The following is a 55,053-nucleotide window of genomic DNA, read 5'->3' on the forward strand; positions in this document are numbered from 1 at the left end:
ATGAGGGCAGGCATGCTGGCTCTCCTTGGCAGGTCGAGCGGAGTCGATGGCTGCAGTGTGGAGAGCACGACGGCAATGGGCGAGGGAGCTGCGACGAAAGGCGCGAAAACCGGTGCGAACGGGGCGGGCGCGGCGCGAACGGTCGCGGCTCAGGCGGCGGGAACGGCCTTCGCCATTTCCGTGGTCCCGCTCCACCCGAGGTCCTCGTAAAGCGGACGTCCCTGCCCGGTGGCATGCAATATCGCGTAGGTGACGCCGCGCCGCGCGAATTCCTCGTCGGCGAGCTGCATGAGCCGGCGGGCCAGGCCGCGCCGCCGCGCGGCGGGTTCGACATAGACGTTGAGCACGTAGCCGCGCCGGTCGATGGCCGGATGCAACGGGTGCGGCGGCCAGTCGATCAGCATGAGCCCGACGCCCGCGACCGCCACGCCGTGCTCGCAGATCGCGTAGCCGAAGTAGCTGCCGTCGGCGAGGCGCGGTTCGAGCCACGCGCGAAAGTGTGCGGTCATCTCGCGCAGCGTGGTCTCGTCGCGGCCCGCTTCGCGAAACATCGCTTCGCGATGGCGGCAGACCCGTTCGAGATCGTCGGCGCAAAGCGCGCGGACATCCATGCGGTTCTCCTCCGGAAATGGACCGCACAGATTAACCCAACCTCGGCTAAAGCGGCGCGCTCCCGATTTCCCGCAGGATCTCGTCGAACGGCGCGGGCTTGACGAGGTGCCGGTCGAAGCCCGCCTCGCTGGCGGCCTGGCGGTCGCGCTCCTGGCCGTAGCCCGTGAGCGCGATGAGCTGCACGTGCGCGGTGGCGGGCTCGGCGCGCAGCGCCTTCGCCACCGCATGGCCGTCCATGCCGGGCAGGCCGATGTCGAGAATCGCCACGTGCGGCTGGAAGCTCCGCGCGATCGCGAGCGCGCTGGGGCCGTCGTGGGCCATGCGCACGTCGTGGCCTTCGAGTTCGAGCAGCATGACCAGCGACGCAGCGGAGTCGACGTTGTCGTCCGCGACCAGCACGCGGCGGCGCTGCCGCGCCGCGTGTTCGCCGCTGCCGCGCGCCTGCGCGCGCGGCGTTTCGCACGGCGGCGCCTGCGCGAGCGGCAGGCGCACGACGAACTCCGAGCCGCGCCCGAGCCCGTCCGAATGCGCGCTCGCCGAGCCGCCGTGCAGCTCCGCGAGCTCGCGCACGAGCGCGAGGCCGATGCCGAGGCCGCCGTCGGCGCGCCTGAGCGCCTCGCGCGACTGCATGAAGAGATCGAATACGTAGGGCAGTTCGTCGGACGCAATGCCGATGCCGTTGTCGCGCACGCGGATCAGCACGTCGAATGCGTCCGATTCGAGCCGCAGCGTGATCTCGCCGCCTTCGACGGTATATTTCGCGGCGTTGGAAAGCAGGTTGCTGATGATCTGCGCCACGCGTATCGCGTCGCCGGTTGCGTGGCACGGCTCGCAGTCGATCTCGACCGTGAGCTTTTGCGCTTTCGCGTCGAGAAAGGGGCGGCTCGTTTCCACGGCGATCGCGACGATCTCGCGCAGGTCGAGCGTGCCCATCTGCAGCGTGATTTTGCCGTGCGAGATGCGCGAAACGTCGAGCAGGTCGTCGACGAGACGGCCGAGATGCTCGACCTGGCGGCTCGCGATGAGCCGCGCGTCGGCGCGCATGGCGTCGTTTGCGCCGTGGCGCGGGTCGAGCAGCTCGATGGCGTTGCGAATCGGCGCGAGCGGGTTGCGCAGTTCGTGCGCGAGCGTGGCGAGAAAGCGGTCCTTGCGGCGGTCGGCGTCGCGCAGCGCTTTTTCGGCGGTGTAAAGGCGCAGGAGCGCACGCACGTTCGCGACCAGTTCGGCGGGCTCGACGGGCTCGGTGAGGTAGCTGTCGGCGCCGCCTTCGAGCGCGAGGATCTTGTCGCGCGTCTGGACCGCGGCGGCCGAGGTCTGCAGCACGAGCGTGGCGTTCGTTTCGGGATCGGCCTTGATGAGGCGGCATACCTCGATGCCGCTAATGTCGGGCAGCTTCACGTCGAGCAGCACGATCGCGGGCGCTTCTTCGCGCACGGCCTCGAGCGCGGCCTGGCCCGTCGCGGCCTCGATCACGGCGTAGCCCGCGTGGCGCAGCACGCGCGACTTCACGTAGCGCGCGCCTTCGTTGTCGTCGACGTTGAGAATGAGCGTGGCGTGCGCGTTCATGGGGTCGCGTCCCCCGACGTCTCGCGTTCGTCCTCGACGGACGACGCGAGGCGCACCGGCACGTTCAGGCGAAACGTCGAGCCCACGCCCAGTTCGCTTTCGACGCCCACCTCGCCGCCCAGCAGCGCCGCGAGCTTGCGGCACAGCGGCAGGCCGAGGCCTGTGCCCTTCACGCGCTGCTGGAGGCGGTTCTGCACCTGGCCGAACTCCTCGAAAATGATCTGGTGGTGTTCGGGCGCAATTCCGATGCCCGTGTCCGCGACGAAGAAGGTGATGCGATCGCCGCGGGCGTCGCACTGCGCGCCCACGCGGATCTGGCCGCGCTCGGTGTACTTGAGCGCGTTCGAGACGAAGTTGCGCAGGATCTGCGTGAGCTTGGGCTCGTCGGTGTAAAGGCGCGGCAGGCGCGCCGTGGACGCGAATTCGAGCGTGACGTGCGGCGTATCGAGCAGCGGCGTGAGCATCGTGCGCAGCGCGGCGAACAGGTCGGCGGAATCGAACCACGCCGGCACGACCTCCGTCTTGCCCGCCTCGATCTTCGCGAGATCGAGCAGGTCGTTCACGGTCTCGCCCAGCGTTTGCGCAGACGAAAGAATCAGCCGGACCTGGCGCTCCTGCTCCACGCTCAGGTCGCCGTCGAGCCGGTTGAGCAGCAGGTTCGCGAGCGCGCGGATCGAGCTGAGCGGCGTGCGCAGTTCGTGGCTCATGTTCGAGAGGAAGCGCGTTTTCATCATGTCCGCGCGGCGCAGTTCCTCGGCACGCTCGTCGAGCTCGGCGTAGAGCGCCACGACGCCGCGATTGGTCGCCTCCAGTTCCTGCGTGAGGCGCGCGAGTTCGTCCTGGCGCTCGCGCAGTTCGTCGAGTGCGGCGAGCAGCTCGCGGTTCTGCTGCCGCAGTTCTTCCAGCGAATCGTGTTGCGCGCCGCGCCGGGACAGTTCCCGCACGATGCGCTCGATATCCGCGCCCTGCACCCGCGCGCGCTCGCCCGGCAAGACGCGCGCCATGCGGACGGTCGTGCCCTCGCCGGCCGCGGAGCGGATGTCGAAGCAGTCCATGAGGCGGCGGCTGCCCGCGATGCCGAGACCCATGCCGCCCGGCGAGCGATACGTGCCGTCCAGCACGGCGGCGAGGTCGCGCACGCCGGGGCCGCGATCGCTCACTTCGATGGCGAGCGCCTGGCGCGGCCGCTCGCCGTCGAGCGCGAACGTCACGCCGCCGCCGCCCGCGTACTCGAACGCATTGCGGGCGATTTCGGAGACGGCGCTGGCAATGCGCGTCTGGTCGAGCGGCGAGAAGCCGAGTCCGGCTGCGAGCTCGCGCGCCCGGCGGCGCGCGGCGGCGACGTCCTGGGCGGATTCAAGCCGGATGCGCAGCAGGGGCGTGTTCATGGTTCGACTGTACTCCGGGGCGGCCGCGAACGACGACGACGGTGGCGTCGTCGCGCCGGCGCGTGAAGTCCCGGTAGAGGACGGCCGCGATCACGGCGGCGGGCTGGTTGGCGAGGCCGGGCCAGGCAGCGAGGTCCCAGCGCGTGCCGATGCCGTCGGAGTGCAGGACGAGGACCGCATTCTCGCTCCACGCGAGCTCGACCTCCTGGGTGCCGCGCATCGTGTGGCCGACGATGCCGTTGCGCGAAACCAGCTGGCAGCCCTCGTGCGCGGAGGCAGGGCGAGCGGCGTGACCTGCAGGTTGGCTTCCTGGGCGGAGCGAGGGGAGACCTCGCGCGCGGCTGTCGGCGGGGCGCCCCATGCCGTATGCGACGGCCGAAACGTTGCCGGTGCCGCAGAACGCGAGCGTGCCGCGCGCGAGATCGAGGCGCGCGAGCGCGAGCGCGGCGCCGCGCGTGGGGCGCAGCGCCGCGTGCGTGAGTTCCATGAGCGCCGCGGGCGCAAGGCCGGTGCGCCCGCGCAGGACGTCGAGCGCGGCCACGGCGGCCACGTGGGCTTCGGCGCCGTGACCGAGGCCGTCGGCGAGCGCGAACGTGAAGCCGCCCGGGTCGGCCAGGGCGAGCCAGCCGTCGCCGCAGACGTCTTCGCCGGGGTAGGGCACGCACACCGCGCCGATCTCGGGGCTGTCGAGCGCGGCGCGCGGCGCATTGACGCCGCTTTTGCGCACGAGCGCGCGCAGCACGCTGCCCGCGCCGGGCTGCGAGTAGATGGCGAACTGGTTCGAGAGCCGCCGGATCGCGCCGAGGCCCGTGCCCGGCGTGCCGGCCGTGGAGTGACCGTCGGTGAGCGCGGCGCTCACGTCGGTCATGCCGGGGCCGCGGTCGAGCGCGAGCAGTTCGACCGCGCCGGCAAGCGGGCGCACGAGCAGCTCGCCATGCCCGGCATGCTTGAGGATATTGGTGGCCGCCTCGGTCAGCACGATCGCGAGACGCCCGGCGTCGGTTTCGTTGAGCGCGGCGATGCGCGCGGCGTCGGCCGCGGCGCGGCGCGCGTAGGCAACGCCGCTTGCGTCGCCGATCTCGAAGGCGCGGTGGGTGCCGCCGGCCGAACCGGCCGCATCGTCTAGCGTACTTTCCATTTCGTGATGGTGACGGTCGTGCCGCCGCCCGGAGTCGATTCGATCGTGAATTCGTCGCACAGCCGCCGCGAGCCGCCGAGCCCGAGGCCAAGACCGTTGCCGCTCGTGAAGCCGTCGCGCAGCGCGCGCTCGATGTCGGCGATGCCCGGCCCCTCGTCGACGAACGAGAGCCGCAGGCCGACGCGCACGCCGCTTTCCAGCACTTCCAGCCGTGCATCGCCGCCGCCGCCGTGCTGCAGCGTGTTGCGCGCGAGCTCGCTTGCCGCCGTCACGAACTTGGTCTGCTCGATGAGCGAGAAGCCCTGTGCGATGGCGGCGTCGCGCACGAGCTGCCGCAGCCGGACGATTTCCTCGTCCGAGCGCAGGCTGGCTTGCGCCGCGAGCCTTCCGGTCGTGTCGTTGCTATTCATGATCGAATGCAAGAGACGTGCTAGCTAACGGCGCTGGCGCTGCTTGAGCAGCGCCATGCCTTTTTCGACGTCGAGGGCGGTGCGTACGCCAGAAAGCGTGAGGCCGAGTTCGACCAGCGTGATCGCAACCGACGGCTGCATGCCAACCACCACGGTTTGCGCGTCGAGCACCATCGCCATCGCGGCCGTGTTGCCGATCATGCGGCCGATGAACGAATCGACCACGTCGAGCGCGGAGATGTCGATGAGCACGCCCTTGGCCGAGTCCTTGACGATGCGTTCGGTGAGATCGTCCTGCAGCGCGATCGCGAGCCGGTCGTGCATGTCCACCTGGATCGCGACGATCAGGCAGTCGCCGAGGCGCAGAATCGGTATGCGTTCCATCGTGTGCGTTTCCGGTGCGTCGATGGCCTTCAGGCCGCGGCCTTCGGGGCGATGATCGTCGAGCCGATGCGCTGCAGCGCGATGACGAAGGCGTCGGCGAGCGTGGACCTGGTCGTGACGTTCGTGAGATCGACGCCCAGGTGCACGATGGTCTGCGCGATCTGCGGACGGATGCCGCTGATGATGCAGTCCGCGCCCATCAGGCGCGCGGCGGCCACGGTCTTGAGCAGATGCTGCGCGACGAGCGTGTCGACGGTCGGCACGCCCGTGATGTCGATGATCGCGAGGCTCGCACCCGTGTCGACGATCTTCTGCAGCAGGCTCTCCATCACGACCTGGGTGCGCGAGGAGTCGAGCGTGCCGATGAGCGGCAGCGCGAGAATGCCGTCCCACAACTGCACGACTGGCGTGGAAAGTTCCAGCAGCTCTTCCTGCTGGCGCGCGATGATCGCTTCGCGGCTTTTCTGGAAGACGTCGGTGGTGTAGAGGCCGAAGCCGTCGAGCAGCACGTTCACCTGCCAGCTCACCTCGGCGAGCTCGGTGGGGTTTTGCGAAAGCGCTTCGCGCAGTCGCGCATAGAGCGGCTCCTTGAACGAGAACAGGAAGGTGGCCGTTTCGACCGGCGTGTAGCCCTGGCGGGCGCGGTGCGCCGACATCTCCGCAAGAAACGCGCGCACCGGCTCCCATTCGGGGCGGGACGAATCGAAGGATTGGGCTTTCGGCAGCGTGTCGAGGAAGATATTGAGGAATGCGGAAAATTGCTCGCGGATTTCTCCTTCCATCGCGAGGCCGCGGCGTAGCGCGATCGGCAGATGCAGGCGCAGCCATTCGGCGAGAAGCGTGTCGCGATGCTGGCCGAGAATGTCCGCGATGCGGGCCTGTTCCGGTGTGTTCATGCGATCTCCTGAGCGATGGGTCGTGCCTCGTTACCGGGATGAACCGCTGCACGTTACACCATCGTGTCGATTGAAGCTCGATTGAAGCGGTTACGCGCGCATTAACGGCGCGCGAACGAGCGGGCGCGTTGCTGCACGCGTTTTTCGTGCCCGGTTGCTCCTGCAACTACCGCCGGGGCGGTGTCGCGAGCGCTTTCCGCTTTGCCGTGACGTGCTTGTAGTTTTTACACGTCCTGGCACGCGTCCGGGACGCCGCCTCGGCAAGAAAGGCGCGCCGGCAGTCGTCTCGCGACTGGTACGGGCCTTGCTTGTTCGATTCGCCTGATGACAACCCGGGCAACAACCCGGTCAAGAACCGGGGAGCACCGTCGCCATGGAGCCCGAATCCGTTTCTCGGCAGCAATCGACGCTACCCGCGCCCGTTTCGCTGGGGGGCGCGCTCGCCTCGGGCGAGGGCGCACTGGACGAAGGGGACGGCGACGGGGACGACCCGATGCCGGCGCTGCCTGCGCGCCTGATCTTCTGCATCGCATGGCTTTTCGGGCTGGAGGCGTTTCTCGCGGAGTCCGATGGCCGCGCTGGCCTCCCTCGCAGTTGAGTGCGAAAGCCGGGAGTTTCCGGCGCGCGGCCGGCGCAGCCGGTCGTTCGCTACCTGACCTGGGCACGCCCGACCCGCTAGACTGAGCGCTGGCGTGCGGCCGGCCGCCCCTTGCGAGCCGCCGCACCCGCCCCGTTCGCCATTTTCAGAGATATCGATGACCAGGTTATTCCGCATGACCGCGCTCCTCGCGTGGTGCCTGTCGTTCCTGCCCGCCACCGCGGCGCTTGCCCAGGCTGGGCAGGTGGACCAGTCGGACCCGCAGGCGCTCATCAAGACGGCCACGCAGCAGGTGCTCGACGAAGTGCGCACGAAGTCCGTTGCCCCCGACGATATCGCGCGCATTCAGGACATCGTCAATCGCGACATCCTTCCGTACGTCGATTTCCGCCGCACCACGCGGCTCGCCATGGGGCCGCACTGGCGCACGGCCACGCCCGAGCAGCAAACGCAGGTCGAACAGCAGTTCCAGCTGCTGCTGATCCATCTCTACTCGGGCGCCATCGCGCAACTGAAGCCCGATCAGAAGATCGACTACCCGCCCATGCGCAACTCGCCCGGCGACACCGACGTCGTGGTGCGCACGCTCGCGCAGACCAGCGGCAACCCCGTGGAAATCGACTATCGCCTCTACAAGACGCCGCAGGGCTGGCGGCTCTACGATCTGAACGTGCTGGGCGCGTGGCTGATCCAGACTTACCGCCAGCAGTTCAGCGAGAAAATCCAGCAAGGCGGCGTGGACGGGCTCATCCAGTTCCTCTCCGCGCGCAATCAGGAGCTCGTGTCCGGCAAGGCTCAGCCGCAGTCGCAGTCGCAGTAATACGCGCGGCGGCGCTGCGCGGCGGTCGAAGCCCGGCTGGCGCGGCACCTGCGGCAATTCGGGAAGCGCGTCCCTGCCTGGCGCGCGCGGGGGGACACACGCAGTACCATTTCCAGGCGTGCCTCGTGCATGTGGATGGGTTGCGCGCTTGCCCGAGCCGTCGCGGTCCTTGTCACCCATTTCATTTTTCGCCGATCCGATCCGACATGAATTTCCCGCTGCCGCCGCAGGGCCGACGCAACCGGGTGTTTCCGCCGAGCCCGCCCACGCTGCACAGCCTCGCCTCCGTCATCACCGGCGTGGTCGTGGTGTGCGGCCTGTACTTCGGGCGCGCGGTGCTGATTCCCATCACGCTCTCGGTGCTGCTGAGCTTTCTGCTCGCGCCGCTCGTGACCGCGCTGCGGCGCTTTCATGTGCCGCAGTTCCTTGCCATTCTCGTCGCGGTGCTCTCCACCGTGCTCGCGCTGGCCGGCGTGGGCGCGCTGATCGCCGCGCAGATCTACCAGCTTTCCGCCTCGCTGCCGCAGTACCAGGAAGAAATCGAGCAGAAAGTGCAAACGGTGCAGCAAAAGACCGTGGGCCGCGCCGACTCGCTGATGTCGCGCGCCGCCACGGCGTTGCAGCGCGTGACGCCCACGCCGCCGCCCGCGCCGTTGCAGCCGCGCGGTCGCGCGGCGCGCAACCAGCCGCAGCAGCCCACGCCGGTCGAGGTCCACACGCCCGCGCCCACGCCGCTGCAGCTCGCGCAAAGGGCGCTTGCGCCGGTGGTGGCGCCGCTCGAAACGGGCTTCATCGTGCTCGTGGTGACGATCTTCATCCTGTTCCAGCGTGAGGACCTGCGCGATCGGCTCATCAGCGTGTTCGGCTCCGACGACCTGCACCGCACCACAACCGCCATCAACGACGCTTCGCAGCGGCTTTCGCGCTACTTCGTCGCGCAACTGGGCGTGAACGTGACGGTGGGCGCGGTGATCGCGCTGGGGCTGGCGGGCATCGGCGTGCCGGGGGCGCTGCTCTTCGGCGCGGTGGCGGCGCTCATGCGTTTCGTGCCCTACATCGGCATCTGGATCGCTGCGATCATGGCCACGATCATCGCGGCGGCGACGCAGCCGCAATGGACCATGGCCGTCTCGACGCTGATCTTCTTCATCGTCGTGGACGTGGTGGCGGGGCAGTTCGCCGAGCCGATGCTGTACGGGCGGCGCTCGGGGCTCTCGCCGCTCGCCGTGGTGGTGGCGGCGATTTTCTGGAGCTGGCTGTGGGGGCCGGTCGGGCTCGTGCTCTCCACGCCGCTCACGCTGTGCATCGTCACGCTGGGCCGCTACGTGGACCGCCTGAACTTCCTCACGATCCTGCTCGGCGACCAGCCCGCGCTCACGCCCGCGCAAACCTGCTACCAGCGCCTGCTCGCCGACGACCCCCACGAGGCGCTGCTTCAGGCCGACCGGCTGCTCACGACCATGCCGCTCATCGACTACTACGAGCAGGTGGTGTTCGAGGGCCTGCGCTTCGCGCGCAACGACGCCCTGCGCGGCGTGCTGCCGGCCGAGCAGGTCGCGCGCATCAACCAGGCGCTGCTCGACATCGTCGAAGACCTCGAATCCGTAGACGATTCGCGCCACGCGGCAGCCGGCGACGACAGCGCGACCAAAGCCGCCGAGCGAGCCGACGAAGGCGCGAAAGTGGTCGAGTTCACGCTCTCGCCGGACGCGGGCGAGGTGCTTTGCGTACCGGGACGCGGCGCGTTCGATGACGTGGCGGCGGCCATTGTCGGCCAGTTGCTCATGCGCCACGATATTCCGTGCACGGCGACGACCTACGAGCAGGTGCGCGCCACGCGCGCGGCCATGGTGGACGGGCAGCGCTCGCCGGCCATCTGCGTGGTGTCGCTCGACGCGCCCGAGTCGGCGCCGTATCTGCGCAACCTCGTGCGGCGGCTGCGCGAGCGCGCGCCCGACGCGACCATCGTGGTGGGCATCGGCGCGGTGCAGCGCGACGACGGCGCGGGCATTGCCGACGACCCCGGCACGCTGTTTCCGACCTCGCTGCGCAATCTCGTGGAGGAATGCGGCGCGGCGCTCGTGCCGGCTCACATGCCGCAGGCGGAAAAGCGGGAGGCCGCGCCCGACATGCAGGATCAATATCGGGCCGGAGCAAAGTTGTGACAGTCATGCTCGTGTCACACCGAACGGTGATGATATGCGGCCCTGTGCCCCTGGTTGCGGCATTTGAGTTACTGGGAGACAACGATGCTGAGCCCGCATGAATTCGCCACGCTGATGCTGGTCCGCCACTCGCCGGACCAGATCGACATGAACCGCCAGGAGCTGGACACGCTGCTGGAGCGTCAGCTGGTTGCGCTCGAGCAGTGGACGGAAGGCCATCGCCGGCTTTCGCTCACGACTGCCGGCCGCTCGCTCCTCGAAGCGGTGGGGCGGCTCGACGGCCTGACAGGCTTGCCCGAGGCGTTCGGCGCCGCCCTTTGACATCGTCACAAGGCGCTTGCCGCGCGGCCCGGCGATTCGCCGGGCCGCTTTCGCATGTGCGGCGGTTCGATGCAAAACACATTTCATGCATAAGGCATTTATTGAGGCATGCCAGGTAAATGTGTGGTCATGCACGCTGGCGGACCTGACAGGCTTGTGTCCCTCAAACTACGTTGATACGCTGCTCACTCGCTCTACGGGTATATCCCCATCGCCCGGCTGGTTGGCGGTCGTCAAACTGACTCCATCCTCCAGAGTCTTCCTCAACTCACTTACCCCCCTAAAGCAAAGGAGGATCTATGGCAAAGCGCATCGCCTACGTGACCGGCGGCATGGGCGGCATCGGTACCGCCATCTGCCAGCGTCTGCACAAGGACGGCCTTACGGTGATCGCGGGCTGCGGCCCGAACTCGCAACGCAAGGCTCGCTGGCTCGACGAGCAGAAGGCGCTCGGCTACGACTTCGTCGCCTCCGAAGGCAACGTGGCCGACTGGGACTCCACGGCCGCGGCGTTCGAAAGGGTGAAGAAGGACGTCGGCGAGATCGACGTGCTGGTCAACAACGCCGGCATCACGCGCGATGTCGTCTTCCGCAAGATGACGCACGAAGACTGGACCGCCGTCATCGACACCAATCTCACGAGCCTCTTCAACGTCACGAAGCAGGTGATCGACGGCATGATCGAGCGCGGCTTCGGGCGCGTGATCAACATTTCGTCGGTGAACGGGCAGAAGGGCCAGTTCGGTCAGACGAATTACTCCACGGCCAAGGCCGGCATTCACGGCTTCACGATGGCGCTCGCACAGGAAGTGGCGACCAAGGGCGTGACGGTCAATACCGTCTCGCCGGGCTATATCGGCACGGACATGGTGAAGGCGGTGAAGCCCGAAGTGCTCTCGAAAATCATCGACAGCATTCCGGTACGGCGTCTTGGCGAGCCGCACGAAATCGCTTCGATCGTGGCGTGGCTCGCGTCCGACGAAGCCGGGTTCTCCACGGGCGCCGACTTCTCGCTCAACGGCGGCCTGCACATGAGCTGAGTGCGGCGGCTTGTCAGCATGACGAAGTATTCTGGCGGAAGCGGCGTATGCCGGCTTCCGCCTCGTTTTCGGGGGGGGCGGTTCGCGGGGCGTACGTCACGTCGGAAGAAAAATGCGCCGGGAGCGGACTCCCGGCGCCCAATTTCGACTCTGCGTGGTCCCTGACAATCCGGGACAGGGGTATGGGGCCTGGCCGAGCGGTCCGCAAGTCGTTTTGGACCGGCTGTCCTGCTCCATGAGTGATTTATCGGCCCCGCCGGCGCCCGGGTTGAGTGCGTGAAAACCCCGGTCTTCGCGGCGTTGCGGCGCGTGGGGCAGCGCCGCGCGCGTTACCAGTCCATGCGATGACGTTCCTCGGTTTCGCGGTGACGGCGGTCGTCGTCGCTATGCAGGTAGAGGCTCGTCGTGGCAAGCGATGCATGGCCGAGATTGTCGCGCACGAGACGCAGGTCGAGATTGCCGTCGGCCATGTGCGAGCCCGCGCTGTGGCGCAGCCAGTGCGCCGACGCGCGTTCGAGTTGCGCCGCGCGCGCCTCGTAGTCGCCGCCTGCTTCGCCGGCTATGCCGGCTTCGGCGCCGCGTTGGCGCACCCGCCCGGCCGCGCCTGCGAATATGCCCTTCACGATCGCATGAAGCGCCGCACGCGTGAGCGGTTTCGTCGACTGCCCAATCGGGAATACGAGCGGTGCCCGCTCATGGGCCGACGGCAACGCGGGCAGGCCGCGCTCGCGCCGATAGCGCATGAGTTCTTCCATCAGTTCGGCAGTCGCGGGCACGAGACGGCGGCGCTCGCCCTTGCCCAGCACATCGAGCCACCAGCGTTCCTTGCCGGCCGCGTCGCGCCGGCTGAAGAAGTCGCCCATCGTATTCGTGCCGACTTCCGAAATGCGCAGGCCCCCCAGGTAGAGCAGCGTGAGGAGCCAGCGCGCGCGGGCATGGTGCTCGCGCTCGCGCACGCTTTCGCGCGGCAGGCTTTCGACCCAGGCTTTCACCTCGTCCCAGAGTTCGCGCGCCAGGTAGCGCGTGATGCGCGGCTGGGCGCGGCGCGTGCGCTGGCGCGAGAGTGAAAGCGGGTTGCCCGCGAGATAGCCGGCGCTCACGAGCCAGGAAAAGAGCGCGTTGAGAATCACCATGGCCTGGCGCTGGCTCGTTGGCGAAAGCGGCCCGTAGAACGGACGCCAGCGCGGGTCGCCGCGCGCGTGCTTGCGTCCGCCGCCGGCCACCCAGCGGCTGGCCGGTTGCGGGTCGGCGAGGAAGCGTTGATAGGCGAGCAGGTCTTCGTGTGTCAGCGACGAGAGCGGCTTGCCGGGCTGAACAATCGCCCAGAGCATCAGGCGCTCGGCTTCCTTGCGGTAGTTCTCGAAGGTGGACTTCGAATCGGCGACGCGCGCGAGCCACGCGCGCACGGCGTCGAGGTCGTGCGCGGCCGCGATCTGCGTGCGTCCGGGTGCGCGGTTCGTCCCGTCGTGGCCGTCGAGGTCGGCGGGGAGTTCCAGGGTCTCGATGGGGCGTGGGGTGAGCAGGGCGGTTTGCATCGGAAGCGTTGGCGGCCGGGAAGTCGAGAGGGGACTATAGCGGATGGCGCAGCGGTTTTGCTCATACCGTCGCGACCAGAATCGATTCTCCGCTCGCGGGCCGCAAGCTATCGCTACGGTCTGCGAAATAACGTGCCGTGAGATCGGCGGTCGAAACATGGCGCGCGTCGCGCAGTCCCGCGACGCGTGCGAGCGCAACCATCTCGTCGGGTGCGAAGAAGCTCACGAAAGGCGTACCCGCGGCCCGCGCGCGCTCATAGACGGCCGCGTGCTGCGAGCGCTCGGGCTCGTCGATGAGATCGAGCGGCAGGAGGAAAGTCATGACGAGCGTCGAGCCCGGAGCGAGCTGCGCGATCTGCCGCAGCGTGGCGAGGTTCGCGTCGCGCGTGAGATACATGGAGACGCCCGTCGAAGCGATCACCGCGGGGCTCGTACGATCGAATCCGGCTGCGGCGAGCCGGTCCCACCACGCTTCTCCGGCTTCGAAATCGACGGGTACGAAGCGCAGCCTGGCCTCCTCGCGAAAGCCAAGCTCCATGAGCCGCCGTTGCTTCCATGCCTGCGGGCCCGGCCTGTCGACTTCGTATACGTTCAGGCGCGAGGCGATTTCGGGGCGGCGCTGGGCGAACGTGTCGAGTCCCGCGCCGAGAATCACGTACTGCTGCGCGAGGCCGTTTGCCGCCTGTTCGGCCACGAGGTCTTCGACAAAGCGTGCCCGGCCCACAATCGACGCGCGGTAGCCACGCGTGCCTTCGGGGTGCATGTCGGGCCGCTCGCGCCAGTTCGCGTCGGGCGCGGCGATTTGCAGGCCGGTTTCGTCCGCGAGCACATGAGGCGGGTCGTCGACCTGGACGTGCAGCGCGCGCCACAGGGCGACGCGAACGGCGGTGCTGTCAGGAGCAGCGGCAGGGCTGTCGGGCATGGTTCGATCCTCTGGGGCGTGTTTCAGCGGGTGATTATCGCGCGCCTTGTTCGCCGTTGCAGTTTCCGCCGCGCGCGCAAGTGTCCGGGGCTGGTGTCGAGCGTCTTTCTGCGTGATTTCCCAAATAGTCTCAGGTATTGATTGCAATGCCGGACTGGATATCCGAAGCGGCTGTTTTTTCATTGGAAGGTTATTGAACTTCGCTCTAGACTGGGCCCAGCCCTTCGCTCCGCGAGACGGGCGCAATGTCGGCAATCCAGCCCGGACGGCATGAGCGATTCCACCGTTGGCTGCGCGTTGCGCGGCGCAGTAACTATTCGCGGCGGCAGGCTTGCGAGTGGATCGAAGGCACGGCCTCATCTCCTTTTCTGAAGCAGGACTGAAGATATGACTACGAGCCGGACGCCCCGCTATCGGGGCATTTTTCCAGTCGTGCCCACCACGTTCACCGAAACCGGCGAACTGGACCTCGCAAGCCAGAAGCGCGCGGTCGACTTCATGATCGACGCGGGCTCGGACGGCCTGTGCATCCTCGCCAACTTCTCGGAGCAGTTCTCGCTCTCCGACGACGAGCGCGAGATCATCACGCGCACCGTGCTCGAACACGTGGCGGGCCGCGTGCCCGTGATCGTGACGACCACGCATTACGGCACGGCCGTGGCGACCGCGCGCAGCAAGCGCGCGCAGGAGCAGGGCGCGGCGATGGTGATGCTGATGCCGCCGTATCACGGCGCGACCTTCCGCGTGCCCGAGCAGCAGATTTATGCGTTCTACGCGCGCGTGTCCGACGCGATCGGCATTCCGGTCATGGTCCAGGACGCCCCCGCGAGCGGCACCGTCTTGACCGCCGCGTTCCTCGCGCGCATGGCGCGGGAAATCGGGCAGGTTTCATACTTCAAGATCGAAACGCCCGGCGCGGCGAACAAGCTGCGCGAGCTGATCGAACTGGCAGGCGCCGCGGCCGAAGGGCCCTGGGACGGCGAAGAAGGCGTTACGCTGCTCGCGGACCTGAACGCGGGCGCAACCGGCTCGATGACGGGCGGCGGCTTTCCGGACGGCATTCGCCCCATCATCGACGCCCACCGCGAAGGCCGCGTCGACGACGCGTTCGCGCTCTACCAGCAGTGGCTCCCGCTCATCAACCACGAGAACCGCCAGGCGGGTCTGCTCGCCTGCAAGTCGCTCATGAAAGAGGGGGGCGTGATCGATTGCGAATTGCCGCGCCACCCGCTGCCGGCGATGCATCCCGAGACGCGCGCCGAACTGGTCGCCATTGCACGCCGCCTCGATCCGCTCGTGCTGCGCTGGGGCAAGTAGATCGTTCGTCATCCGGAATAAAAAATCGCTTTGATACGAAGGGAGGAGAAACGTCATGAAAGCGTCCTATACGTTAGGCATTGTCGGCGTCGGCAAGATTGCGCGTGACCAGCATCTGCCCGCTATCGCGGGCAATCCCGGCTTCGAGCTCGTGGCGAGCGCGAGCCGCAACACGCAGGTCGAGAACGTGCGCAATTACAGGGATGTCGGTGCGCTGCTGGCCGCCGAGTCCGGGCTCGACGCCGTTTCGCTTTGCGCGCCGCCGCAGGTGCGCTACGCCCAGGCGCGCGCCGCGCTCGAAGCGGGCAAGCACGTGATGCTCGAAAAGCCGCCCGGTGCGAGCGTGAGCGAAGTCGAGGCGTTGCGCGAACTTGCGCAAAAGCGCGGGCGCACGCTGTTCGCCACGTGGCATTCGCGTTGTGCGAGCGCCGTTGAACCGGCGCGCGCGTGGCTCGCCGAACGCACCATTCGCGCCGTGCACGTGCGCTGGAAGGAAGACGTGCGCCGCTGGCATCCGGGGCAGCGGTGGATCTGGGAGCCGGGTGGCCTTGGCGTATTCGATCCGGGCATCAACGCACTCTCCATCGTCACGCGCATCCTGCCGCGCGAAGTCCTGCTGCGCGGCGCGACGCTGCACGTGCCGCGCGATTGCTCGACGCCGATCGCGGCCGAACTCGATTGCATCGACACCGACGGCGTGCCCGTGCACGCCGGATTCGACTGGCGCCATGGTCCTGTCGAGCAATGGGAAATCGACGTGGAAACGGCGGACGGCCTGCTTTCGATTGCGGAAGGCGGCAAGCGCCTTGCGATCGCGGGCGAGTCGGTCGCGCTCGAGGCCGAGCGCGAATATCCGGCGCTCTATGAGCGTTTTCACTGGCTCATCGCCCATGGCGCCGACGACGTGGACGTGCGCCCCCTGCGTCTCGTGGCCGACGCGTTCCTGCTCGGCAGGCACGTCGAAGTCGAGGCCTTCGGCCACTGACTGAAAGTATTTTTCGCACGCGCCCACGCGCGACTCGCGTGCGACCGCTTTTGACGGGCCGGCGCGCCTGTCCGCCCGCCGAAGTTTGCGAGCATGCATGCTCGCTCGTGCAATGGTGCAATGCCGCCATGATTCGGCTTGCATAAAGTCCGCGAGCGCACGCCATCTATGTTCGCTGGCGCACATTCCATGCGCGCGCGGGCGGTGTAGCGTTTTCTGCAAAGTCTCCTGAAACGGCACGCGCTCTGCGGCCGGAATCATCGACATCAACCCTGCGTTTACCGACAGCATCGACGGCCAGACGACGTGGACAAACGTGAGCGAGCGCTTTCTCACGATAAGAGAAGGCATTTGATCCAGAGATCATGCTGAAGTGAATAATTAGCAATCCTGCTGTCTACGAGGAGACTCCATGATCGAAAAAACGAAGGAGGAAATGAATCGCGAATGGGCCGAGCGCCTGCGCGCGGAATCGCATTGGGTGGCACAGCAGCGACTGTATTTGCTGGTGCTCGTCGTCGTAGTCGTGAATATTGCGGGCGGCGGTCTCTCGTTGCTTGCCGTGAACATGCCAGGCCAGATTCGCGTTTGGCCCCTGCCCATCTTCCTGCTGGCGGCTCTGACCACGGCGCTCGTGTCGGCGCCGTTCATCGCGTTCCTCACGCTTGGCTGGTATGTGCGATACCGGGAGTTCGAGAACAGTCTCAAGTGCGAGGCGCTGTCGGCGTATCTGCAACGCTTCTGGTCGAAGTGGCTCATTGATGCGCTAAACGGCTCGCAGCCGGTCGCGGACGTCCCGTCGCGGCAAGCCGGCACGGCAGCGCCGCCAGAAAGCCAGGCTGCGCCGAACGCGTTTTCCGCGCCGCCACAAGGCGCCCCTGCGGACTGGCGCAACCAGGCCGACAGGAGCTTCGAGTTGTGCGACCGGCTGTTCTCGCATATCTATCACCAGCAATATGGCCTCGCGGCTTTCGTGCCGCCATTCTGCATTCTTGTCGTAATGGTCTACGCGGCGTCCGCGATCGTGGGTTGGGTGTATATGTGCGCCTCCTGCGGCAAACCCGCAGCCACGTGCATTTTCGGCCTGAGCGTGCCCGGCATTCTGGCGTCGTTTGCCGGCGCGTTTTTCTTTGTCGCGAGTGATTCGGTGCTGGCCGTGAGGCGCCGCGCACTCAACGTTTCGGACATCTACTGGTATTCGCTGCGGCTCTTGCTCGCGATTCCGTTTGCCCTCGTTGCGGGCGCGATCGACGAAGCCGGCAAAGGGGCGACGGTACTGACGTTCGTCATCGCGACGTTGCCGCTGGGCGAGATCGTGAAGCAGGTGCGGCGCGTGGCGGCAAAAAACTTCTCGACATTCGAGGCGAAGAAGGATGAGCCCGATCAGTTGCTGAACTTGAGCGGCGTGACGAAGTCCGTTTCGCAAACGCTGCAGGTCGAAGGCATCGACTCGATCGAACAAGTGGCGGCGGCGGACCCCGTCACGCTTTCCATCCGCACGGGCTTTCCGTTTCGCTTCACCTTGCGGCTGGGGTCGCAGGCCATCGTGCGCAGACATTTCGGGGACGGCGCGGCGCAACTGCTACCCATCGGCCTGGGCGACGTCGTGCCCATCTATCTGCTCGTGCAGGCGATGGACGGCGAGGGGGCGCCGCCCGTCGCGTTGCCTCCCGGCGCCGTGCCGCAAGCCGACGAGAAGAACCTCATCGTCACGAACGCGGCGGCGCGCCTCTTTCCCAATGACAATGGCGACCAGCGCGAAGCCGTGGTGAAAATGAAATTCCGCCAGATCGCAGCGGAAGAGTACACGCTCATGCTCGTCAAGATCACGCCGCTCGACCCCGCGCTCTAAGGCACGACGGGATTCGGCACGACGGGATTCGGGCGCGCCGCTCACGCGCTCACGTCTTTCGACGACGATCTCGCATGGTCGGCGCTACGTTTCGAGCGCCGCGCCACCCAGAATCGAATTCGCGTCGGCTCGCGCGTTGTCGAGCTGCACGACGCTCGCCTGCCGTGCCGCCAGCGCGTCGCCATGCTCGATCGCCGTGAGTATCGCCTTGTGGCGCGGCAACGAAAGCGCATGCGTATTCGGATGGCGGCTCGTGAGCTTGATCGATTCGGAAAGCGCGAGCGAAAGCATATTGCCGATATAGGCGAGCATATCGTTGTGCGTGGCCGCCATGATCGCGCGGTGGAATTCCAGGTCGGGCGTGAGCAGGTCAGCCGCGGTTTGCGCCTGCTCCATGTGCGCGTAGGCCGCGGCGATGCGCGCGCGATCCTCGTCGGTTGCCGAGATGGCGGCCAGCGCGGCGGCGGCGGGCTCGATGATCTGCCGCACTGTCATGAGCGAGCGGAAGAATTCGCCTTCCGGAATGCTGTTGACGGTCCAGTACAGCACGTCGGGATCGAGCATGTGCCAGTCTTCGCGCGGTCGCACCACGCTGCCCACGCGCGGCTTCGAAACCACGAGCCCCTTCGCGACGAGTACGCGCGTGGCCTCGCGCAGCACGGGGCGGCTCACGCCATAGGACTCGCATAGCGTGGGTTCGGCGGGGAGGCGCTGCCCGGGCGCGAGCGCGCCGCCGACGATCTGCATGCCGAGCTCCTGCACGATGCGCGCGTGCATGCTCTTGCGTTTCTCGAGATTGCGGTAATCCATGATTGTCCGGCCGGGGAGCAACCCGTCGGAGCGTCCCCCTGGTCATTGGGTCACTACGCGCTGCCTGCGCGCATTGCCCGATATTCCCGCCGCACGATGTCCATCAGCTCAGCTACCGAGGTATTGGCGCTGTGCTGCTCGTACGTCACGCGGCCGCGCTGCATCAACATGATGCGATCCGCGATATCGAGCGTCTGCGCATAGTTGTGCATGATCATGATAATCGATAGCCCGCCCTTTTCCTTCAAACGCATGATGAGATCGATGATGAGGCCTGCTTCGCGCGCCCCCATCGCCGCGAGCGGCTCGTCCAGCAGCAGGATTCTGGCGTTCGAATGCACGGCTCGCGCCACCGCGATGGCCTGGCGCTGTCCGCCCGAAAGGCGCTCTACGGGCAGATCCACCGAGGGAACGTGTACGCCGATGTCGTCGAGAAGCTGCGCCGCGCGCTCGCGCATCTGCTTGTGATCGAGCAGTCTGAAGAGGCCGCGCCGCACGATCTCGCGGTTTAGAAACATGTTGTGGTAAATGCTTAGCGAATTCGCCAGCGCGAGGTCCTGATAAACGCATTCGATGCCGAGCGAGCGCGCATGGTCGACCGAGCGCAGCAGCGTTTCGTTGCCGTCGATGTGCAGCGTGCCGCTCGTCTGCTGATGAAAGCCCGTGAGGATCTTCACGAGCGTGGACTTGCCCGCGCCATTGTCGCCGAGTATGCCGAGAATTTCGCCGCGCCCGAGCGTGAGCGAAACGCCGTCGAGCGCCGTGACCGCGCCAAAGCGCTTCACGATGTTCTCGCCGTGCAGTGCGAGCGGGGCGTCGGCGGTGACGCCCGCGCCCGCCGTGGAAGCTTGCGGTTCGTTCATCATCGGCTCCCTTTGCGGCGCAGGCGCCCGACATGAATATTGAAGATCATGGCCGCGAGAATCGCCGCGCCGAGAATGATGTTGAACGTGAACGCGTTGATGCCGATGAGCGTGAAGCCGTCGTTGAGGATGCCGAGCACGGCCGCGCCGACGAGGCCGCCCACGATCGTGCCCGAGCCGCCCGTGAGCGGTGTGCCGCCGATCACGGCCGAGGCCACGGCAAGGAACATGATCTGGTTGCCGCCGGCCTGCGGATCGATCGAGGTGATGCGAAAGCCTTCCAGAATGCCGGTGAAGCCCGCGAGCACGGCGGCGATGACGAAGTTGCCAAGGCGCAGCCGGTTCACGTGAATGCCGGCTTCGCTGGCACCCAGCGGATTCGCGCCCGCGGCCTGCGTATGCAGGCCCCAGCGCGTGTGCCGCAGCAACACGTGCATCGCGAACGCGATCGCAACGGTCCAGATGATCTCGCTATAGCCCCACGCGCCCATGAAGGCTGCGAATTCGGGCGAGCCCGGCGCTTGAACCGGCGTGCCGCGCGACACCGTGAGCGTGATGCCGTTGATGAGGAAAAGCGTGCCGAGCGTCGTGACGAACGAGGGCAGGCGCAGCCACACGGTCACGGCGCCGTTCACGAAGCCGACGACGCCCGCGGCCAAGAGGCCCCCGATCACGGCGAGCCACATCGGCGCGCCCGCGTCGTTGGCGAACGCCATCATGAACGGCGCGAACGCGAACACCATGCCCGCGGAAAGATCGATGTCGCCGCCGATCATCAGCATGATTTCGCCGAACGCGATGATCGCCACCGGCGCGACGAACTGCGAAAGGTTGACGAGACTCGCGTTGGTGAGCAGGAAATCGCGGTTGGAAAATTCGAAATACGCCGCGAGGATCATCGCCACGAGCAGGATGCGCAATTCGGGCGCCCACGCGGAGAACCATTGCCCGCGCGGGCGGGCAGCCCGCGCGGAGACTTCTGCCTTGCCAGTTTCGTTCACTGTGTTCATCACGACTTGATCGCACCGCTCATCGGAACGATTTGCGGCCTGGTGGCCTTGCCTTCATAGCGCGTCGAGGTGTTCAGGTACGGCTCGACGGTTTCCTTCGTCACGAACTTCAGGCCCGTGTTGGTGTCGGCCGGGCCGACGAGTCCGCCCGAGGCGAGGAACACGAACGCCTGCATCACCGTATAGAAGCCCTGCACGTAGGGCTGCTGGTCGATCGTGAAGTCGAGGTAGCCCTCGTGAATGAGCTGCACCGTGGTCGGCAGCAGGTCGAAGCCGCCGCCGTGCACGCCCTTCGAGGGCAGGTTCGATTCCTTCATGACCTGCGCGACGCCCTGGGTGCTGCCCGCATCCACGGCGAACATGCCTTTCACGTCCTGGTGGCCGAGATAGAACGACTTGATCTTCGAAAGCTCTTCGTTGACGGTCGCGCCCGTGGCCACGGTCTGGATCTCGATCTTCTTGCCCGACTTCTTGATGGCGTCGCTCGCGCCGTCGAGGCGCGGCTGGATGTTGAGCTGGCCGGGCGTCGCGATGAAGAGGGCGACGAGGCCGCTGTCGACGAGGCTCACGATGCGCTCGCCCATCTGGTAGCCCGAGAGATACAGGTCCTGGCCGATATAGGCGAGGCGCGGATTCTTTTTGCCGCGCGGCGCGTCGGCGTTATAGGCGAAGACCGGAATGCCCGCGTCGAGCGCCGCTTGAATGGGCTTGTCGAAGGCGGTGGGGTCGACGATCGGCACGGCGATCGCGTCGGCCTTCGCGGCGATCGCCGCGTTCACGGCGCGCACCATTTCGCCTGCATCGGAGGTGGCCGAGCCGGTCCACTGGTAGTCCATGCCGAGCAGCGAGCACGCGTCCTGAATGCCGTATTGCGTCGGCACGAAGAACGGATTCGTGGTGACGTGGTTGACGAACACGATCTTCCACTTCTTGTGCGAAGGAAAGGCCGCTTCGGCCGCCTGGGCCGTCGAAATGAATCCGCCGCCCGCGGCTACCGCGCCGAGCAGCGAGAGCGCCGCGCCCAGCCCCGCACCTTGCATCAGGCCGCGCCGGCCCGTGTCGATCAAGCTCTTGCCGTCTTTTGCGTCATCCCGATCGTGCGCCATGTCTTCCTCCGGTCTTGTCTTCGTGGTCGATGTGGTCGACTTGTCGTCGAACAGCGTGCAGTTGCCTGGACAGTACCGGTGGGTTCGCGTGCGCGACGTTCTCGTCGACTGCTGAAAACGCTCGCTTGCGCAAGGGACGACCGCAGCGAACGCGCGTTCGCCCGGCGCCGACGGTACCGCAAAAAGCTTAGTGCAGCGTGATGAGGCCTCCTAATCCATGTATACCCGTAACTAATCCATAGCGGCGCTGCGCCGATGACGGGCGGCTTACGTGCCGCCTGCCGCGTTCCGCATGCGCGGCGCGGGCGGCCGGATCAGGCAGACGGGCACCACGACCATGGCTTTCACGACGAGCGTGGCTTCGGGCGGCAGCGATCGAACGAGTGATGTCCCTGAGCGTCCGGACGATGAGCGCGCCGGGTGCGTCGCGTTCGAGTTGAGCCCGCATTGTTGCCGTCATGTCGCGGAACGCACGAACGCCGAAACATCGCGGCCTTCCTTCATGCGGTCTCCGGTGCGACAGGCCGTGGCGTGACGCATGGCGTCGCGCGGCGAGGAAGGCTTCATGACATGGCGGTTGACGGCAGACGGACTCGCGAGATCCGGAAATGCCCCGCGGCGACGAGGCCTCTCACTATGCAAGTCGCCAGTTTCATGCGTGTCTCCGATATAGCGCTGTGCGCTGTATTTCTTTAATTCATGGCGCTACACCGCGTCCATCACGGCCAACCAGTATCACGAGAATATCGCGCCATCGCTGACCTCCGGCTGTGCCCTCCGGTTCGCCTCAGACCGCTCCTGCCGACCCATAATAGACAAACTATATGCAACGCCAAGGCCGGTCGCGATTAGCGTTTTCCCCATAATTCCTGGGCATATAGTCATGCTATTTATTGGGCTTTCGCACTAAGTGGGCAAAGCCATGAACACCCGTAAGCCCAAGCTTCGCTCGGCCGCGTGGTTCGGCACCACGGACAAAAACGGCTTCATGTACCGGAGCTGGATGAAGAATCAGGGGATCCCCGATCACGAATTTGCGGGCAAGCCGATTATCGGCATCTGCAATACGTGGTCGGAGCTCACGCCGTGCAACGCGCACTTCCGCAAGCTCGCCGAGCACGTGAAGCGCGGCGTATACGAAGCGGGCGGCTTTCCCGTCGAATTTCCCGTGTTTTCGAACGGCGAATCGAACCTGCGGCCCACGGCGATGTTCACGCGCAATCTCGCTTCAATGGATGTTGAGGAATCCATACGAGGCAATCCGGTCGATGCGGTCGTGCTGCTCGTGGGCTGCGACAAGACCACGCCCGCGCTGCTGATGGGGGCGGCGAGCTGCGATGTGCCCGCCATCGCCGTGACGGGCGGCCCGATGCTCAACGGCAAGCACGAAGGCCGCGATATCGGCTCGGGCACGGTGGTGTGGCAACTGAGCGAGCAGGTGAAGGCGGGCAGGATCTCGATGCACGAATTCATGTCGGCGGAGTCGGGCATGTCGCGCTCGGCGGGGACCTGCAACACCATGGGCACGGCCTCGACCATGGCGTGCATGGCCGAAGCGCTGGGCGTCACGCTGCCTCACAACGCCGCGATTCCGGCCGTCGATGCGCGGCGCTACGTGCTCGCGCATATGTCGGGCATGCGTATCGTCGAGATGGCGCTCGAAGACCTGCGTTTGTCGAAGCTGCTCACGCGCGCGGCGTTCGAAAACGCGATTCGCACCAACGCGGCGATCGGCGGCTCGACCAATGCGGCGATCCATCTGAAAGCGATTGCAGGGCGCGTCGGCGTGCCGCTCGAACTCGACGACTGGACGCGCATCGGGCGCGGCACGCCGACCCTCGTCGACCTGCAACCGTCGGGCCGCTTCCTGATGGAGGAGTTCTATTACGCGGGGGGCCTGCCTGCCGTGTTGCGACGGCTTGGCGAAGCCAATTTGCTGCCGCATCCCGATGCGCTTACGGCGAACGGCAAAACGTTGTGGGAAAACGTGCGCGAAGCGCCCATCCATAACGCCGAAGTCATTCGCCCGCTCGACAGGCCGCTCGTGAAAGACGGCGCGTTGTGCGTGCTGCGCGGCAATCTCGCGCCGAACGGCGCGGTGCTGAAGCCTTCGGCGGCAACGCAGAGGCTGCTCAAGCATCGCGGGCCCGCCGTGGTGTTCGAGAACTTCGACGACTACAAGGCCCGTATCGGCGACCCCGATCTCGACGTCACGCCCGACTCGGTGCTCGTCATGAAGAACTGCGGCCCCAAGGGCTATCCGGGCATGGCCGAGGTGGGCAACATGGGCTTGCCGCCCAAGCTGCTCGCGCAGGGTGTAACGGACATGGTGCGCGTGTCGGATGCGCGCATGAGCGGCACGGCGTACGGCACGGTGGTGTTGCACGTGGCCCCGGAGGCGCGCGCGGGCGGCCCGCTCGCGATCGTGCGCGACGGCGACTGGATCGAGCTCGACTGCGAGAAGGGGACGCTGCGCGTCGATATCGGCGAGGACGAGATTCGCGCGCGGCTCGACGACCGGGCCGCGAACCAGCAGCCCATACCGGCCGATCGCAGCGGCTATCGCAAGCTGTATGTCGAGCACGTGCTGCAAGCCGACGAGGGCTGCGATTTCGACTTCCTGGTGGGCTGCCGCGGATCGGAGGTGCCGAGTCATTCGCACTGAGGCGCGGTTAGCGAAACGCCAACGAGGCTCGACGGATCGACAGGATTCCACGATTTCGTTTTCCTGATCGTTTGATCCGTTGCATCGGCCGGTCGAATCCGCAATGCAAACCCGGCCGATCATGCGTCACGCCGCCTTTTGCATGCGCTCGTGGCCGAGACAGCCGAGTCCCATGAGGGTCGTTTCGATGGCTTCGTCAAGCGGCGTATGGGGTTCGCGCCCGAGTTCCGCTACGAGCCGCGTATTGTCGAGCTGCAACGGCTCGCGCCACAAATAGCGCATCTCCATGAGTTCGCGCAAGGTCGTCACGAAGGGCGAAACGGCGCGCACGATCGCCCAGGGGAAGCGCTTGCGCTGCGGTTCCAGTCCGTGACACCGGGCCACCCGGCAGATGGCTTCGACGATCTGCGTGCCGTCGGCGTCCCAGTGGCCGGCCAGGTGGAACGTCGCAAACGGGGGCAGCGCATCGCGGCGCGCGATCAGCTCGAGCATCGTGCGCGCGACGTCGGGTACATAGGACCAGGCGTGGCCCACGCCGCGCGTGCCGGGCTCGCGCACGACCTGCACCGGCGCGCCGGGCTTCACGAGCCCTTGCGCGAACCAGCTGTTACCGACGCGCGGCCCGAAGAAGTCGCCTGCCCGCACGACGATGCCGCGCGCGCTTGCGGCCTGCATGCGTCGCTCCATTTCGACGCGTATCGCGCCCTTGCGCGTGAGCGGCCGCTGCGGCGAGTCCTCACGCAGCAACGCAAACGCATCGGGCCCGTAGTTGTAGATGGTGCCGGGCAGCACGACGGTCGCGCCAACGGCGGACGCGGCGGCGAGCGTGTTATCGATCATCGGCAGGACGAACCGGGCCCAGCGCCGGTAGCCGGGCGGGTTTACCGCGTGCACGATCACGGCGCAGCCATGCGCCGCGTGCAGCACTGCTTCGGGCGAGAGCGCATCGCCGTCCAGCCATTCGATGCCATCGTCCGGGCGCGCGCGGGGCGCGTCCGTACCGGCCGCGCCGCCGCGCCGCAGCGCGCGCACGTGCCAGCCGGCGTCGCGCATCTGGCGCGCGACTTCGCCGCCGATGCCGCCGCTCGCGCCGAGCACGAGCGCGCGGCCTTGCCGATTCGGGGGAATTGCGTCCATGCCGGTTCTCCTTGCGGGTGATCTGTCATGACGGCGATTCTGCGCCGCGCAAAGGAAATAAAAAATTGGCGAACATGATCGACCCGCTATACATTTATGTATGGCATCCGATCTGAACTGGGAACTCTATCGAACCTTCCTCGCCGTGCTCACGGAGGGTTCGCTATCTGGCGCGGCGCGCGCGCTCGGCATCACGCAGCCCACCGTGGGGCGGCACATCGCGCAACTGGAAGCCGCCTTCGGCCAAACGCTCTTCACGCGTTCGCAAACGGGCCTGCTGCCCACCGAAGCGGCTGCCGCGCTGCGCGGCTTCGCGCAGACCATGCGCACGACGGCGGCCGCACTCGAACGCGCGGCGGCGAGCCAGGGGGCGGCGCTAGCGGGCGTCGTGCGGATTTCGGCGAGCGAGGTCGTGGCCGTGGAAGTGCTGCCGCCGATACTTGCCAGCCTGCGGCGCAGTGCGCCGGGCCTCGTCATCGAGCTGGTCGCCACGAACCGCGTGCAGGATCTGCTGCAGCGTGAAGTCGATATCGCGGTGCGCATGACCGAGCCGCAGCAGGACATGCTGATCGCGCGGCGCGTGGGCGCGATCGAAGTGGGCCTGCACGCGCGCGACGATTACCTGCTGGCGCACGGCACGCCGAAAACCACGGCGGCGCTCGCGCAGCACGCGTTGATCGGCTTCGATCGCGTCACACCCTTCGTGCGCGGCGCGACGAAAAAATGGCCGCTGTGGCGCCGCGAGGCCTTCGCGCTGCGTGCGGACAGCGACCTCGCGCAACTGGCGATGATCCGCGCGGGCTGCGGCATAGGCGCGTGCCAGGTGGCCATCGCGCGACGCGACGCGAGGCTCGTGCGTGTGCTGCCCGAGCTGCGCGTGATCGACCTGCAGACGTGGGTCACGATGCACGAAGACCTGCGCAGCAACCCGCGCTGCAAGGCCGTGTTCGACGCGCTCGTGCGCGGCCTCGCAGCGTATGTCGAAGGCGCGGCCGGCTGAGGCGCACCTGGTCTTTCACGAAGCCAGCTCGATAACCGGCTCGCAAATAATGGGGAAGTTCACCGAGTTCGCGATATAGCACTGCTCGTGCGCCGCGTGATGCAGGTGTTTCGCGAGACCGGGATTGTCGCTTGCGCGAATCGTCACGCGCGGGCGCAGCACGATCTTCGTGAACGCGCCTTGCTGCGCCGTATCGGCCATCGTGCCTTCGGCCTCGTCTTCATAGGCGAGCACCGCGATGCCGGCTTCGGCGCACAGGTGCAGATACCAGAGCTTGTGGCACGCGCAAGCCGATGCCACGAGCAGGTCTTCGGGGTTCCAGCGCGCGGCGTCGCCGCGAAAGGCCGGGTCCGACGAGCCGGGAATGTCCGGTTTGCCGCCCGCGCGGATGACGTGATCGCGGCCATACTCGCGATAGCCTGAAGTGCCGCTGCCGCGATTGCCCGTCCATTGCACCGTAACGCGATAAGTGTGTTCGCCGTGCGCCATGTCGACTCTCCATTTGATCGAACCGGTTCGCGCATTATGGCAGCGTGCGGCATTTTGGTATACCATTATTCCGAATTGATCCTGTAGGGCACATATGGATGCCAAATTCGACTCCACGGCGGATTCGGTTGCGTCCGCGCTGCGCGAGCTGATTGTCGGCGGCGAGCTGGGCGGCGGCGAGCGCCTTGTCGAGCGCGATCTGGCCGAGCGTTTCGAGGTAAGCCGCATTCCGCTGCGCGAAGCGATCCAGCAGCTTGCGCGCGAAGGGCTCGTCGAAATTTTTCGCAATCGGGGCGCGGTCGTGCGCATGCTCACGGTGCAGGACGTGGACGAGATCTACGGCTTGCGCGCGCTGCTCGAAGGCGACGCAATCTTTCGCAGCGTCAAGCGCCTCGACGACGAAACACTGGCGCGCGCCGAACTCGTGCACCGCTTGCTCGGCGAGGCGGTTTCCACGCAAAAGCAGGGCGAGCTCAATCGCGAGTTTCACGAACTGCTCTACGGTGCGTGCGGCAACGCCCGCCAACTGGTCGCCATTCGCGAATTGCGCGCGCAAGTGGAGCGTTATGAGCGGTTGCAGAACACGCTGCTTGCCGACACGCCTTCGTTTCAGCAGGAACACGAAGCGATTCTCTCGGCCTGCCTCGCGCGCAACGCGCGCAGCGCGCGCGCCTTGACCGCGGCGCATATCGAAACGGCCAGGGGTATCGTGCTCGATGTCGTGGCGCGCATGGCGGCGCAGGGCTAGGTCCGCGAGCGCGCGGGCAATACCGAATTTACGCGTATTGCCGCGTTTTTTTACGACTTCTTTTCTTGTGGGCCAAGGGCGCGCGACCCTAGACTGGGTGCATCGAAACGACGGAAGACGCCATGTCGATCTTGCCTGCACCGCAGCGCCCGGATGAGCGGATAACCAGCATTCTTCCCGGCATGGGTCGCCTCGTGCTGCGGCGCTTCGATCCGCGCCACGACTCCTGGGAGGCGCTGACGCGTTTGCTGCATCGCGCGTTTGCGCGCCTTGCATCGCTCGGGCTGCACTGCTCGAGCGCCGATCAGGCAGCGAGCATCACGCGCGAACGCGCGTTGGCCGGCGACTGCTTCGTCGCGATCTGCAATGGCAGGATCGTCGGCACGCTCACGGTGGAGGGTCGCGACAGTCATTCGCCGTGCGAATATTACCGTCAGCGCAGCGTCGCATCGGTTCATCAATTCGGCATCGAGCCGAAATGGCAGAGCCGCGGCATTGGCCGCGCGCTGCTTGCTTTCGCGGCGCAATGGGCCGCCGCGCGCGGCTATACGCAAATCGCGCTCGATACGCCGTTTCCCGCCGCGCATCTCATTGCGTTCTATCGCACACAAGGCTTCAGTCTGGTCGATGTGGTGCGCTTCGCGGGTCGCGGCTACGATAGCGCCGTGCTCAGCAAGGCCGCGGCCGCGCGTGCCGAAGCCGGCTTCACCTACCTTCGCGGCGCATTGCCGGGTTCGCTCGAGTGAAGACGGACCGCGCTCACGCGTTGCCCGTCGCTGCCGCTTCATGCTGCAGATAGCGCAGGAATTCGTCGGCGGGCATTGCCTTCGCGTAGAGCCAGCCTTGCGCATACTGCACGCCGTGCGCGCGCAGATATCGGGCTTGCGCCTGCGTCTCCACGCCTTCGGCGACCATCATGAGGCCGAGGCTGTGCGCCATTTCGATGATGTGCGGCACGATCTTGTTCGTTTCCTCGCCGGTCGCGAACGAGCGGAGGAACGAGCGGAGGAACGAGCGGTCGAGCTTGATGCCGTCGACCGGTAAGGCCTGCAGATACGAGAGGCTCGAATAGCCGGTGCCGAAATCGTCGATGAATACGCGGTGGCCGGCCGCGCGGTACGTTTCGAGAACCGGCGCCGACGTGGCCGTGTCGACGAGCGTGCGTTCGATCACCTCGAACCAGATCTGCTCGGGGCGTACCGCGTATTTCGCGAGGCAGGTTTTCAACGTGTCGAGCACGCGGGTACAGGCGAGGTCGCCGCCGGCGAGGTTGATGGAAACATGCAGATCGCGGCGGTTGGCGAGCGCGGTGCCCACGCCTTCGAACACGGAGCGCACCACCTGATCGGTTATGGGCTCGATGAGGCCGAGCGATTCCGCCATCGGAATGAACGTGTCCGGTGCGACCATGGTGCCGTCTTCGAGTTTCCAGCGCACGAGTGCTTCCGCGCCAACGCAGCGCCCGGTTTCGAGCGAGACGAGCGGCTGCATCCAGGCCACGAACTGGTGTCGCCGGATGCCCTCCAGCAAGGCGTTGCGCGGCGTGCGCAGCTTGCGCCGCCAGCGCATGACGAGCCACGTGCCGAACGCGCTCACGACGAACGCCGGCGGAAGAACGTTTCGAATCTGCCCGAGGAGGTTGGCGCGCAGCCGGTCCTCGGGCTCATAGGCAACCACGGCGATCGGATAGCGGCGCGAGCGCTCGACGACGTAATAGCGCCCCTGGAAATACTCGCTGGCGGATTCGCGCCGCAACGCCGCGCGCACGAGATCGTGGCCGGCGTGAGCCCATCGAGAGATGACGGCGGCATCCTGCGTTTCGAGCATGGCAAGCTCGATGGTGTCGTCGAGCGGCACGATGTCGAGATAGAAGCGCGAGTCGATCACCACGACGTGATTGCCGAAGCGCACGTTGAGCATGCTCCGTTCGTTGCCGGGCCCGCCTGTTTCGGTATGCCAGGCGGTGAAGCCGTCGCCGAAGGTCCATGTGGGCGGTGGCAACGCGACGTCGATCGGGCCCTGCAGCGACGTGCAGCGCAACCGCACGCCATCCGTCCAGCCCGCTTCGCGAATGTATCGAAACTGCTCTTCGGCCTGACGCAGGCGCTGCAGATGATCGTTCGTGCAAGGCGTGCCGCCGTAAGGCGCAAGCTGGCGCAACGCGGCCTCGGCTTCGGCTGTCACGAGTTCCGCGCGCAGCAGCGCGCGCCGCGAAAAAACGTCGATCTGCTGGCGTTGCTGGCGCTCCGTCACGGCGTCCGAAGCGTACATGGCAACCGCGAGCGTCGCGAGGACGGCGAACGCTACGGCACAAAACGTCGTCAGGGCGGTAAGTCGGGGGCTCATGGCGTACGGTCGGGCTCCATCGGCGCGAACGAGGGCGAGGCGTCGCGCACCGCGCGGTCATCGGCGACCGCCGCAGCCGATGGTAGCGCCTTTTCTCCGGCGGCTCGCGCCGCGCGCCACGCCAAGCGGCGCCAGGCCGAACGGCGGATCGCGCGGCAGAGGTTGCCGGCGTGGCAATGCAGGTCCTTGTCCGCGAGCACGCCGGTCTTCATGTTGCCGAAGGTCGTCGCGCATTTTGTGCCTGTTGCTGTCATGAAAAGTCTGGACGATGCCCTCCTCGAAGCGCCTTGCTGCGCAGATGGGCGCGGACCACGGCCTCGCGTCGGCGTCGCCTTTCGCCATTTCGATGAGGCTCCGGTCGCGGGCAACCCGTTGCGCATCGCGCCGGGGCCGTGAGCGGAAAATTTCGCCGCGACAAGGGATTAGCGGCGATAATCGGCAAGCCCGGTTCGCTACGCAAGCATTCCCGATGCGCCATGCATGGGCTGCGATCTGCGCCGGGAACCGTTCCGGCCCGCGAACCGGACATCGGGCGCACGGGGACGCACCGCGCCAATCAGGTCGGTAAAACAAGAATCCACGCGACAGACTATGTATTCGATCCTGCCAGCGTTCGTGTCCGCGCTATTCCTCGGATTCGGCGTTTACGTGCTTCTGACCGAAGGCTTCACGCGCCTCTCGGTGCCGTTTGCCTTGATGTGCGCGACCACTTTCTTCTGGCAGGGCACATGGGCCTTCCTGTTCCAGACGTCGGACCCCGTGCTGTCCGGCGTGCTCGTGAAGGCGGGTTACTTCTTCATCCTCTTTCTGCCCACCACGTTCTACCACTTCGTGACCGAAGTGAGCGCCCGGCGCAGCGAACACGCGCTGCTCATCGCCTCGTGGTCGCTCAGCGTGCTGCTCGCGGTGTTGCTGCTCGCAAGCGACACCGTCGTGAACGGCTACGGCACGTTCTTCTTCGGCAAGTATCCGAAGGCGGGAATCCTGCATCCCGTGCATGTGGCGCAGACGGTGCTGCTCGCGTGCCGCAGCGCGTGGCTGCTGTTCGCCGCGCGCCGCCAGACGCAGGCGCACGACCGCCGCAGGCTGCTCGACCTGTGCCTCGTGAGCCTGTGCCTGTACGGGCTCGCCGCCACCGATTACGCCGTCAATTACGGCCTCGCGTTCTATCCGGTGGGTGCGGTCTTCATCGCTGTCAGCCTCGGCATACTCGCGGTGACGATCGTGCGCTACGGCCTCATGCGCCCGTACCTCATCGCGGCCACCGTCGCGCACGAAGTCGCCACGCCGCTCGCGGCCATCGGCATGCATGCCGAGGAAATCGGCAACGTGCTGCCCGAACTCATGCGCGGCTATCAGCTTGCCGTGCAGCACCAGTTGTGCGTGGACGGGCTCTATCCCGGGCAGTCCGAGCGGCTTTCGTCGCTCGCCACGTCGATACGCCGGCAGGTGGACAGCACGAGCACCGTGGTCGAAATGTCGCTCGCCTCGTTCACGCTCGACCGGCTCGACCGCCGCAGCTTCGAGACCTATCCGGTGCGCTCCTGCGTGAACGCCGCGCTCGAGCGCTTTCCCTTCCGTCCCGGCGAGCGCGACATGGTGCACGTCATGCCCATCGACGCCCAGCTGTGCTTCTCGGGCTCGGATTCGCTCGTTGTGTTCGTGCTCTTCAACCTGCTCAAGAACGCGCTCTTCGCGATCCAGGCGGAAAGCGCGGAAAGGCCCCGCGACGAGGCGGGCGATTACCGGGGCCGCGTGGAAATCCGCGCCGCGAGCGAAGCCGGCTATTGCGTGCTGCGCTTTTCCGATAACGGCTGCGGCATTCCCGCCGATATCCTGCCGCGCATTTTCGACCCGTTCTATTCGACGAAGTCGCACGGGCGCGGCGCTGGCATGGGCCTCACGTTTTGCCGCCGTGTGGCCGAGGCGCTGGGCGGCACGATTGCCTGCGAATCCGGGCCGCACGTCCACACCACCTTCACGATCCGGCTGCCCGAGCCCGGCACGAGCGCCGACCGCGCGCTGCACGACGCGCCGGCGAAGCCCCGCCGCTGGCCGGCGGGGCAGGATTTCGCGGGTTGATTCAGGCGGCCGGTTCCGCGCGGATCAGTTCGAACCCGCGGGCAGGACCAGCTCGTACTCCTTCACGCGCTCGATGATGCCGGGCGGAAAGCGGCGAATGCGCTTGTCGGTGCCGGCAAAGAGGATCTGCTGATAGCCGAGCGAGACGGGGCGACCGTCCACGCAAAAGCGGAACACGAGATACGCGGAGCATTGACGCACCTGGAAGGTGTTGAGATAGCAATCCACGCGCTGGAACGGAAAGGTTTCCTGCACGTACTCCTGGTGCGCGCGTTTGGTGACGAACACGCCGCCGGCCGCGAGCAGGTTGTTGTGGATGCACTCATGAAACCAGCGTTCGCGGCAGATGCCCTGCCATTCGAAATAGCGGGCGAAATACGTGTTCATGAAGGCGTTCGAGTCCTTCAGGTAGATGTCGATGACGTGGTGAAACGTCTTGCTCGGCGTAGCTTCCATGATTTCGTCGGAGAATCCGGCGGTGCCACGGGAAAGGACGGCGGGAATGGATTCGCGTGCGTACATCAGAATGACTCCAGATAGGGGCTGCAGGCGGCAGCCGCGCGCGCCTCCCGGAAACGGGAGGCACGCACCATTCTCTTCGCGTTCCTCTTCGCCCAATACCGTGCTCCCCACATACGCAAACCGGTTCGTGCGCGCCGGGTGCGATAACGTTTGCGCGTCTTCGGCTCGCTGCGCGCCATGGCGCGTCGGGTTGCTGTGCCGAGGCGTCACGCCGCATAATCGAAACGTTTGCCTCGCGGCACCGCACGTGCCCGTCCGAGGCGCGTGCGCGCTTACCGAGATCCAGCATGAGTTCCATCGTCAGACAGCCGGTTTACCATCCCGTCTCCGTCGTCTTTGTCGACGACAGTCCCGACTTTCTTCACGCACTGCGCGGCCTTTTTCCCGGCGCGGGAACGGATCGCTATTTCACGGGCGCGGGCGAGGCGCTTGCCTTCGTCGGCTCGCACGAGGCCCGGCAGTCGGCGCGCAATCCCGCGGCAGGCGCCGCGTGGTCGGAGTTCGAGAAGCGGGGCGGCAATGCGCTAGGCGAGGACGTGATGGCCGACGCCGCGCGCTTCAGCGATATCGCCGCGCTGGTGGTGGACTACGAAATGCCGGAGATGACCGGCATTGAATTCCTCGCCGCCGCGAAAGATGTCGCGTGCACGCGCATCCTGCTCACGGCCACGGCCGACGAATCGCACGCGGTGGAGGCGTTCAACGCGGGGCTGATCGACTTCTACGTGAAGAAGTCCGATCCCGCCATGACGCGCAAGCTGCGCGGCGCGATCGACGATGCGAAGCGCAGGTTCTGCGCGCGGCGCGGGCATATCGGCGTGCATGGCGTCGGCGCGGTCTACGCGAACCGGCGCACGGCCGAGGTGCTGCACGCGCTCGCGCTGCGCGAGCGCATTGTCGAGTACTACTGGCGGCCCGAGCAGAATGCCGTGCTCACCTTCGACGCCGAAGGCAACGCCGGCGTGTTTCTCGCCTGGGACAGCCACGACTGGGCGGCGCAATGCGACGTGGTGACCGACGAAGGCGGCCCCGCAGCGTTGCGCGAGGAGATGGCGGCGCGCCGGATCATGCCGGTGTACTGGCCGCACGAGGCGTACCGGCCCGGCATGTCGCGCGTGGCATTCGCGACGCCGCAGCCGGTGCCGGGCCTCGACGACACGCATACGAGCTGGACGCGCCTCGACGAACCGGGCCTCGCGCCGGGCTTGATTACGTTCGCCGCGTGGCGAAGGGCTGAACGAGGCAGTGCCCGAGACGTTTCCCGGTCTGCGTCGTCGGTCGAATAGCTGCTGTAGCCGTCGCCTTCCCCGACCCGGGCGACGCCGCCGTGCCGATCGCCGTTGGCGTCCAGGCCCTCAAGGGGCCGTGGACGACGGCATGGGAATCTCGTTTCGGCGGGCTCGGTCCTTGCGGCGCTGCCTTCGGCGAGATGTTCTTCGCGATGCAGAAGCATTTCGTCGCGAGGCTCACGTTCGGCGCGGCCAAGGGCCCGGCACCGACGAGAGGCGGCGGGGCGATTTGACTTCGGCGCGGCGCTACGGTCCAATTTCGCGTGACACGACGCACCACGCGAGGAACGCCACATGCAGCATGACGAATCCGGCTCGAAGCCGGCAGGACCCACATCGGCGGCGCAATTGCCCGCGGCGATCGTGCGCGGCCTCGACGGCGACCATCTCGAAGCGCATCTCGCCGACGCGATCCGCCTCTCGACCGTGAGCGAGGACGGCTGGCCGCACGCCGCGCAGCTGAGCGCGGGCGAGATCCTGGCCGTGAACGGCGCGGCGCTGCTCATTGCGATCTGGCCGCAATCGAATACCACGCGCAACCTCGCGCGCGACGGGCGCCTCACGCTCTCGCTCGCGCATGACGGCGCGCTGCTGGAAATCCGCGCGCGCGCGCACCTGGTCGCGCAGCGGCAAACGGCGCTCGAATTGAGCGTGTTCCGCGTGGAAATCGAATCGGTCGCCGAGCATCGCGCGAAATATGCCGAGGTGCTGGGCGGCGTGACGTTCCGCCTCCACGAGCCCGAGCGTGTGCTTGCGCGCTGGCGCGAGCAGATCGCCATGCTGCGCAAGTTTGCGTGAACGGCGCGGCGCTGCCTTCGCAATGTTGTCATCGCCGATGTGTTAGCGTGTCCCACGGGGCGCACGCGCACGTGACGCAAGCGCGTCGCGTGCGCCAACGGAAACGACAACGCGAACGACAACCGAAGCGCAACGACGATGCAGACCACCGTACTCACAGACTGGCAGCAGTTCATGGCGCTGACCACGCAGCTCGACGGCTGGGCGTTTCGCGGCCAGCAGAACGCGCAGTGGCACCTCGAAAGCTCGCTTACCCGTTACATGCGCGACTACGTGGGCGATCGGCTGCAATGGCGCCAGCGCGAGGAGCGCGCCATTCGCGTATTCCGCCGCAAGGCGCACAATTTTCTCGCGCATCCCGAACTGCTCAGGGACGACCTGCGCTGTCTCGCGCTCATGCAGCACCACGGCGCGCCCACGCGGCTGCTCGACTTCACGAAGAGCCCGTTCGTCGCGGCCTTTTTCGCGCTCGAGCGCGCGACCGGCGACGCCGCTGTCTATGCGCTCAACACGCCCGCGCTCTGGAACAGCCGCGCATTGCCCAAAGCGAATCCCACGTTCACGCGCGACGTGATCGACCCGCGCGTGCACGACAACTTCGATCGCTACTTCTTTAGCAACACGAACGAAATTCTCTGGTCGGGGGAACCCACGGAGATGGACGACCGGCTCGTCGCGCAGTCGGGCACGTTCGTCGTGCCTGGCGTGATCGACAAGCCGTTGCAGGCGATTCTCGAAGGCTACGAAAGCCACGAGGAACTGCTGCACAAGATCGTCCTGCCCGCGCGCATACGCATGGACGCGATGAAGTGGCTCTATCGCATGAACATCACGAATGCGTCGCTGTTTCCGGGGCTCGACGGGCTCGCGCGTTCCATCGCGGTCGAGCTGGAGATCGTCTGGTCGGGCATGGTCGCGCCCGGCGCCGGTTCGACGAACTGATGCGCCCGCATCGGGCTTCGCCCACGGCGTTTCAGGGCCGCGGCAGATCGAGCCCCGGCGCGAGCCGTCGTGCCGGCCGCAGCGGCCGCACGGTGGTGGCGCGTGCGAGCGCGGCGCTACGCGTGCAGCATGAGCTTCTGCACGCGCCAGTTCAGCAGTTCGGCAACGAAGAGCACGTCTTTCGCGGGACACGCCATTTCATGGATCCAGCCGAACTGCTTCGGCTGCTTGCCCGATTCGCCGAGCACGCCGAGCACTGCGCCGTCGAGCGTGAGCTTGTAGATACGCCCAGGGTAAGCGTCGGCGCTGTAGAGCACCTGGTCCGGGCTGGGCGAAATGCAGATCGCCCATGGCGAACCGGGCGCGAACGTGCCGGCCGCGATCGTCGCCTCGTCGGGTACATGGCCGATGGCCGGACGCGCGCCTGACGGCACCGGCACGTCGATCGTGAACTGACGCAGGAACTTGCCGTCCGTGTCGAACACCTGAATGCGCCGATTGCTTCGGTCTGCGACATAAATGCGATCCTGCGCGTCCACCGCAATGCTGTGGGGCGTGTGGAACTGCCCCGGCCCCTTGCCGCGATCACCCCAGGACTTGAGCCAGTTGCCGTCCTTGTCGACCTTCGCCACGCGCGAGTTGATGTAGCCATCGCTGATGTACGTGTTTCCGGCCGCGTCCCACGCCACGTCGGTGACCTGCCGAAAGCGTCCGGGCTCGGCGGGCAACGGCGGGTCGGGGTGCCTGAGCGGCGCCGTTTCCTCGTCGGCCGCTTCCTGCTTGCGGCCGAACACCATCGCCACGCGGCCTTCCGGCGTGAACTTGATGACCATGTCCGAGCCTTTGTCCGTCACCCAGATGTTGTCCTGACGATCGATCTTGACGGTATGGGCAAACGACCACGCATACAGGTTGCGTCCGATCTCCCTGACGAACCGTCCATCGGCTGAAAACTCGAGCAGCTGCGCGGCTGCGGCGCCGTAGGCCGGGCCCGTGCTGTTGGCGCGCGAGAGCACGAAAATGTGCCCGTGCGAATTGACCGCGACGCCGGAGCACTCGCCGAAATACATGTCCACCGGCAAACGCACGGGGTCGGCAATGGAATCGTAAGCAATGGACGGAACCGGCTGCGCTTGCGCAAAGGCGGGCGTGGCGGCGAGTGCAGCCGTCGCCGCGAGGAACTGGCGGCGCGTGAAAGCGCCCTGCAACAGACCGCCGCAGCATGGGCAGCCGATGGAATGTAGCGGGCTCATGGGACTTTCCTCCTGTGCTTCGTAGGCAGTGGTTACAGTTGTGCATTGCGTTCCGGCGCGTCGGGCGTCTGCCCGAACGCGCCGTGCCGTCCGCTGCCGGTAGCAAGATGCGTTCCCCGAAATGTTCATTCCCGCAGCGGGCCGCGAGAAGGGTCGTTGATCGCGTGAAGCGGTGTGAAGCGGGCTCTCGTTCGATCCGGCACCCTAAAGAATCCGCGCGCACAACCGTTACCGCAGTAATCGAGTGGAGGTTTACCGAACCGGAAGTCGCTTCGCCAACCAGGGTCGCCCATGAGCCAAACGCCGAACACGCTGCCTCACTCCGGATTCGATAACGGCATGCTGCCGCGTTCGCAGCAGTTTTCCGCGTGGCGCGAGGCGGTGAGCGTCATCTTCGACACGCAAACCGCCGAGTCGCGCGACGCGGGTTTCGGGACCAGCGTGAGCGGCTATCTGTTCGGCGACGTGGTGCTGGGGTCGATACGCACCGGCGCGCAGCGCTACGATCGGTCGAGTGCGAAAATCGGCCGTGACGGCCACGATCAGTATGTTTTGCAGTTCTATCTAGGTGGCAGTTGCCGCGCGCGCGACGGCGGCGCGCACGCGTGCACGCAGCCGGGCGACATGTTCATCGTCGATGCGGCCCAGCCGCTCGCCACCGAAACCACACGAAGCGAGTTTCTGAATCTGGCGGTGCCGCGGCGTTTGCTGGCCCCCTTGCTGAACGCGCCCGACCAGCAGAGCATGCGCGTGATTCGCGGCGCCGACCCCACAGTCGCGCTGTTTCGCGAGCATCTGGTCGCGCTTCTCCGGCACGCCCCTCAGATGACGCTCGCGAACGCGCAGGCCATCATGCCCGCTACGCTGCAGCTCGCGGCTTCGGCGCTCAACGCGAGCGTGAGTCCGGAACACGCGCCGGCGGTTCAGCAGTGTGCCTTCGTGTCGATTTGCCGTCATGTGGAGAAGCGCCTGACCGATCCGCAGTTGAGCGCGGAGCAGGTCGCGCGCGCGTTCGGCATTTCGCGCGCCACGCTGTACCGGCTTTTCGAGCCGGAAGGCGGATTCGCGACGTACGTGCGCGAGCGCCGCCTGCGCCGCTGCCGTGCGATGCTCGCCGACCCGGCGCGACGCGACATGCCGATCGCGGACATCGCCGCCGCACACGGCTTTGCCGATGCCGCGAACTTCACGCGTGCGTTCCGCCGCTCGATTGGCCTTTCGCCGCGCGCGGTGCGCATGCTGGCGCTCAACGGCCGTGCCGGGCAGAGGGAAGACGCGGCGGGAGACGACTGGCGCTACTGGATGGCGCTGATGCGTTGAGCATGAATCACGCGGTTCGTGCAAGCCGCCGTGAGACAAAACAACAAATTTTTGAGACGTAGGGACAGATTGTTGTGCCGCTCGTCCCGATTCATTGCCCCGTCATGCGCGGCCTGCAAAGATGCAGACGCCTGCGGGATCCAGGCATACGGGGGAACAATGAAAAAGAACCTGAAAAAGCCGCGCCAGGGCGGCCTGTACTACCACGAATCGGCGTATTCGCTCGAACTTGCGCGCGGCGCGTCGCATATCGCCAGCATGCTTTCGGCAGCGACGCAGGAAGCCGCCGTGCAGGAAGTTTTGCAGGAGTTCGTCGCGGCACACGGCACGCCGACGCTCGAGGCGTTTTGCTGGCTGCTGGCCGAGCGGCTCGAAAAGCGCGGCTGCGCGGTGGGCGCGATGAAAGCCCGAGGCTTCGACGCCGCCTGCCTGGCGCAGGAACTGGCCTGCGCGGGCTGAGTCGCGCCCCGACGATGCCGGCGATCCCGCCTCCGAAAATGCATTCGGATTCCTGCGGAATGGCGTCTTTTTACCTGCGGCGGCGCGGTTCGCTTTAGCTGCGTCCCGAATGCCTCACGCGCTTGATGACGAGCACGCAGAGCGCGGGCAGATGCACGATGCCCATCCCGCTTGCGATCACGGCCCACGGCGGCGCGACGGTTCCGGACAGCATGGCGCTGACGACGCCAAAGCAAAGGCCGACCAGCAGCAGGACGGCGTGCGCGACGAGGCGCTTCGAGCCGGGCGCCGTGAAGCGCGGAAGGTTCGCGTGGACATACACCACGATCAGCAGGGCGACGGTGGCAACGGCGGGAAACAGCATGTTCGGATCCTCTGGTCCAACGATGACGGGAGGCGCGCCACGGCGGAAGCGCTGCGCGAGGTGCGTCTGGGGTCTTCGACTGTAGTGGAGGATTGCCCTTGCGTCGATGGCCGTCGAATCGCGCGAGCCCTAGCACCAGACCACGCTGTCGTACGCGACGGTGCGGCGATAAACGTTCTTGCCGCGCCAGCTGGAAAACTCCATGTACGCGCATTCCAGCACCAGAATCCAGTTCGTCACTCGCATCGCCGTTCCCCGTTGTTCGTTCGACTGCGAGGCCAGTCTACGGTGTGCTCGCGCGCGACAATGCGGCGAGCAGGGCACGATATCGCGCGCAGTTCACCGCATTGCCGGGCCATCGGAGCGGCGTTTGCGAGGCGCGCGGCGCGAGCGCGAAGTCGAACGTGGCACGCCATGGCGTGGCGCCGTGCGCGACGCGCAACGCGACTCGAAGTCGGGTCGCGAACCGCATGCGGATTGTGCGCCCTTCGCCGCGAACCGCGCCGCGCGCGCATCGACGAGTCGCCATGACGGCCGCTGCGACGAGCGCATCGCGTCCGGAGCGGGACTCGCGTTCCTTAACCCGGTGGGTGGCGCTGGGGCGTGACGGGATCGACCGCGGCCCAGTACGGCTCGGCACCGTAGTAGGCGTGCAGCGTGCTGCCCCAGGTCGCGTCGGCCATGGAGGGCCAACTGTCCCTGTCGAAGCCCGGCGCCTCTTTCACGCGCTCGGACGAGACGTTGAGCAGGAAACACTTGCGGCTCGTATCCAGCATGAGCGCGCTCCACGGAATGGCAAGCAGCTTGTCGCCGATGCCGAGAAAGCCGCCGCTCGACATCACGGCGTAGGCTACGCGGCCGCTTTGCACGTCGAGCATGATTTCCTTGATCCTGCCGACTTCCTGGCCGTCCGAGCTGAGCACGCGGTCGCTGTCGAGCGTGCTGGCCGCCATGACGTCGGGGCCCGGCCCCGCGGCGCTCACGCGGCCCTTCCCGACGATGCGCGCGCCGTTTCCCGTCGGCATGGGGGGAGGAGTGAAGGTGGGCATGATGGTCTCCTTGATGGAGGGAACAACGTTGAGTCAGGCCAGACTCCCGGCGATTCCCATGTCATGCGGCAGGCGATGCCGCGGCGGTGCTGGCCGCCATAAGGCTGCTGCAGCAAGCCGCGTACCGCGGGCCGGCGGCCTGCTTTTCGGGGCTTGAACGATACTTTCGAAACCCTGACCAATCGTTCAAATGCACAATGAGATTCGGATATCGAATCAATTTGGACGAAGAGGTGGACAGGGCGAGATGCGCAACGCATGCGGCTCGGTAGCGGCGTGCAAGGAGCGGTTGCGCCGCGCAGACAGTCTGTCGGCTGCGACGATCCGCATATCGAACGTTCGTGCTGTTCATGTGCGGGTGCCCACCGGCGCAGTGCCCGTTGAACCGCCTGGCGTCGCGCGCGTTTTTGCCGCAGCGAATCTGCGCTTCAGTTTTCGCCGTGCGAGGCCGATAACCCACTGACGAGGCGCGCCGGTGCGCAAAGCGCCACGCAATCGTTTTCTGTTCTGGCGAGACCCACGCAATGATCACAGCCCCGCTTCCTCTGGACGAGGACGCCCGCCTTCGGGCGCTGCGGCAACTCGACATACTCGATACCGATCCCGAAGAAGCATTCGACCGCATCTCGCGGCTCGCGGCCTTCGCTTTCGGCATGCCGATCGTGCTGATCTCGCTCGTCGACGAAAAACGCCAGTGGTTCAAATCGCATCACGGGCTCGAAGCCTGCGAAACGCCGCGCAGCGTGTCGTTCTGTGCGCACGCCGTGCTCAGCAAACGCATGCTCGTGGTCGAAGATGCGCTCGACGACGAGCGCTTTCTCGACAATCCGCTCGTGACCGGCGCGCCGAACATCCGCTTCTATGCGGGCTCGCCGCTGCGGCTGAACGACGGTCAGGTGGTCGGCACACTCTGCCTGATCGACTCGCAGCCGCGCACGTTCGACGACGCTCAGGGCGCCATGCTTGCGGAATTCGCGCGCCTCGTGGAGCGCGAGCTCGAGCTTCGCCGGCAACTGATCCGCGCGCGCACGGCGCACGAACGCGACCGCCGATCGCTCGCGATCAGCGAGGCGCGCTTCCGAACCGTGTTCCAGCGAACGCCGATCGGCAAGGCCGTGGTCGATCTCGACGGCCGCTTTCTCGACGTGAACCAGACGTTCTCGGAGATCATCGGCTACGACGAGAGCGAACTGCGCGAGCGCACGTTCATGTCGGTCACGCACCCGGCCGACGTCGCCGCCGATCTCGCGCTTTGCGCGGAACTGGTTGCGGGCCGCCAGGCGTCGTATGCGATCGAAAAGCGCTATCTGCGTCCCGACGGCGGGACCGTGTGGGTCAATCTCGCCGTCTCGCTCGTGCGCGACGTGTCGGGCGCGCCGCTGCATTTCATCGCGGCGATGCAGGACATCAGCAGCCGCAAGAAGAGCGAGGAGGCGCTGCGCAACTATCACGTCGAGCTCGAGGAGCGCGTGCGCGAGCGCACGGCGGAGCTGCGGCGCAGCCGCGACGCGCTGCAGACCATCACCGACAATCTGCCCGCGCTGATAGCGGTGGTCGATCGCGATCTTCGCTATCAGTTCAACAACGAGACGTTTCGCCGGGTCTTTGGCGTCGACCCCGCGGCGCTGCGCGGACGCAGCCTGAGCGAGATGCTGCGCCCGGAAATATTCGAGCAGTTGCAGCCGCTCTTCGCACGCGCGCTGGCCGGCGAGCGCGTGAGTTGCGACGAGGTGCGCTACATGGCGGACGCCGACCGCATCTGGTCGGCCACCTACATTCCGGCCAAGCGCGACGGCAAGGTGACCGGCTTCTACATCATGGCGCACGACGTGACCGAGCAGCATCTCAGCGAGCAGCGTCTGCGCGAAAGCGCGCTCGTCGACCCGCTCACGGGGCTCGCCAACCGGCGCGCGCTGCAGGACGCGCTGTCCGAACTGCGCGCGGGCGGCGAGCCCTTCGCGCTCTTCTTCATCGACATGGACGGCTTCAAGGCCGTCAACGACCGCTACGGCCACGACGTGGGCGACGCGTTGCTCAAGGAGATCGCGGACAGGATCGCCGCCACGGTGCGCACGGGCGACGTGGTGAGCCGCCTGGGCGGCGACGAATTCGTCGTGGCGAGCCGCGGCGTGGACGACGCGCGCACCGGCGAGCGCATCGCGGCCGCGATTTGCCGCGAGGTGTCGAAGGCGTTCGTCATTGCGGGGCGCGTAATCGAGACGAGCGCGAGCGTGGGGGTGGTGCTGGCCGGCGCCGCGGGGGCGGCGAGCGTCATGGGCGCGGCGAGCATGGTGCTCTCGACCGGGGCGGAGAACAAGGCGCTGGCCGACGACCCGCTCTGTCTTGCGGACGCCGCGATGTACGAGGCCAAGCGCGCCGGGCGCAATACCTGGCGTATCGCGCCGAGCGCCGAGATGATGGCGGCGATGGACGTGTGACGTGCGGCTAGCCGCACGTCCCGCCAGGCGTCGCCGAGCGCACGGGCGGCGCTGCCGCTGGCACACGGCGCTCCATGCCGTTCATCCCGTGAGATTTTCCTCGAGCCGGTCGAACACGCGTTGCGTCGCGCCGCGCGCGTGCAGCGCGAACAGCAGCAGAGAACGGCCCGTCACCTGGTAGACATCACCGGCTTCGAATTCGGGCAGCTCGTCGCGCACGGGCATATTCGTGTCGATGAGGCAGCTCCATTGAGCGTTGCCGGGTACCGTGGGCAGCGTGAAATCCACCACGTCGTGATAGGCGTTGAACACGATGAGCATGGTCGCGTCGGAGGCGAGTCGCATGATGCCGCTCGTCTGCGACCGTCCATCGATCAGCATGCCGAAGCAACGCATGGCCGGGTCGTTCCATTGCTCCGTTGCGAGCGGCACGCCTGCGGGCGAGAGCCATTCGACATCGGTGACGTCGAGCGCTTCGTTGTGCTCGCCAATGAGAAATCGGTTGCGCCGCAGCACCGGCAGGGCGTGGCGCAGCGCGGTGAGCTTGCGAACGAACTCGGCGAGCGCGCGGCCCGAGTCGTCAATGCCTTCCCAGTCCACCCAGCTAACTTCGTTATCCTGACAGTACGCATTGTTGTTCCCGCGTTGCGTGCGGCCGAACTCGTCGCCTGCCAGCAGCATCGGCGTGCCTTGCGAAAGCAGCAGCGTGGCGAGGAAGTTGCGCTTCTGCCGCTCGCGCAGCGCCCGGATTTCCGGGGCGTCGGTCGGGCCTTCGGCGCCGCAGTTCCATGAGAGGTTTTCACCATGTCCGTCGCGGTTCGCTTCGCCGTTGGCCTCGTTATGGCGCTCGTTGTAGGAAACGAGATCGTGCAGCGTGAAGCCGTCGTGCGCCGTGACGAAGTTCACGCTCGACCAGGGCCGCCGTCCGCGCCGGTTGAAGCTGTCGCCCGAGGCGCACAGGCGCGTGGCGAGGTCGGGGGCCTTGCCTTCGTCGCCCTTCCACCAGGCGCGCGTGGTGTCGCGAAAGCGGTCGTTCCATTCGGCCCAGCCAGGCGGGAAGCCGCCCACCTGGTAGCCGCCCGGCCCGCAGTCCCACGGTTCGGCAATGAGCTTCACGCTCGCGAGGATCGGGTCCTGGCGGCAACTGTCGAGAAAGCCGCCGCCTTCGTCGAAGCCGTACGGCTCGCGCCCGAGGATCGTCGCGAGGTCGAAGCGAAAGCCGTCCACGCCCATTTCGAGCACCCAGTAGCGCAGGCTGTCGGTGACCATCTGCAGCACGCGCGGATGCGAAAGATTGAGCGTGTTGCCCGTGCCGGTGTCGTTGATGTAGTAGCGGCGGTCGTCGGGAAGCCGGTAGTACGAAGCATTGTCGATGCCTCGGAACGAGAGCGTCGGGCCCAGTTCGCTGCCTTCGGCAGTGTGGTTGTAGACCACGTCGAGTATGACTTCGAGCCCTGCCTGGTGGAAGCGGTCCACCATGTTCTTGAACTCGTCGATCGAGCCGTGCGCGCCCACCGAATAGCGCGGATCCGGCGCGAAAAAGCCGATCGTGTTGTAGCCCCAGTAGTTCGTGAGGCCGCGCTCGAGCAGGTGCGAATCGTTCACGAAGGTGTGCACGGGCAGCAACTCGACGCTGGTGACGCCCAGCCCGCGAATGTATTCGAGCACCGGTGTTTGCGCGAGCCCCGCGAAGGTGCCGCGCTCCTCGGGCGGGACCTCGGGATGGCGGATCGTGTAGCCGCGCACATGCGTCTCGTAGACGATCGTGCGCTCGCGCGGTACGCGCTCGCGCAGCGGGTGATGCCAGGCGAAGGTCTGATCGACCACGCGACAGCGCGGCACGTAGCGCGCGCTGTCGCGTGTGTCGAAGGAGAGGTCGCCGTCGGGGCTGCCGATCGTATAGCCGAACACGGCCGGATGCCAGCGTAGCGCGCCCACGTGCGCCTTCGCATAGGGATCGAGCAGCAGCTTGTTCGGATTGAATCGATGGCCGGCCTGGGGTTCGTAGGGCCCGTGTACGCGATACCCGTAGATCGCGCCCGGTTCGAGATCGGGCAGGTACACGTGCCAGACTTCGTCGGTGTATTCGGGCAGCGCGATGCGCTCCAGTTCGCGCACGCCGCTCCTGTCGAAGAGACAGAGCTCGACCTTTGTCGCGTTTGCGGAGAAGAGCGCGAAATTCACGCCGCGGCCGTTCCAGGTCGCGCCGAGCGGATACGGCTGTCCTTCTACGATACGGGTAGCGGTTTTCTTCTTCATGGCTCGACGGTTGGGACGCAGTGGCGTGGGCGCGCGCGAGCACATGCGCGCGAAGGCGTGGGCATTTCTGAAGCAAGGTCCGGGCCCGATGCGCGCGCTCGGGCGCGCCGCCGGCCCCAGGGAAGGAGAAGGCCGCGGGAAGCAGCGCGCGCGGGGCCTGGCGGCATTTTTACATCTGCATATTCCAGCGCGGGTCGCGGCTTCGTTGGTGGCCGGTGCGCGGCGCGCACTGCGAACCGGTAGCTTTGGCGCAGCGCGTGTGCGGTTTTACCGGCGCGGCCGCGCCAGGTTTGCGTGCGGCGCTTACTTCACCGTCTGCACCACTTCGAAACCTTCGAATTCGGGATGGCCGAGATAGACCGGACGGTTCGCGCCGCCCGCATTGCCCGCATTGCGATGGGCCGCGCGAAAGGCTTCGGAGCGCGTCCACTCGTCGAAGTGCGCGTGGCTCGCCCAGATCGTGTGGCTCGCGTAGAGCACGTGGTCTTCGCGCTGCGGTCCCTTGAGCAGATGAAATTCGATGAAGCCCGGCACCTCTTTCAGGTGCGTGTCGCGGGTTGCCCAGACTTCCTCGAATGCGGCCTCGGAGCCCAATGCGACCTTGAAGCGGTTCATGGCGATATACATGCGGCGTTCCTCTTTGCGTACCAAAATCCAAAATGCGCGGCGGCGGGACGGGGAGTGCGCGGCCCCGGCCGCCGCCGGTTCGATTGCCGATTATAGGAGTTTCGCAGGAGTGCCTTGATCGCCCTGGCGGGCGCGCGCTACAAGCTCACGCCCGCCACGGTTAGGGGCGGCAACGTGGCATATACCGGGCGCGCGCCGACTTTCCACGAACTGTACGCGACCGGCGCGCGCCGCCTCGCGGGCGCAACCAGTTGGCTGGCGTATCGGCGCGGCGATAATCCCACGCATCAGGACGTGCGTTATGCGAGTTCCGTGGTGCGCGATATCGCGCCCGAAGGCGGGCGCAGCGTGATGGCCGGTTTGCGTACGACGTTCCAGGGCGTCATCCCGCTCTTGCAGTGGCGGCCGCGGGCTGCGCCGCCGCGCTCGGCGGTTGCCCGGTCTGCCGGCGCGAGCGGCCGGAACTCAGATAGTCGGCGATCGAATCCTGCGTGATTTCACCCGCGTAGGCGCCTTCGGGGTCGAGCACCGGCATCCAGGCGGCGCGGAACTGGTACATCTTCGAGAGCACGACGCGCAGGTTGTCGTCGACGGAAACGGTTGCCGGGAACGGCGTGATGCGCTCGCCGCACACGCCCTGCGCTCCGCGTGCCGCGCGGCGCGCCACGAAGCCGAGCGCACGACGCGCGTCGTCGAGCACGGTGAGGTAGCGGCAATCGGATTCGTCCATGGCGGCGAACGCTTGCGCGAGCGGCGTCTCCATACGCGCGGTTTCCGGTTGCGTGGCCGCGTCGCCTGCCTTCACGAGCAGCAGGCGCTTGAGCGTGCTGTCCTGGCCCACGAACTGCGCGACGAAGTCGTCGTGCGGGCGCGCGAGCAGCGTGTCGGGGTGATCGTATTGCACGAGCTTGCCGCGCCGGAACACCGCGATGCGGTCGCCGAGCTTGATCGCTTCGTCGATGTCGTGACTCACCATGATGACGGTCTTTTTCAGTTGCCGCTGCATCTGGAAGAACTCGTTCTGAATGGACTCGCGATTGATCGGATCGACCGCGCCGAACGGTTCGTCCATGAGCAGCACGGGAGGATCGGCGGCCAGCGCGCGAATCACGCCGATGCGCTGCTGCTGTCCGCCCGAAAGCTCGCGCGGATAGCGCTTGAGATAGCGCTTCGGGTCGAGCGCGACCATCGACATCAGTTCGGCGGCGCGCCCGGCGCAACGCTTCTTGTCCCAGCCGAGCAGGCGCGGCACGACCGTGATGTTCTCTTCGATCGTCATGTTCGGAAAGAGACCGATCTGCTGGATCACGTAGCCGATATGGCGGCGCAGATCCACTTCGTTCAGTCCCGTGGTGTCCTCGCCGTGGATGAGCACGCGCCCCGAGGTCGGCTCGATCAGGCGGTTGATCATCTTGAGCGTGGTGGTCTTGCCGCAGCCCGAGGGGCCGAGGAACACGCAGATTTCGCCTTCGTCCACCGAAAGGCTCACCGCGTCGACGGCGCGCACGGCCTGGCCGTCTTTTTGCGTGAAGGTCTTCGTGAGCTGGTCGAGTTCGATCATGTCTTCTGTACTCCTTTCGGTGTCAATGCGCGTTGCAGCCTCTGCAGCAACAGGTCGGCGACGATCGCGAGCACGCTCACGAGCACGGCGCCCACGAGCAGCTTCATCATGCTGCTCTGGCCGATGGCGCGAACGATGAGCGTACCGAGCCCGCCCGCGCCGATCACGGCGGCAATCGTCATCACGCCGATGTTCATCACGACCGCCGTGCGCACGCCCGCGAGAATCACGGGCACGGCAAGCGGGAGGTCGACGAGGCGCAGGCGCTGCCACGAGGTCATGCCGATGCCGGTGCCGGCTTCCTTGATGCCCGCGTCCACGTTGCGCAGCGCGAGGTAGGTGTTGCGCATGATGGGCAGCAGCGAGTAGAGGAACACGGCGGTGATGGCGGGCACCGCGCCGATGCCCTGGCCAAAGCGCGAGAACACCGGAATCATCAGGCCGAAGAGGGCAATGGAAGGCAGCGTGAGGATCACGGTCGCGAGGCCGAGCAGGGGCGCCGCGAGCCAGTCGTGGCGGCTGATGAGCACGCCGAGCGGCACGCCTGCCGCGATCGCGCAGCCCACGGCGATGCCCACGAGGTAGACGTGCTGCAGCGTGAGTTGCAGCAGCTCGGGCCAGCTCGAAGCGAGATAGTCGAATACGTTCATGCGGCCTCCATCAAGGGAGCGGATGTGTGCGCAGGAACTGCGCCGCGACTTCCCGGGCGGACTTGCCGTCCAGGTCGACGGCCTTGTTCATGTCCTGCATCACGTCGTTGTTGAGGGCGGCGGAAAGCGCGTTGAGCTGCGCGGCCAGCCCGGGATTGTGTTCGAGCGCTTCCTTGCGTACGACGGGCGTGGCGTTGTATGGCGGGAAGAAGTGCTTGTCGTCTTCGAGCGGCACGATGCCGAAGCCTTTCACGCGGCCATCGGTGGTGTAGACGAGACCGATCTTCAACTGGTTGTTGTGCAGCGCCGTGTAGACGAGGCCGGGGTCCATCTGCTTCATCTGCGAGCGGCGGAAGCTCATGTCGTAGGTGGCGAGCAGCGGCTTGAGGCCGTCCGGGCGATTCGCGAATTCGGCGTCCATGCCGAACACGTAGCGCGTGGCGTCAGGGTCGCTCTTCAACGTTTGCGCGAGCTGCGAGACCGTGGTTATGCCCCGTTCCTGCGCGAATCTGCCTGGCACGCCTAACGCATAGGTGTCGTTGAGCGGCGAGGCGTCGAGCCATACGAGACCGCGCGGTGCGTCGAGCGCCTTCACGCGCTCATACATGGCCTCGGGCGAGAGCTTTTCCTGGAGCTTGTCGTAGACGAGCGCCGCGGTGCCCGTGTAGTCCCACACGAGATCGAACTGGCCGTTTTCGAGCGCGCTGCGCATGAGCGTGCTGCCGAGTCCCGAGCGCACTTCGACGGCATAGCCGCGCGAGCGAAGGTATTGCGCCGTGACTTCGGCGAGCACGTATTGCTCGGTGAAGTTTTTCGCGCCCAGCACGAGCTTTTGCTGCGCGAATGCGTTCGTGGCGGCCGCCACGAACGCTGTGCCGACCAGGCATGCCCGAACGAAGCGGCCTAGCCGCTTGCATGGCGACGTGAGCATCATGCGAGCCCTCCGTGACGCGAGAGCCACTGGCGGCTGCCTGCCGCGACCATGCCGTCGAGCACGAGCGCAAGCGCGGCCGTGAACGCAGCGCCGAGCAGCAGCAAGGGTTGATCGTTCAGATAGATGCCCGGAAAAATTAGCGAGCCGAGGCTGTCCGCGCCGATCAGATAGGCGAGCGGCGCAGTGCCCACGTTGATCGCGAGCGCCGTGCGTACCCCGCCGACGATGATGGGCAGCGCATTGGGCAATTCGACGCGCGTGAGCGACTGCCAGCTCGTCATGCCGATGCCGCGCGCCGCTTCACGCAGCGCGGCGGGCACGTTCTTCACGCCTTCGCAGGTATTGCGCGTGATGGGCAGCAGCGAGGCGAGAAACAGCGCGACCACGGCGGGGGCGTCGCCGATGCCGAACACGCCGAGCGCGATGGCGAGCACCGCGAGCGATGGAATCGTATTGCCCACGTTGAAGATCTGCATGAAGCGTTCGGCCTGGCGCGTAAAGCGCGGCCGGCTGAGCAGCACGCCCGCCGGCACGCCGATGGCGACGGCGAGCGCCATCGAATAGCCGACGAGCAGCAGATGCCGCCCGGTGTAGTAAGCGAGATCGCCTGCATGGTTGCGCCAGGTATCGGCGCCGATGGCGCGCGATAGTGCCCACGCGATCAGGGCAAGGGCGATGAGGCTGCCCGCGAGCAGGGCAGAGCGTCGAGTCATGAAGATGCGCCTCCTTGTTTCGATGCCGCGGGCGCGTGGCCGCGCGGCGGGGACGCCTGAGAGCATGCTCGAGGCGCCGCTAAGGAAGTTCGTGATCCCGGCACCGGCATGGCCGCGATTTGAACTGACGGAAACAGCTTGCCGCCCGCGCACGATGGCTACGTGGCGGCAGTCGCAAGAACGCGCTTGCGCGTTCTTCTGGTTGTCATGTTCAGCTCAGCGGCGTCGAGCACATCGATGCGCGCTGAAGCAGGGTACCGTCTGAGGACGGCATGGATGCGCAAGGGCTTGAGCCGCTACGCGAGGGCCGGAGGCCCGCTTGAGTGGCGATCGCGACGCGGCGGTCCTTCATGGTGGACCTTGCATCTCGACTCGCCGGAGAACAACCTGGTTGTGATCGAAACGAGATCAGTATAGGGCATTCGATTAGGGGCGTCTACCTTGGGGTAGCAATCGTGAATTCACTTATGACGTTAAACTGGGTTCGATATGTCATTTCCGGAAATTGATAAGGTTTCCTGATTAGTAAGATCGGTATATTTTCCCAATTTATAAAAAAGTAGCGGAACAGTAGGGCCTTCTTGCTGCATGCGCCTTAAGCCTCGTTTAAGAAAGCCCAATTACTTTCGCACGTTCATTCATCGACATCTGTCGATGCCATTTCAAAAGCGTTGCAGGGGCCAGTGCTCTTGTACTCTGCAATCCGGCATGCGATTCATGGCTTTACGTGCAATAGCGGCGTCCCCGGGCTTCGCGGGAAAACTTGTCGTCGTGTCCGCAATCGGTTTGATGAGCGCGGTCTGGCTCGTGCACAGACCCGCTGGCCCAGGTTCAGATGATTCGTTATCCGAAACGGCAAGCGTGACCCCAGCGGCTTCGGCCGATGTCGCTGCGTCGCAGCCCGTGGCGGCCAGCGCGCCGCCTGAGCGCGCACCGGCATTTCGTGTGGAAACCGCCGTGATCGACCATGGCTTCGCCGAGGCAGCGCAGCGACTTGGCGTCGACGCGGCGACGACCGCGCGGCTCGCGCATGCATTCGACGGACGGCTCGACCTGCAGCGCGGCAGCGAAATCCGCTTCGTTTTTCGTGATGACGCGCGCGCCGGGACGACGCGAGACAAACAATCTTCGAGCGGCACGCCTGTCGCGATCCGCGTCTCCACGGGCAAGGTCTCGCACGATCTCTTCCTGTATCGCAATCTCGCGGGCAAGGCCTTCTATTATTCGGCCGACGGGCACGCCGCCGCGCCATCGTTCTCGCGCTATCCGCTGAAATTCTCGCGAGTTTCCTCGCACTTCGCGTTGCGCCGGCTCGATCCCGTCACGCATCGCATCCAGCCGCACGAGGGCGTCGATCTCGCGGCGCCGGCCGGCACGCCCGTTCACGCGACCGCGCGCGGCACGGTGACGTTCGCCGGCTGGGAGACGGGCTACGGCAAGGTCGTGAAGCTCGAAAACTTCGGCCCGTACTCGACGACTTTTGCGCATCTCTCGCGCTTCGCGAAGCATCTGAAGGCAGGGCAGGCGGTACACAGGGGGCAGGTGATCGGCTACGTGGGCGCGACGGGCTGGGCGACCGGTCCCCATCTGCACTACGAGGTGCACGTGGACCAGATCGCGCAGGATCCGCTCACCGTCGACCTGCCGCATCGCGATCCGCTGCAGGGCGAGGACAAGCAGCGCTTCGCGCAGCAGGTCGAGCACATGGACCCGCTGCTGTAGCTGCGCCCGGGGGCGGATGCCGCGAGGCACGGCGCGAACGGCCGCCGCAGCGCTCGTTCGAAGCGCGGCCGAGGTTTGCCGAATTTCGATAACAGGTCGATTAATGACCCAATAGCATGGTTCCACTCCCGAGGCGGCCAAGGCCGGCCGCCCGGGCCACACAGAGGGAGAGAACCATGCAACGCGAGTCGAACGCACGCCCCGCAACGGGCAGCAAGGCAGGCGAGCCGGCGCTCAAGCAGACGCTCGGCACGTGGCAGTTGTGGGGCATCGCAGTCGGCCTCGTGATTTCCGGCGAATATTTCGGCTGGAGCTATGGCTGGGCCAGCGCAGGCACGCTTGGCTTCGTCGTCACAGCGCTTTTCGTGGCGGCCATGTACGCCACGTTCATCTTCAGTTTCACCGAGCTGACGACCTCCATCCCGCATGCGGGTGGACCCTTCGCCTACGCGCGCCGCGCGTTCGGGCCCACGGGCGGCTATCTCGCGGGCGCGGCCACGCTCGTCGAATTCGTGTTCGCGCCGCCCGCCATCGCGCTCGCGATCGGTGCGTACCTGCACGTGCAGTTTCCCGGGCTGGAACCGAAGCATGCGGCCATGGGCGCCTATCTCGTGTTCATGGCGCTCAACATCGTGGGCGTTCAGATCGCGGCGACCTTCGAACTGATCGTCACGTTGCTCGCCATCTTCGAACTGCTCGTGTTCATGGGCGTGGTGTCGCCGGGCTTTGCGTGGTCCAACTTTCTCAAGGGCGGCTGGTCGGGCAGCGATCACTTCTCGCCTGGCGCTTTTCACGGCATGTTCGCCGCCATCCCGTTCGCGATCTGGTTCTTCCTCGCGATCGAAGGCGTCGCCATGGCCGCGGAGGAAGCGAAGAACCCGCGCCGCTCCATTCCCATCGCCTATGTGGCCGGCATTCTTACGCTCGTCGCGCTTGCCGTCGGCGTGATGGTGTTCGCGGGCGGCGCCGGCGACTGGACGAAGCTCGCCAATATCAACGACCCGCTGCCGCAGGCCATGAAGTTCATCGTGGGCGAGCACAGCGGCTGGATGCACATGCTCGTGTGGCTCGGGCTCTTCGGTCTCGTGGCCTCGTTTCACGGCATCATCCTCGGCTATTCGCGGCAGATTTTCGCGCTCGCCCGCGAAGGATATCTGCCCGCGTGGCTCGCGAAGATCCATCCGCGCTTCAAGACGCCCTATCGCGCGATTCTCGCGGGCGGCGTGGTCGGCATCGCGGCGATCTACAGCGACGAGCTGATCCAGTTCGGCGGCCAGACGCTCACGGCCAACATCGTCACGATGTCGGTGTTCGGCGCGATCGTGATGTACATTGTGAGCATGGCGGCGCTCTTCAAGCTGCGTCGCGCGCAGCCGGCAATGGACCGGCCGTTCCGTGCGCCGCTGTACCCGTTTTTCCCGGCATTCGCGCTCGTGGCGGCGCTCGTGTGCCTTGGCACCATGGTGTATTTCAATGCGCTCGTCGCGGCCGTGTTCGTAGCGTTTCTCGCGCTCGGCTATGCGTATTTCCTTGCCACGCGCACCCAGCGCGAGGCCATCCCGGATGAGGCGCTGCTCGAGGAGTGAGCCGCTGGTTTTGCAGGAGTCCATCGCATGAACTATACGGAGACGATCGGCGCGCGCACCTACCGCTTCGCGGACCTCAGGACGCTGCTTGCCAAGGCAAGCCCGCTGCGCGCCGGCGACCAGCTCGCGGGCGTGGCGGCGGCGAGCGAGGAGGAGCGCGTCGCCGCGAAAATGGCGCTTGCCGCGGTGCCGCTCAAGGCGTTCCTCTCGGAGGCCCTGATCCCCTACGAGGATGACGAGGTCACGCGCCTCATCGTCGACGGCCACGACGCAGCGGCGTTCGCCGCCGTTTCGCACCTCACGGTGGGCGACTTTCGCGACTGGCTGCTTTCGGGCGCCGCGCATACCGAAGCGCTCGAGCGTCTCGCGCCGGGCCTCACGGCCGAGATGGTCGCGGCGGTGTCGAAGCTCATGCGCAATCAGGACCTGATCGCGGTGGCGAAAAAGCGCCCCGTGGTCACGCGCTTTCGCAATACCGTCGGCTTGCCGGGGCGCATGTCGGTGCGTCTGCAGCCGAACCATCCCACGGACGACGTGAAGGGCATCGCCGCCTCGATGCTCGACGGCCTGATGTACGGCTGCGGCGACGCGATGATCGGCATCAATCCGGCAACGGACAGTCTCGCGGCCATCGTCAAGCTGCTCACGATGATCGACGGCTTTCGCGAGCGCTACCGCGTGCCCACGCAGTCGTGCGTGCTCACGCACGTCACCAACACGATCGCGGCGATCGAAAAAGGCGCGCCGGTCGATCTCGTATTCCAGTCGATTGCGGGTACCGAAAAAGCGAACGCGAGCTTCGGCATTTCGCTCGCGCTGCTCGCCGAGGCGCGCGAGGCGGCGCTGGCGCTCGGGCGCGGCACGGTGGGCGACAACCTCATGTACTTCGAGACGGGGCAGGGCAGCGCGCTCTCGGCGAACGCGCATCACGGCGTGGACCAGCAAACGTGCGAGGTGCGAGCTTATGCGGTCGCGCGCAAATTCGAGCCGTTCCTCGTCAATACGGTGGTGGGTTTCATCGGCCCCGAGTACCTGTATGACGGAAAGCAGATCATCCGCGCGGGCCTCGAAGATCATTTCTGCGGCAAGCTGCTGGGCGTGCCCATGGGTTGCGACATCTGTTACACGAATCACGCGGAAGCCGACCAGGACGACATGGACACGTTGCTCACGCTGCTCGGCGCGGCGGGCATCAACTTCATCATGGGCATTCCGGGCGCCGACGACGTGATGCTCAACTACCAGAGCACGTCGTTTCACGACGCGCTCTACGTGCGCGACCTGCTCGGACTGCGCCGCGCGCCGGAGTTCGAGGAGTGGCTGGAGACGATGGAGATTGCCGACGCGAAAGGCGCGTTGCTGCCTGGCTCGGCACGCGTGCCGCTGCTCGCGGGCGCGCACGAATGGATGGGGATCGACGCATGAGCGACGCTGTCGAAAAGAACCCGTGGGGCGGCCTGAAGGCGTTCACGAACGCGCGCATTGCGCTCGGGCGCGCGGGCAATGGTTTGCCGACCGCGCCGCTGCTGGCCTTCAATTTGTCGCACGCCCAGGCGCGCGATGCCGTACATCAACCGCTCGACGCCGAAGCGTTGCGGCGCGCGCTCGAAGCGGAGGGTTTCGCCACGCTCGGCGTTCAGAGCGCCGCGCCGGACCGCCAGCACTATCTGCGCAGGCCGGATCTCGGGCGGCGTTTGTCCGAGGCGAGCCGGGTCGCGCTGGCCGGCTCGATGGAGCTAGCGGGTTCGGCGGGCTTGGTGGGGGCGGCGGGCTTGCTCAGGGGCGAGCCGCCCGACGTCGTGTTCGTGATCGGCGACGGTCTTTCGGCGTTCGCCGCCGCAAAGCAGGCCGTGCCGCTGTTGCTCGCCGCGCGTGCGCGCCTGGCGGGCTGGCGCATCGGCCCTGTGGTCGTCGCGCGGCAGGCCCGCGTGGCGCTCGGCGACGAGATTGGCGAGCTGCTGGGCGCGAAGCTCGTGGCGATGCTGATCGGCGAGCGGCCCGGACTCAGCTCGCCCGACAGTCTCGGTGTCTATCTCACCTATGCGCCGAAGGTGGGCTGCCATGATGCGCAGCGCAACTGCATCTCCAATGTGCGGCCCGAAGGCCTGTCCTATGAGGCCGCCGCGCACAAGCTCCATTACCTCCTCACGCATGCCCGGCGGCTCGGGTTGACCGGCGTCGGGCTGAAAGACGACAGCGACGCGACGCTGCCTGCGGGCGCGCAGGGCGGGAAGCTCACGGCGGCGTGAGCGTGCGGTATGCCCCGGCATCCGGCACGACATGCGATGCGCCGCGCCGGCGCGCACCTGGGTTGTGCATCCGTGGCGACGAATTGCGGTCGTGGCGCAGCGGGCCGCGCCGC

The 55,053-nt window shown here is 66.4% G+C and carries 51 protein-coding genes and 1 pseudogene (1 of these 52 running past the window's edge); 24 read left to right on the plus strand and 28 right to left on the minus strand.

Annotated features, from left to right (window positions below):
- The 8 genes from BLU17_RS10525 to BLU17_RS10560 all read right to left on the minus strand — a co-directional run.
- On the minus strand, positions 1 to 14 hold the beginning of the coding sequence (locus tag BLU17_RS10525) for a DUF2306 domain-containing protein (protein WP_091996667.1). Its footprint begins 364 nt before the window's first position; 14 of the gene's 378 nt are visible here — the first part of the coding sequence; its start codon is at positions 12 to 14; its stop codon lies off the left edge, out of view.
- A 135-nt stretch (positions 15 to 149) separates the two neighbouring features.
- Positions 150 to 611, minus strand: coding sequence for a GNAT family N-acetyltransferase (locus tag BLU17_RS10530; protein WP_091996668.1), 462 nt, complete (start codon positions 609 to 611; stop codon positions 150 to 152).
- Between the two features lie 46 nt (positions 612 to 657).
- Entirely contained in the window at positions 658 to 2,178 is a 1,521-nt protein-coding gene (locus tag BLU17_RS10535) for an ATP-binding response regulator (protein WP_091996669.1), read from the minus strand.
- On the minus strand, positions 2,175 to 3,566 hold the full coding sequence (locus BLU17_RS10540; RefSeq protein ID WP_091996670.1) for a sensor histidine kinase: 1,392 nt from the start codon (positions 3,564 to 3,566) through the stop codon (positions 2,175 to 2,177). The genes BLU17_RS10535 and BLU17_RS10540 overlap by 4 nt, the downstream gene beginning before the upstream one ends.
- Positions 3,535 to 4,704, minus strand: a complete 1,170-nt coding sequence (locus BLU17_RS10545; RefSeq protein WP_091996671.1) for an ATP-binding protein — start codon at positions 4,702 to 4,704, stop codon at positions 3,535 to 3,537. The genes BLU17_RS10540 and BLU17_RS10545 overlap by 32 nt, the downstream gene beginning before the upstream one ends.
- Positions 4,689 to 5,114, minus strand: a complete 426-nt coding sequence (locus tag BLU17_RS10550; protein ID WP_091996672.1) for an ATP-binding protein — start codon at positions 5,112 to 5,114, stop codon at positions 4,689 to 4,691. The genes BLU17_RS10545 and BLU17_RS10550 overlap by 16 nt, the downstream gene beginning before the upstream one ends.
- Before the next feature lie 24 nt (positions 5,115 to 5,138).
- Positions 5,139 to 5,498, minus strand: a complete 360-nt coding sequence (locus BLU17_RS10555; RefSeq protein ID WP_091996673.1) for an STAS domain-containing protein — start codon at positions 5,496 to 5,498, stop codon at positions 5,139 to 5,141.
- A 29-nt stretch (positions 5,499 to 5,527) separates the two neighbouring features.
- Positions 5,528 to 6,394, minus strand: a complete 867-nt coding sequence (locus tag BLU17_RS10560) for an STAS domain-containing protein (protein WP_091996674.1) — start codon at positions 6,392 to 6,394, stop codon at positions 5,528 to 5,530.
- A 373-nt stretch (positions 6,395 to 6,767) separates the two neighbouring features.
- Between BLU17_RS10560 and BLU17_RS10565 the strand changes: the two genes are divergently transcribed.
- From BLU17_RS10565 to BLU17_RS10585, 5 genes are all read left to right on the plus strand, one after another.
- Positions 6,768 to 6,992, plus strand: a complete 225-nt coding sequence (locus BLU17_RS10565; RefSeq protein ID WP_091996675.1) for a hypothetical protein — start codon at positions 6,768 to 6,770, stop codon at positions 6,990 to 6,992.
- A gap of 157 nt (positions 6,993 to 7,149) precedes the next feature.
- A complete protein-coding gene (locus tag BLU17_RS10570; RefSeq protein ID WP_091996676.1) occupies positions 7,150 to 7,812 on the plus strand; it encodes an MlaC/ttg2D family ABC transporter substrate-binding protein in 663 nt (220 codons plus the stop codon).
- Between the two features lie 206 nt (positions 7,813 to 8,018).
- Positions 8,019 to 9,977, plus strand: a complete 1,959-nt coding sequence (locus tag BLU17_RS10575) for an AI-2E family transporter (RefSeq protein ID WP_091996677.1) — start codon at positions 8,019 to 8,021, stop codon at positions 9,975 to 9,977.
- 84 nt (positions 9,978 to 10,061) lie between these two features.
- Entirely contained in the window at positions 10,062 to 10,298 is a 237-nt protein-coding gene (locus tag BLU17_RS10580) for a hypothetical protein (protein WP_091996678.1), read from the plus strand.
- A 299-nt stretch (positions 10,299 to 10,597) separates the two neighbouring features.
- Positions 10,598 to 11,338 carry a 3-ketoacyl-ACP reductase gene (locus BLU17_RS10585; protein ID WP_091996679.1) on the plus strand — a complete coding sequence of 247 codons (741 nt, stop codon included), beginning with the start codon at positions 10,598 to 10,600 and terminating at the stop codon, positions 11,336 to 11,338.
- 329 nt (positions 11,339 to 11,667) lie between these two features.
- On the opposite strand, the gene BLU17_RS10590 is transcribed toward BLU17_RS10585, so the two are convergent.
- Both BLU17_RS10590 and BLU17_RS10595 read right to left on the minus strand, forming a co-directional pair.
- On the minus strand, positions 11,668 to 12,873 hold the full coding sequence (locus tag BLU17_RS10590) for a tyrosine-type recombinase/integrase (protein ID WP_091996680.1): 1,206 nt from the start codon (positions 12,871 to 12,873) through the stop codon (positions 11,668 to 11,670).
- Positions 12,874 to 12,934: 61 nt separating this feature from the next.
- Complete coding sequence (locus BLU17_RS10595) at positions 12,935 to 13,795, minus strand: class I SAM-dependent methyltransferase (protein ID WP_091996681.1); 861 nt, start codon at positions 13,793 to 13,795, stop codon at positions 12,935 to 12,937.
- A gap of 387 nt (positions 13,796 to 14,182) precedes the next feature.
- On the opposite strand from BLU17_RS10595, the gene BLU17_RS10600 reads away from it, so the two are divergent.
- From BLU17_RS10600 to BLU17_RS10610, 3 genes are all read left to right on the plus strand, one after another.
- Positions 14,183 to 15,112, plus strand: a complete 930-nt coding sequence (locus BLU17_RS10600) for a dihydrodipicolinate synthase family protein (protein WP_091996682.1) — start codon at positions 14,183 to 14,185, stop codon at positions 15,110 to 15,112.
- A 55-nt stretch (positions 15,113 to 15,167) separates the two neighbouring features.
- Positions 15,168 to 16,097, plus strand: coding sequence for a Gfo/Idh/MocA family protein (locus tag BLU17_RS10605; RefSeq protein WP_091996683.1), 930 nt, complete (start codon positions 15,168 to 15,170; stop codon positions 16,095 to 16,097).
- A 412-nt stretch (positions 16,098 to 16,509) separates the two neighbouring features.
- Positions 16,510 to 17,949: a hypothetical protein gene (locus BLU17_RS10610; RefSeq protein ID WP_245746795.1), complete on the plus strand. Its 1,440-nt coding sequence runs from the start codon at positions 16,510 to 16,512 to the stop codon at positions 17,947 to 17,949.
- 84 nt (positions 17,950 to 18,033) lie between these two features.
- On the opposite strand, the gene BLU17_RS10615 is transcribed toward BLU17_RS10610, so the two are convergent.
- The 4 genes from BLU17_RS10615 to BLU17_RS10630 are packed head-to-tail and all read right to left on the minus strand — an operon-like array spanning position 18,034 to position 21,738.
- Complete coding sequence (locus BLU17_RS10615; RefSeq protein WP_091996684.1) at positions 18,034 to 18,759, minus strand: FadR/GntR family transcriptional regulator; 726 nt, start codon at positions 18,757 to 18,759, stop codon at positions 18,034 to 18,036.
- A gap of 53 nt (positions 18,760 to 18,812) precedes the next feature.
- Positions 18,813 to 19,622, minus strand: coding sequence for an ATP-binding cassette domain-containing protein (locus BLU17_RS10620; RefSeq protein WP_091996685.1), 810 nt, complete (start codon positions 19,620 to 19,622; stop codon positions 18,813 to 18,815).
- On the minus strand, positions 19,622 to 20,632 hold the full coding sequence (locus BLU17_RS10625) for an ABC transporter permease (RefSeq protein WP_091996686.1): 1,011 nt from the start codon (positions 20,630 to 20,632) through the stop codon (positions 19,622 to 19,624). Before BLU17_RS10625 ends, BLU17_RS10620 begins: the two co-directional genes overlap by 1 nt.
- Entirely contained in the window at positions 20,632 to 21,738 is a 1,107-nt protein-coding gene (locus BLU17_RS10630) for a sugar ABC transporter substrate-binding protein (protein ID WP_091996687.1), read from the minus strand. The genes BLU17_RS10625 and BLU17_RS10630 overlap by 1 nt, the downstream gene beginning before the upstream one ends.
- A 922-nt stretch (positions 21,739 to 22,660) precedes the next feature.
- Here BLU17_RS10630 and BLU17_RS10635 point away from each other — a divergent pair.
- Complete coding sequence (locus BLU17_RS10635; RefSeq protein ID WP_091996688.1) at positions 22,661 to 24,403, plus strand: IlvD/Edd family dehydratase; 1,743 nt, start codon at positions 22,661 to 22,663, stop codon at positions 24,401 to 24,403.
- A gap of 126 nt (positions 24,404 to 24,529) precedes the next feature.
- Here BLU17_RS10635 and BLU17_RS10640 read toward each other — a convergent pair whose 3' ends face one another.
- Positions 24,530 to 25,540, minus strand: coding sequence for a sugar nucleotide-binding protein (locus BLU17_RS10640; protein ID WP_091996689.1), 1,011 nt, complete (start codon positions 25,538 to 25,540; stop codon positions 24,530 to 24,532).
- Between the two features lie 100 nt (positions 25,541 to 25,640).
- On the opposite strand from BLU17_RS10640, the gene BLU17_RS10645 reads away from it, so the two are divergent.
- Positions 25,641 to 26,540, plus strand: a complete 900-nt coding sequence (locus BLU17_RS10645) for a LysR family transcriptional regulator (RefSeq protein WP_091996690.1) — start codon at positions 25,641 to 25,643, stop codon at positions 26,538 to 26,540.
- A 15-nt stretch (positions 26,541 to 26,555) separates the two neighbouring features.
- On the opposite strand, the gene BLU17_RS10650 is transcribed toward BLU17_RS10645, so the two are convergent.
- Positions 26,556 to 27,029, minus strand: a complete 474-nt coding sequence (locus BLU17_RS10650; RefSeq protein WP_091996691.1) for an OsmC family protein — start codon at positions 27,027 to 27,029, stop codon at positions 26,556 to 26,558.
- Positions 27,030 to 27,123: 94 nt separating this feature from the next.
- Between BLU17_RS10650 and BLU17_RS10655 the strand changes: the two genes are divergently transcribed.
- The gene (locus tag BLU17_RS10655; RefSeq protein WP_091996692.1) at positions 27,124 to 27,777 is read left to right on the plus strand and encodes a GntR family transcriptional regulator; all 654 of its coding nucleotides are present in this window, start codon (positions 27,124 to 27,126) and stop codon (positions 27,775 to 27,777) included.
- 182 nt (positions 27,778 to 27,959) lie between these two features.
- Positions 27,960 to 28,523 (plus strand): GNAT family N-acetyltransferase, encoded by a 564-nt coding sequence (locus tag BLU17_RS10660; RefSeq protein WP_245746800.1) that lies wholly within the window; start codon positions 27,960 to 27,962, stop codon positions 28,521 to 28,523.
- Between the two features lie 13 nt (positions 28,524 to 28,536).
- Here BLU17_RS10660 and BLU17_RS10665 read toward each other — a convergent pair whose 3' ends face one another.
- Both BLU17_RS10665 and BLU17_RS10670 read right to left on the minus strand, forming a co-directional pair.
- Positions 28,537 to 30,123: an EAL domain-containing protein gene (locus BLU17_RS10665; RefSeq protein ID WP_091996694.1), complete on the minus strand. Its 1,587-nt coding sequence runs from the start codon at positions 30,121 to 30,123 to the stop codon at positions 28,537 to 28,539.
- Complete coding sequence (locus BLU17_RS10670) at positions 30,120 to 30,335, minus strand: hypothetical protein (protein WP_143189221.1); 216 nt, start codon at positions 30,333 to 30,335, stop codon at positions 30,120 to 30,122. Before BLU17_RS10670 ends, BLU17_RS10665 begins: the two co-directional genes overlap by 4 nt.
- Positions 30,336 to 30,714: 379 nt before the next feature.
- Between BLU17_RS10670 and BLU17_RS10675 the strand changes: the two genes are divergently transcribed.
- Complete coding sequence (locus BLU17_RS10675) at positions 30,715 to 32,205, plus strand: sensor histidine kinase (protein ID WP_091996696.1); 1,491 nt, start codon at positions 30,715 to 30,717, stop codon at positions 32,203 to 32,205.
- Positions 32,206 to 32,229: 24 nt separating this feature from the next.
- Here the strand turns inward: BLU17_RS10675 and BLU17_RS10680 are convergent, their stop codons facing one another.
- Positions 32,230 to 32,727, minus strand: a complete 498-nt coding sequence (locus BLU17_RS10680; protein WP_091996697.1) for an acyl-CoA thioesterase — start codon at positions 32,725 to 32,727, stop codon at positions 32,230 to 32,232.
- Positions 32,728 to 33,014: 287 nt separating this feature from the next.
- Between BLU17_RS10680 and BLU17_RS10685 the strand changes: the two genes are divergently transcribed.
- The 4 genes and pseudogenes from BLU17_RS10685 to BLU17_RS10700 all read left to right on the plus strand — a co-directional run bounded on the left by BLU17_RS10685 (position 33,015) and on the right by BLU17_RS10700 (position 35,756).
- Positions 33,015 to 34,013, plus strand: coding sequence for a response regulator (locus BLU17_RS10685; protein ID WP_091996698.1), 999 nt, complete (start codon positions 33,015 to 33,017; stop codon positions 34,011 to 34,013).
- Positions 34,014 to 34,042: 29 nt separating this feature from the next.
- Positions 34,043 to 34,249: pseudogene (locus tag BLU17_RS10690) on the plus strand (hypothetical protein); the annotation flags it as partial.
- Positions 34,250 to 34,310: 61 nt separating this feature from the next.
- Positions 34,311 to 34,814, plus strand: a complete 504-nt coding sequence (locus tag BLU17_RS10695; RefSeq protein WP_091996699.1) for a pyridoxamine 5'-phosphate oxidase family protein — start codon at positions 34,311 to 34,313, stop codon at positions 34,812 to 34,814.
- A gap of 138 nt (positions 34,815 to 34,952) precedes the next feature.
- Positions 34,953 to 35,756, plus strand: coding sequence for an FRG domain-containing protein (locus tag BLU17_RS10700; protein ID WP_091996700.1), 804 nt, complete (start codon positions 34,953 to 34,955; stop codon positions 35,754 to 35,756).
- A 116-nt stretch (positions 35,757 to 35,872) separates the two neighbouring features.
- Here BLU17_RS10700 and BLU17_RS10705 read toward each other — a convergent pair whose 3' ends face one another.
- On the minus strand, positions 35,873 to 37,009 hold the full coding sequence (locus tag BLU17_RS10705) for a peptidyl-alpha-hydroxyglycine alpha-amidating lyase family protein (protein WP_091996701.1): 1,137 nt from the start codon (positions 37,007 to 37,009) through the stop codon (positions 35,873 to 35,875).
- 291 nt (positions 37,010 to 37,300) lie between these two features.
- Here BLU17_RS10705 and BLU17_RS10710 point away from each other — a divergent pair, with 291 nt between their 5' ends.
- Together BLU17_RS10710 and BLU17_RS10715 are read left to right on the plus strand one after the other, a co-directional pair.
- Positions 37,301 to 38,329 (plus strand): helix-turn-helix domain-containing protein, encoded by a 1,029-nt coding sequence (locus BLU17_RS10710; RefSeq protein WP_091996702.1) that lies wholly within the window; start codon positions 37,301 to 37,303, stop codon positions 38,327 to 38,329.
- 159 nt (positions 38,330 to 38,488) lie between these two features.
- The gene (locus BLU17_RS10715; protein ID WP_091996703.1) at positions 38,489 to 38,788 is read left to right on the plus strand and encodes a hypothetical protein; all 300 of its coding nucleotides are present in this window, start codon (positions 38,489 to 38,491) and stop codon (positions 38,786 to 38,788) included.
- A gap of 94 nt (positions 38,789 to 38,882) precedes the next feature.
- Here the strand turns inward: BLU17_RS10715 and BLU17_RS10720 are convergent, their stop codons facing one another.
- A complete protein-coding gene (locus BLU17_RS10720; protein WP_091996704.1) occupies positions 38,883 to 39,152 on the minus strand; it encodes a hypothetical protein in 270 nt (89 codons plus the stop codon).
- 578 nt (positions 39,153 to 39,730) lie between these two features.
- A complete protein-coding gene (locus tag BLU17_RS10725; RefSeq protein ID WP_245746796.1) occupies positions 39,731 to 40,201 on the minus strand; it encodes a PRC-barrel domain-containing protein in 471 nt (156 codons plus the stop codon).
- A 524-nt stretch (positions 40,202 to 40,725) separates the two neighbouring features.
- Between BLU17_RS10725 and BLU17_RS10730 the strand changes: the two genes are divergently transcribed.
- Positions 40,726 to 42,639 carry a PAS domain S-box protein gene (locus tag BLU17_RS10730; RefSeq protein ID WP_091996706.1) on the plus strand — a complete coding sequence of 638 codons (1,914 nt, stop codon included), beginning with the start codon at positions 40,726 to 40,728 and terminating at the stop codon, positions 42,637 to 42,639.
- Positions 42,640 to 42,720: 81 nt separating this feature from the next.
- Here the strand turns inward: BLU17_RS10730 and glgX are convergent, their stop codons facing one another.
- The 6 genes from glgX to BLU17_RS10765 all read right to left on the minus strand — a co-directional run bounded on the left by glgX (position 42,721) and on the right by BLU17_RS10765 (position 49,383).
- Positions 42,721 to 44,898, minus strand: a complete 2,178-nt coding sequence (gene glgX / locus BLU17_RS10735) for a glycogen debranching protein GlgX (RefSeq protein WP_091996707.1) — start codon at positions 44,896 to 44,898, stop codon at positions 42,721 to 42,723.
- A gap of 303 nt (positions 44,899 to 45,201) precedes the next feature.
- A complete protein-coding gene (gene hmuQ / locus BLU17_RS10740) occupies positions 45,202 to 45,525 on the minus strand; it encodes a heme-degrading protein HmuQ (protein ID WP_091996708.1) in 324 nt (107 codons plus the stop codon).
- Between the two features lie 382 nt (positions 45,526 to 45,907).
- The gene (locus tag BLU17_RS10750) at positions 45,908 to 47,086 is read right to left on the minus strand and encodes an osmoprotectant ABC transporter ATP-binding protein OsmV (protein ID WP_091996710.1); all 1,179 of its coding nucleotides are present in this window, start codon (positions 47,084 to 47,086) and stop codon (positions 45,908 to 45,910) included.
- Positions 47,083 to 47,736, minus strand: a complete 654-nt coding sequence (locus BLU17_RS10755) for an ABC transporter permease (protein WP_091996711.1) — start codon at positions 47,734 to 47,736, stop codon at positions 47,083 to 47,085. Before BLU17_RS10755 ends, BLU17_RS10750 begins: the two co-directional genes overlap by 4 nt.
- Positions 47,737 to 47,746: 10 nt before the next feature.
- On the minus strand, positions 47,747 to 48,667 hold the full coding sequence (locus BLU17_RS10760) for a glycine betaine ABC transporter substrate-binding protein (RefSeq protein ID WP_091996732.1): 921 nt from the start codon (positions 48,665 to 48,667) through the stop codon (positions 47,747 to 47,749).
- A complete protein-coding gene (locus BLU17_RS10765) occupies positions 48,667 to 49,383 on the minus strand; it encodes an ABC transporter permease (protein ID WP_091996712.1) in 717 nt (238 codons plus the stop codon). Before BLU17_RS10765 ends, BLU17_RS10760 begins: the two co-directional genes overlap by 1 nt.
- 861 nt (positions 49,384 to 50,244) lie before the next feature.
- On the opposite strand from BLU17_RS10765, the gene BLU17_RS10770 reads away from it, so the two are divergent.
- The 4 genes from BLU17_RS10770 (at position 50,245) to eutC (ending at position 54,940) form a co-directional block, all read left to right on the plus strand.
- Entirely contained in the window at positions 50,245 to 51,105 is an 861-nt protein-coding gene (locus BLU17_RS10770) for a peptidoglycan DD-metalloendopeptidase family protein (RefSeq protein WP_245746797.1), read from the plus strand.
- A gap of 176 nt (positions 51,106 to 51,281) precedes the next feature.
- On the plus strand, positions 51,282 to 52,691 hold the full coding sequence (gene eat, locus BLU17_RS10775; RefSeq protein ID WP_091996714.1) for an ethanolamine permease: 1,410 nt from the start codon (positions 51,282 to 51,284) through the stop codon (positions 52,689 to 52,691).
- Between the two features lie 27 nt (positions 52,692 to 52,718).
- Positions 52,719 to 54,116 (plus strand): ethanolamine ammonia-lyase subunit EutB, encoded by a 1,398-nt coding sequence (locus BLU17_RS10780; protein WP_091996715.1) that lies wholly within the window; start codon positions 52,719 to 52,721, stop codon positions 54,114 to 54,116.
- Positions 54,113 to 54,940 carry an ethanolamine ammonia-lyase subunit EutC gene (eutC, locus tag BLU17_RS10785; RefSeq protein ID WP_091996716.1) on the plus strand — a complete coding sequence of 276 codons (828 nt, stop codon included), beginning with the start codon at positions 54,113 to 54,115 and terminating at the stop codon, positions 54,938 to 54,940. The genes BLU17_RS10780 and eutC overlap by 4 nt, the downstream gene beginning before the upstream one ends.
- Positions 54,941 to 55,053 lie beyond the last annotated feature (113 nt).

This window comes from Paraburkholderia lycopersici (assembly GCF_900096975.1).
Lineage (GTDB): Bacteria > Pseudomonadota > Gammaproteobacteria > Burkholderiales > Burkholderiaceae > Paraburkholderia > Paraburkholderia lycopersici.

What these genes read in the sequence shown, in the direction of transcription:
- BLU17_RS10685 (WP_091996698.1), top strand. Translation starts at nt 33,015, where the DNA reads ATGAGTTCCATCGTCAGACAGCCGGTTTACCATCCCGTCTCCGTCGTC.
- BLU17_RS10760 (WP_091996732.1), bottom strand. Translation starts at nt 48,667, where the DNA reads ATGCTCACGTCGCCATGCAAGCGGCTAGGCCGCTTCGTTCGGGCATGC.
- hmuQ (WP_091996708.1), bottom strand. Translation starts at nt 45,525, where the DNA reads ATGTATATCGCCATGAACCGCTTCAAGGTCGCATTGGGCTCCGAGGCC.
- BLU17_RS10680 (WP_091996697.1), bottom strand. Translation starts at nt 32,727, where the DNA reads ATGTACGCACGCGAATCCATTCCCGCCGTCCTTTCCCGTGGCACCGCC.
- BLU17_RS10665 (WP_091996694.1), bottom strand. Translation starts at nt 30,123, where the DNA reads ATGAGCCCCCGACTTACCGCCCTGACGACGTTTTGTGCCGTAGCGTTC.
- BLU17_RS10615 (WP_091996684.1), bottom strand. Translation starts at nt 18,759, where the DNA reads ATGGATTACCGCAATCTCGAGAAACGCAAGAGCATGCACGCGCGCATC.
- BLU17_RS10555 (WP_091996673.1), bottom strand. Translation starts at nt 5,498, where the DNA reads ATGGAACGCATACCGATTCTGCGCCTCGGCGACTGCCTGATCGTCGCG.
- BLU17_RS10725 (WP_245746796.1), bottom strand. Translation starts at nt 40,201, where the DNA reads ATGCCCACCTTCACTCCTCCCCCCATGCCGACGGGAAACGGCGCGCGC.
- glgX (WP_091996707.1), bottom strand. Translation starts at nt 44,898, where the DNA reads ATGAAGAAGAAAACCGCTACCCGTATCGTAGAAGGACAGCCGTATCCG.
- BLU17_RS10650 (WP_091996691.1), bottom strand. Translation starts at nt 27,029, where the DNA reads ATGGCGCACGGCGAACACACTTATCGCGTTACGGTGCAATGGACGGGC.
- BLU17_RS10550 (WP_091996672.1), bottom strand. Translation starts at nt 5,114, where the DNA reads ATGAATAGCAACGACACGACCGGAAGGCTCGCGGCGCAAGCCAGCCTG.
- BLU17_RS10765 (WP_091996712.1), bottom strand. Translation starts at nt 49,383, where the DNA reads ATGACTCGACGCTCTGCCCTGCTCGCGGGCAGCCTCATCGCCCTTGCC.
- BLU17_RS10635 (WP_091996688.1), top strand. Translation starts at nt 22,661, where the DNA reads ATGAACACCCGTAAGCCCAAGCTTCGCTCGGCCGCGTGGTTCGGCACC.
- BLU17_RS10730 (WP_091996706.1), top strand. Translation starts at nt 40,726, where the DNA reads ATGATCACAGCCCCGCTTCCTCTGGACGAGGACGCCCGCCTTCGGGCG.
- BLU17_RS10780 (WP_091996715.1), top strand. Translation starts at nt 52,719, where the DNA reads ATGAACTATACGGAGACGATCGGCGCGCGCACCTACCGCTTCGCGGAC.
- BLU17_RS10600 (WP_091996682.1), top strand. Translation starts at nt 14,183, where the DNA reads ATGACTACGAGCCGGACGCCCCGCTATCGGGGCATTTTTCCAGTCGTG.
- BLU17_RS10605 (WP_091996683.1), top strand. Translation starts at nt 15,168, where the DNA reads ATGAAAGCGTCCTATACGTTAGGCATTGTCGGCGTCGGCAAGATTGCG.
- BLU17_RS10565 (WP_091996675.1), top strand. Translation starts at nt 6,768, where the DNA reads ATGGAGCCCGAATCCGTTTCTCGGCAGCAATCGACGCTACCCGCGCCC.
- eutC (WP_091996716.1), top strand. Translation starts at nt 54,113, where the DNA reads ATGAGCGACGCTGTCGAAAAGAACCCGTGGGGCGGCCTGAAGGCGTTC.
- BLU17_RS10660 (WP_245746800.1), top strand. Translation starts at nt 27,960, where the DNA reads ATGGGTCGCCTCGTGCTGCGGCGCTTCGATCCGCGCCACGACTCCTGG.
- BLU17_RS10625 (WP_091996686.1), bottom strand. Translation starts at nt 20,632, where the DNA reads ATGAACACAGTGAACGAAACTGGCAAGGCAGAAGTCTCCGCGCGGGCT.
- BLU17_RS10755 (WP_091996711.1), bottom strand. Translation starts at nt 47,736, where the DNA reads ATGAACGTATTCGACTATCTCGCTTCGAGCTGGCCCGAGCTGCTGCAA.
- BLU17_RS10620 (WP_091996685.1), bottom strand. Translation starts at nt 19,622, where the DNA reads ATGAACGAACCGCAAGCTTCCACGGCGGGCGCGGGCGTCACCGCCGAC.
- BLU17_RS10750 (WP_091996710.1), bottom strand. Translation starts at nt 47,086, where the DNA reads ATGATCGAACTCGACCAGCTCACGAAGACCTTCACGCAAAAAGACGGC.
- BLU17_RS10535 (WP_091996669.1), bottom strand. Translation starts at nt 2,178, where the DNA reads ATGAACGCGCACGCCACGCTCATTCTCAACGTCGACGACAACGAAGGC.
- BLU17_RS10710 (WP_091996702.1), top strand. Translation starts at nt 37,301, where the DNA reads ATGAGCCAAACGCCGAACACGCTGCCTCACTCCGGATTCGATAACGGC.
- BLU17_RS10705 (WP_091996701.1), bottom strand. Translation starts at nt 37,009, where the DNA reads ATGAGCCCGCTACATTCCATCGGCTGCCCATGCTGCGGCGGTCTGTTG.
- eat (WP_091996714.1), top strand. Translation starts at nt 51,282, where the DNA reads ATGCAACGCGAGTCGAACGCACGCCCCGCAACGGGCAGCAAGGCAGGC.
- BLU17_RS10545 (WP_091996671.1), bottom strand. Translation starts at nt 4,704, where the DNA reads ATGGAAAGTACGCTAGACGATGCGGCCGGTTCGGCCGGCGGCACCCAC.
- BLU17_RS10655 (WP_091996692.1), top strand. Translation starts at nt 27,124, where the DNA reads ATGGATGCCAAATTCGACTCCACGGCGGATTCGGTTGCGTCCGCGCTG.
- BLU17_RS10585 (WP_091996679.1), top strand. Translation starts at nt 10,598, where the DNA reads ATGGCAAAGCGCATCGCCTACGTGACCGGCGGCATGGGCGGCATCGGT.
- BLU17_RS10700 (WP_091996700.1), top strand. Translation starts at nt 34,953, where the DNA reads ATGCAGACCACCGTACTCACAGACTGGCAGCAGTTCATGGCGCTGACC.
- BLU17_RS10695 (WP_091996699.1), top strand. Translation starts at nt 34,311, where the DNA reads ATGCAGCATGACGAATCCGGCTCGAAGCCGGCAGGACCCACATCGGCG.
- BLU17_RS10610 (WP_245746795.1), top strand. Translation starts at nt 16,510, where the DNA reads ATGATCGAAAAAACGAAGGAGGAAATGAATCGCGAATGGGCCGAGCGC.
- BLU17_RS10570 (WP_091996676.1), top strand. Translation starts at nt 7,150, where the DNA reads ATGACCAGGTTATTCCGCATGACCGCGCTCCTCGCGTGGTGCCTGTCG.
- BLU17_RS10580 (WP_091996678.1), top strand. Translation starts at nt 10,062, where the DNA reads ATGCTGAGCCCGCATGAATTCGCCACGCTGATGCTGGTCCGCCACTCG.
- BLU17_RS10720 (WP_091996704.1), bottom strand. Translation starts at nt 39,152, where the DNA reads ATGCTGTTTCCCGCCGTTGCCACCGTCGCCCTGCTGATCGTGGTGTAT.
- BLU17_RS10670 (WP_143189221.1), bottom strand. Translation starts at nt 30,335, where the DNA reads ATGAAGACCGGCGTGCTCGCGGACAAGGACCTGCATTGCCACGCCGGC.
- BLU17_RS10530 (WP_091996668.1), bottom strand. Translation starts at nt 611, where the DNA reads ATGGATGTCCGCGCGCTTTGCGCCGACGATCTCGAACGGGTCTGCCGC.
- BLU17_RS10560 (WP_091996674.1), bottom strand. Translation starts at nt 6,394, where the DNA reads ATGAACACACCGGAACAGGCCCGCATCGCGGACATTCTCGGCCAGCAT.
- BLU17_RS10715 (WP_091996703.1), top strand. Translation starts at nt 38,489, where the DNA reads ATGAAAAAGAACCTGAAAAAGCCGCGCCAGGGCGGCCTGTACTACCAC.
- BLU17_RS10590 (WP_091996680.1), bottom strand. Translation starts at nt 12,873, where the DNA reads ATGCAAACCGCCCTGCTCACCCCACGCCCCATCGAGACCCTGGAACTC.
- BLU17_RS10675 (WP_091996696.1), top strand. Translation starts at nt 30,715, where the DNA reads ATGTATTCGATCCTGCCAGCGTTCGTGTCCGCGCTATTCCTCGGATTC.
- BLU17_RS10645 (WP_091996690.1), top strand. Translation starts at nt 25,641, where the DNA reads ATGGCATCCGATCTGAACTGGGAACTCTATCGAACCTTCCTCGCCGTG.
- BLU17_RS10575 (WP_091996677.1), top strand. Translation starts at nt 8,019, where the DNA reads ATGAATTTCCCGCTGCCGCCGCAGGGCCGACGCAACCGGGTGTTTCCG.
- BLU17_RS10595 (WP_091996681.1), bottom strand. Translation starts at nt 13,795, where the DNA reads ATGCCCGACAGCCCTGCCGCTGCTCCTGACAGCACCGCCGTTCGCGTC.
- BLU17_RS10540 (WP_091996670.1), bottom strand. Translation starts at nt 3,566, where the DNA reads ATGAACACGCCCCTGCTGCGCATCCGGCTTGAATCCGCCCAGGACGTC.
- BLU17_RS10630 (WP_091996687.1), bottom strand. Translation starts at nt 21,738, where the DNA reads ATGGCGCACGATCGGGATGACGCAAAAGACGGCAAGAGCTTGATCGAC.
- BLU17_RS10640 (WP_091996689.1), bottom strand. Translation starts at nt 25,540, where the DNA reads ATGGACGCAATTCCCCCGAATCGGCAAGGCCGCGCGCTCGTGCTCGGC.